Source organism: Sphingomonas sp. (genome assembly GCF_965200135.1).
In the GTDB taxonomy this organism is placed as follows: domain Bacteria; phylum Pseudomonadota; class Alphaproteobacteria; order Sphingomonadales; family Sphingomonadaceae; genus Sphingomonas.
In genome coordinates this window covers 218,779-273,875 of record NZ_CBDATK010000004.1, presented here as the reverse complement: position 1 = coordinate 273,875, position 55,097 = coordinate 218,779, and the positions used below count along the sequence as shown (strand labels likewise).

Sequence of the window (55,097 nt, the reverse complement as noted above, 5' to 3'; positions counted from 1 at the left end):
TATGCTTGCCGACGACGACGTCGCCGATCCCGATCTCGCGAAGCTGGCCATCCATGTCGTCGACGAACCGCTCCGCCAGCCGCGCCGAGGGCTCGGCCGCCGCCGCTTCGTTCTCCAGCCGCAGCAGCACCGTCGCCAGCACGGCGGCGATCATGTCGAAGCGGCCGTCGACGGTGTCGGGCACCGCGCCCTCCACATACCAATGCGGCGCACGGGCGTGGGCGACCACCGCCCGATAGAGCGGCAGCGCCGCCTCGTCGTTCCTGCCGAACAGCTTGCCGAACCAGCCCAAACCCGCGTCACCCACTTTCGTGAACCTTGCCCATGGCGTCGCCGCGTTCTAATCGGACGACGAAGGTCCGTTGCGTTGCCACCCCCGCCCACGGCCCGCAAGCGTTGGAGTATCCCATGTCCCCGTCCCTCCGCCTCATCGGCTTCGCCACCGCGTTCGCGCTGGCGCCAACGCTCCTCGGCGGCTGCACGCCGATCCGCCAGCATCAGGGCTATCTGATCGACGCGGATTTGGTGAACTCGGTCCAGGTTGGCGTCGACAACCGCACCTCGGTTGGTCAGACGCTGGGTCGTCCCAGCTTCACCAGCCAGTTCGGCGGCGGCGACTGGTACTACGTCGCGCGCGACACCCACAGCCTCGCGTTCCAGGACCCCAACCCCTCCGCCCAGATCACGCTGCAGATCCAGTTCGATCAGGCGGGCACGGTGACCGGCATCCGGCGCGGCGGGCTGCAACAGATCGCCGCGGTCGACATGTACGGCAAGACGACGCCGACGCTGGGCAAGAAGCGCGGCTTCTTCGAGGACCTGTTCGGCAACATCGGCACGATCGGCTCCACCGGTGGCGCGGGCGGTGCGGGTGGCGGCGGCGGGAACGGCGGGGGCCGGCCCTGAGTCGCAGCACACAACGTGGTTGGCGACTCTATCTTACCGTAAACAGCACCTGATCCGCGACTCGACCGCCGAGGTCTACCAGCCGTAGCCGATGCTGCCCCCGCGCCGGCAGGATCTGCGGGGTCGCGTCCGCCGCGCCGATGTCGGCGCGGTCCAGCAGCACGCGGTGCGCCGCCGCCGCGCCCGTTACCGTCACGGCCAGCCGCTGGCGCCCGAGCGGGATATCGGGGTCGAGCGCATAGACGCTGCCCGCGATCGGATTGGTGAAGTGCGGCCGTCGCGCCTCGGCGGGTACCGTCGCGATCAGCGCCTGACCGGTGCCCTTCAGGAACCACTCGCGTCGCGGCTGCTCCACCGCGCCGGCGAAGGCGATCCGCCGCGCCTCTACGCCGGTCGGCGGTGCGGGTTCGGCGGCGGCGCCCGCGAGCGCGGTCATCACGTCGCGCCATACCGGCGCCGCGCCGCTGGTGCCCGACACCGCGCGCATCGGATCGCCCTCCGCGTTGCCGACCCAGACGCCGACGGTGAAGCGACCGGTGTAGCCGATGCACCAATTGTCGCGCATCGCCTTTGACGTCCCCGTCTTCACCGCCGCCCAGAACGGCAGGCGCAACGCCGAGTCGAGCCCGAAGGTCGCGGCGCGCGCGTTGGGGTCCGCGATCATGTCGCCGACCAGCCATGCCGCGGCCGGGGTGATGACGGCACGCGCACGGACGCGCGGTCCGTCGCCGGTCAACCGCAGCGGCGACCAGCGCCCGCCCATCGCCAACGCGCGATAGGCGGCGACCTGCTCCAGCAGCGTCACTTCCGCGGAGCCGAGCGCGAGGCTGAAGCCGTAATAGCCGCCGTCCTCGACCATGCCGTGATAGCCCAGGTCCCACAGCCGGTCGCGGAACGGGTCGACGCCGACCAGCAACAGCGTGCGGACCGCGGGCACGTTGAGCGACCCCGCCAGCGCGGTGCGCGCCGACACCGGCCCCTTGAACCCGCGATCGTAGTTCTGCGGCACGTACAGGCCCGACGCGGTGTCGAGCTGGACGGGTGAGTCGTCCAGGATCGACGCCGGCGTCAGATAGCCGCGCTCGATCGCCTGGGCGTAGAGGAAGGGCTTGAGCGTCGACCCCGCCTGCCGATAGCTCGCCGCATTGTCCACCGCCGGTGCGGTCGACGCACCGCCGATGCCGCCGACATAGGCGAGCACGTCGCCGCTGGCATTGTCGACCACCACCACCGCACCGTCGCGCGCGCGCGTGCCGCCCAGCCCCTGCAATTGGTGCCGCAGCGCCTCGATCGCATAGCGTTGGATCGCGGCGTCCAGCGTGGTGCGAACGCGCATGCCCGGCTTGACCAGCAACCGGTCGGCGAGATGCGGCGCCAGACCTGGGTCCAGCTGAAGCGAACGGGCTGGACCGAGCGCGCTCGCCGCCAGTGCCGGGAAGCGGGCGCAGTCCGGCTCATGGCTCAGCCGGCACGCCCGCCGCGCCAGTCGCTCGGGCGACGCCTGCGGATCGGGCAGCAGGCCCGCGAGCAGCAGCGCGTCGTCACGGCTGAGGCTGGCCGGCGTCGTCCCGAACAGCCCCAGCGCCGCCGCGCCGATCCCCTGCGTTTCGCCGCGAAACCCGGCGAGGTTGAGATAGGCTTCCAGGATCTGGTCCTTGGACCACGCCGCCTCCAGCGCCTGCGCGGCGCGCATCTGCCGCAGCTTGTCGCGCCACCCGCGCGCGCCCGGTCGCGCCAGGTCCGGGTTGAGATAGCCCGCGACCTGCATCGAGATCGTGCTCGCCCCGCGCGCTGTATGCCCGCTCAGCCGCGCCTTCAGCGTGGCGCCGAGCGCCAGCCAGTCGACGCCGCCATGCGAAGCGAAGCGCCGATCCTCCGCCGCGACCAGCGTCGCGCGGGTGACGGGCGATACCTGATCGAGCGGCGTCCACGCCAACCGCCGCCGCGCGAAGTCGACGCGCGACGAATCGAGCAGGACGCCGTGACGATCGTACAGCCACGCCTCCGACGGCGTGGCGGCGGTGCGGACCAGCGCGAACGGCGGCACGGCGGGCGGGGCGGTGAGCAGCGCGACGGTGACGAGGAGCAGGATCGCCGCGCTGCCGAACGTCAGCGCGATCTGCCGACCCTTCGTCAACCCCGCAAACCGCGTTGCCATTCCCGCGAACCAACTCGTCATTCCCACGACAGCGGGAACCCATCTCCGGCGCGCCGACATGCGCTAATCGCGGGTGATGGGTCCCCGCTTGCGCGGGGATGACGACAGGGTGGGCCGGCGGGCGACCATCACCGGTCCCCGATCTCCACCGCCGCGTTCGGCACCTGCGCGCGGATCGCGGGCGAGTACATCGCCTCCACGCGGCTCGGCGGCAGGCTGTAGCGGCCGGGGTTATTCATCCGCAGCGTATAGCTGACCACGAATCGCCCCGCCGGCACCCACGAGAAGAACCCCCGCCAGCTGTCGCGCGCCCGCTCGACATAGGCGGGCTGCGCGCCCGACATGACGATGAAGGGCTTGCCGTCGATCACGACGTTGGCGCTCTCGCCCGGCGTGTCCTCACCCTGCCGCAATAGCCGCGAGCTGCCGCCCAGGTCGCCGACCACCGTCGCCCCCGCCGGGACGGGGTCGCTCACCACCACCCAGTTGCGCTCGGCCGAGGCGTCGACCGTCAGCGTCACGCGCATCACATCGCCGCGCGTCAGCCGGCCGGGATTGCGCTGCTGCACCATCGTCACCTGCCGGGTCATCTTATAGCCCGCGAACAGCGCCTGCCGCAGCGGCACCGCCGCGCGGACGGTGACCGTCGCCCACGGCCCGGCACCACCCGCCTGCCGCAGCATCAGCGGCGCCTGCGCGGACGGCAGCGGGAACGAGACCCCCCCGCGCGCCGCCGCCGCCAGCGGCCAGGCGCGGTCCTGCGTCCGGCCCGCCAGGAACAGGCTGGTCGTCCCCGTCACCGCCGTCGCCGGATACAGCCGCGCGAACTTCTCCACCGCCAGCGTGCCCCAGGCGTTGGCGGTGGTCAGGTCCCAGCGCCCCTTCATCTGCCGCATCGCCAGCCCGAGCATCATCCGCCCGCTGTCGTCCTGCCACCCGGCGCGCCCCAGCGTCGCCAGCACCACCTTGGCGGCGGCCTCGTCCGACGACGACATCATCCACCAATAGCTGTTCTGCGCGTCCGACAGGTCCAGCCGCGTGCCCTCGAACACCAGTCGGCTGCGCAGCTGATCCTGCGCGTCCGCCTTTAGCGCATTGGCATTGGCGGCGGGGACATGATCGAGCGCCATCAGGTAATCGGCCAGGAACGCGGTCGGCATCTCGCGCGTGGTCAGGCCGATCTGCCCCAGCATCGCCGGGCTCGCCGCACCGGCGCGGGCGAGCGCGTTGAACGCCACCAGCTTGCGGACGCGGATGTCGCCATAGGTCTCGTGCCGGACGCGGCCATCGATCACCGCCTTCAGCCCCTCGATCATCCGCGTCCGCGACGCCTCGGGGATCGGCAGCCCGGCCTCCGACGTGATCGTCAGCACATAGGCGGTCAGCGCCTCCGACGGCTCCCCCGATCCACTCGGCCAATAGCGCAGCAGGCCGTCCGACGCCTGGAAGGTCGGGATCGCGGCGGCGAGGCTGTTCCAGCCCCGCGCGTCGCCCAACGCGATCGCACGGCTCAGCTGCTGCTCGAAGCAGTTCCACGGATAGGCGGCCATGAACTGGCGCACCCCCGTCAGCGGCGGCGCCAGCGTGTCGGACAGTTGGATGTCGACCGTGCCGCGCCCCGGCAATGCGCCCATCGGCGGCGCGATCGGCACCTGCGTGTCGCCCACGCGCGCCAACGTCGCGGCCCAGGTCTCGACCGGCACGGCGGGCACGATATCCTGCGTGACGGTCAGCCGGTCCTGCGCCTTGCCGTCGGCGGAGCGCGCCGACACCTGCCACTTCAGCTGCGGCAGGTTGGCGGGCGCGACCAAGTTCCACGCCACCGGCGTCGCGCCGCCCGCGGGGATCGTGACGGTCAGCGGGCGGCCGTTGGCGATCCGCGGTTGCAGGTCGACCGTCGCGGTGACGGTCATCGGCTTCGACGAGCCGTTGCGGAGCGTGAAGCCCGCCGCGAACCGGTCGCCTTCGCGCACCAGCGGCGGAATGCCGGCGAACATCTGCAGGTCCTGCGCGGTGCGGATGTCGGCGGTGCCGGTGCCGAAGCGATCGCTGCCGTCGGTCGCGATCGCGACGAGCTTGAACGACGACAGCGCGTCGGACAGCGGCACGGCGACCCGTGCGCGGCCCTGTTCGTCCAGATCGACATGGCCGCGCCACAACAGCACCGGCTGGAAGTTCTCACGATTGAGCGCCGCCGCGTCGGCTCCGCCGCCGCCGCCCGCCGCCACCGCCTTGCGGCCGTAATGGCGTTTGCCGACGACCTGCATCTGCGCGGTCGAGGTCAGGACCGACAGCGGCCGCTCGCCCATCATCGCGGTCAGCACGTCCCATGACGGGTTCGGGGCCAGTTGCAGCAGCGCCTGATCGACCGCCGCGAACGCCACGTCGGCAGTGCGCGCGGGCCGTCCGCCGGGCCCCTTGACCTGGATCGCGACATTGGCCGTCTCGCGCGGGCCATAGCGCTGCCGATCGGCCTGCACCGCGACCTGGAGCTGGTGGGTCTCCCACCCGACCTTGATCTTGGCGATGCCCAGCCGATAGGCGGGCTTGGCGAGATCGACCAGCGCGGTCGGCGGCGGCGCGGGTTCGCGCTTGCCGACCAGCCCGATCTTCTCGCCCAGACCGTGCAGCCAGTCGCCCCAGCTTTCCTCGATCCGCCCGCGCACCGCCATCACCGACACGAACACGTCGGGCGCATAGACGCCGTTCAGCGGCACCTCGACCACCGGATCGGTGCCCGACAGCGTCGTCACGAAACTCTTGAGCACGCCCTCGCGCTCGACGGTGACCAGCGCGGTCGCCTCGCGGAACGGCATCCGTACCTGGAAGCGGGCGGTGTCGTTCGCGCGATAGCTGGTCTGTTCGGGGACGAGGTCCATGCGATCGCCATTGTCGCCGCCGAACCACCAGTCGTCGTCGCCCGCCAGCCACACCGACCGCACGCTGCGCGTCGTGTTGCCGTCGCCGTCGGTCGCCGTCGCCACCGCATAGACCTCGCCCGACACGCCGGGATCGACCTGGCACTGCGCCAGCCCCTGGGCGTCGGTGGTCGCCGAGCAGCCCCCGTCCAGCTTCTCGGTCTTCATCTGATTGTCGTAAGCGTAGAAGCCGCCGATCAGCCGCCGTCGCGCGGTCAGGATCTGACGGCTGTAGAGCTGGACGTCGATCCGCTGGCCCTTGATGGGCTTCCCGTTCACGTCGAGTGCGACGAACCGCAGGCGCAAGTCGTCCTGCTTCATCAGCCAGCCGTCGGTCTTCATCCCCAGCTGCACCGCCGCCGGGAAGATCGGCACCAGCCGGCTGGCGGTCAGCGTCTCGCCGTTCGCGTCCTGGTAATCCATCTCGACCTGCATGTCGGCGAGCCGGTCGAGTCCCGGCACCTCCACCGTCTGCTTGCCGGTGCCGTCCGCGCCGAGCGTCATCGGCAGCGTCTGCGTCGGCGGCAGCGGCGTCGGTTCGTCGTCGCCGTCCGAGTCGAGCGGCTTGACCCCCTCGACCACCGGCTGACCGCCGAAGGTATAGGCTTCGTAGCCGTCGGGCGTGCTGTCGTGCGCGAACCAGCCGACGCGGACGTCCACCGCCAGATTGCCCGCGCCGCCGCCCGACAGATAGCCGACGAACAGGTCGAGCGGCAGCTGGCGCGGCCGCACCGCCGCCGCCTTGGGCCCCGTAACCGTCGCGCGCATCGTCGGCAGCTTGTATTCGTCGACGCGGACCGACTGGCTCGATCCCACCGAATGGCCGTCCGGCGCCGTTACCGACAGGTCGTAGTCGCCCATCAGCGCGCCGGCGGGGACGTTCCAGGTCGACTCGCCGACGCCGTTGGCGATCGTCACCGGCTGCTCGAACACCGTGTCGGAGCCGCGATGCGACAGTTTCAGCGTGCCCGCGAAGCCCGGCGGGATGCGGAACCCCGCCCCGACCGGCTGGCGGACCAGATGCTTCATGTGCACCGTCTCGCCCTGGCGCACCAGCGCGCGGTCGAAGATCGTGTGCATCGTCTCGCCCGGCGCTTCGTACCCATAGGGCAGGTCGAAATCATAGGGCTGGATGCCGTCGCTCCACCGCGTCAGCGTGAACGAGTAATCCTCGCCCGCACTGGCCGAGATCATCAGCGGATGCTCGGTCCCGTCGCAGCTGCCATAGGTCGCCGGCGCCGGCAGCCCCGCCGGCGCCATCACGCCGCCCGACCGATCGGTGGTGCCGTGTGCGAGCAGCTGGCCGGTGCAGCTGTCGGTGATCCTGACCGCCGCGTTGGCGACGGGCTTGCCGGTGTCCAGCGAGGTCACCCAGGCGAGGCTGGCCTCGCGGCCCCATTTGAAATGCACCGCCATGTTGGTGACCAGCGCCGCGGTCGCGACATAGCGCGGCGCATTGCGCCCGAGCAGCGCACGGCCCAGCGTCGGGCTGGCCAGCTCGACGACGTAGAAGCCGGGCTGTTTGAGCGGGATGCCCACCACCTCGAACTCGCGGCCCTTGCCCGGCAGCCCGACCTGCATCGTCGCGCCCTGCCCGCCGGGCATGATCGAGGTATCGCCGGTGTGGTTGACGCGCCCGACCTCCTCGCCGTTACGCTCGATCGGCGTCGAGCGCTCGTCGTCGGCATCGTCGACGGTCCGCAGCCATTGCGCGACCTTGGCGTCGGACGCATCGACGCGCAGCGTGCGGCCGGGGATGGCGAGGTTGGTGCCCTGCAACGACGGCTCGACGTTGCGGACGGTCACCGGCAGCACGCCGCCCTGCGTCGATTCGAGGATGCCGAAGCCGGCGGCGAACTTGACCAGCGGCGGCGCGCGGTCGAACCGCACCGCCAGCGGAAAGCGCTCCGCATTCTGCAACGTCCGCCCGCTCTCGTCCTTGACCCCGGCGGGCAGCGTCAGCGTCGCCTGCGTCGCGAAGGGCAGCGGCGTCGCGAACGACACGTCGCCGATCGTCGCCGATTTCTCCTCGTCCTTGGAAAAGGTGGGCGCGATGGCCTGGCCGTCGGGCAGCGTAATGCGGATCGCGCGCGCCTGGCTCAACGCGATCGGCGCGGAGAAGACGACGTGCGCCTTTTCGACCGGGCTGCATCCGGCGGCGGCGTTGACGCGGCTGCACTCGAAGCGCGCGGTGAACGGCTTGCGGACGGTATAGTCGAACCGCTGGTCCGCGCCCGCGGCCTTGTCGCCCGCGCCGGCGATGTTCGCGCCCCAGACCAGCGCCATGTCGCGCCCCGGCGGCAGCGGGCGGCGGCACTTCAGCGCGATGGCGCTCTGCAACGCGCGTTGGCGCGCGCCGGCGTCGTCGGGCAGGCGATCGGGCAGGCTGGCGCTGCTCAGGAAGTTGGTGAGCCGATACTCGCCCTTGCCCAGCGCACCGAGCAGTCGCGCGGGCATGTCGGCGGGCAGCAGGTCGACCGGGATGCGCTCGCCAATACCATCGACCGCGCAATAGGCATTGGCGGCAACCGACTCGCGCGTCGGCACCATGTTGGCGGCTACCAGGAAGACCTGATCCTCCTCGATCTGGTCGCCATCGGTATCGGGCAAAACCGCGCGCGCCACCGGCCCGCCCGCGTCGACGGTGTAGGCGTTGCCCCACGGCACCGCATAGCCCGCGACGCTGCGCGCGGTGGCGACGCCGGTGAACTCGCATTTGGTGCCGCCGGCCAGCGGCGTCGCGAAATCGAACACCCAGGTCTGCTGGTCCACCCAGCGCCCCTGGCCCGCGCACGGCGTGGTCAGCGGGGCGGCGAAGCGCGGGTCGCCCAGCGGCACCATCGCCTGGCTGAAACGGACGGTGAACCGCTCGATCGCGCCGTTGCCGACGCCCGGCTGCGCGAACACGACCCGAGGGCTGTTGTCGCCGAACGCCGCGAGCGGCGCCAATGCGAGCGCCAGCACCGCCAATCGCCACGCCCTACGCATCCGTCCGTCCCCCTCGATCCACATTACGCTACCGCGTCGCATGCCTTCGTTCCAGCGCGCTCACCACTCGCTTCGTCGCAATCTAGAGCCGCCGCGCGGCCCAGCCGGCCGCCCAGCCGAGCGCTACCGACAACGCCACCGCCGTCAATCCATAGAGCACAGCATCCTTGTCCGCCGCGCGCGCGACGAAGCGTTCGAACCCGGCCTTCTGGATGTCGATCGGCCGCACCGCCGCGGCCAGCACCCGCCCGTTCTGGATCAGGAAGGTCTCCGCCGTGAACCGCCCCACCGGCACCCGCGCCGGGATCGCGACCCGCGCGCGGTACAGGACGCCGGCGGTGATCTCCACCGCATGGTCGTCGGCGTAGTAGAGCCCGGCCCGACGCTTCAGCGCCACCAGTCCGTCCTGGAACCGCACCTGCTCGTCCGACGCCGCCGACGACGCGGGCGACAGTTGCAGCGAGTCGAGACCGAGTTCGTAGATCGCGCGGGTGCGCGCATCGACCAGCCGCTCGATCGGCTTCGACGAGGCGATCGCGTAGAACGAGGGCGCCGAGCGATAACGCAGCCGCCCGGCGTTGACCCAGATGCCCGCGACCCGCTCCTTCTCGCGCACCAGCACCGACTCGGTCGGCCCCTTCACCACCACGACGATGTCGACCGGCTCGCCCGCCGGGGTGCGCCCGTCGGGCCGGACGATCGCACCGAACAGCAGCAGGTCGGCGCCGGTGAAGCTGTAGACGATCCGCACCGTTCGCTGCGACACGTCGGGGACCAGTACGGGCCCCGGCCCCTTCTGAGCCTGCGCGGTGAGCAGCAACAGCGGCAGCATTGCCGCGAGCCGCTTCACGCCGCCTCCACCGTGAACAGTTCGGCCGGCCGCCACACCAGCCCGAGCAGGATGCGCGACGCGACCAGCAGCACCAACGCCGCCAGCGCCAGCCGCAGCCATTCGGGCTTGATCCGCCCCGCCAGCTTCACCCCCACCTGCGCGCCGACCACCGAGCCCATCAGCAACAGCCCGGCGAGGACGATGTCCACCGCCTTGGTCGTGGTCGCGTGGATCATCGTCGCGGCGGCGGTGACGAACAGGATCTGGAACAGGCTGGTCCCGACCACCGTCGCGGTCGCCATGCCGAGCAGATAGATCATCGCCGGCACCAGGATGAAGCCGCCGCCGATCCCCAGCATCACCGTCAGGATGCCGGTCGCGAAGCCGAGCATCAGCGGCGCCAGCGGTGAAATGTACAGCCCCGAGCGATAGAAGCGCGTGCGCCACGGCAGGCTGGCGACCAGCGGGTGGTGACGGCGTTTCGCGGCACGCGGCGCCTCGCCGCGGCGCGCCAGCAGGATGGCGCCAATCGACTCACGCGCCATCATTCCGCCGATCGATCCGAGCAGCAGGACATAGATCACCGCGATCACAGTATCGAGCTGCCCCAGCGCCTGCAGGATTCGAAAGAGCCACGCGCCCGCCAGCGATCCGACCAACCCGCCCGCGACCAGCACCAGCCCCATCTTCACGTCGACGCCGCCGCGCCGGAAATGCGTGAACACGCCCGACACGCTGGCGCCCGTCACCTGGCTCGCCGCCGACGCCGCCGCGACGGTCGGCGGGATGCCGTAGACGATCAGCAGCGGCGTCGTGAGGAAGCCGCCGCCGACCCCGAACATTCCCGACAGCAACCCGACGCCACCGCCGAGCAGTACGATGACGATCGCGTTGACCGACAGGTTGGCGATGGGGAGGTACAGGTCCACGGGCGCCGCGTTACCCCGTGCGCGGCGGCGCGGCTAGATCGCCGCGGGGCGCAACGGCGCGGCTAGAAGCTGCTTCCCAGTGTCACCGCCGGCCCTGACCCTGGCCGTGCCCGGCCGACGATCCGCTGGCGATAGTCGATGCCGAGACGGACCGACGCGCGACCGGCGGGCACTGCGACGCCCAGCGTCGGGCCGACATCGACCCGCGAAACGCCGCGCTGCGCCGCGCCCCAGGAACCGGCGCCGAGATCGACACGCGCCCGGCCGATGCTCGCCAACGGGCGCCTCACGCGTGCCGACCCGTCGGCGAACGCGCCGCGCGTGCGGACCGCCCCTGCCTGGGCATAGCCTTCTAGTAGTAGCCCGAAGGGTAACCTCGCCGCGCCGCCGCCGATGACCTGCACGGCGGGCAGCGCCGATCCGCCATCGAGCGGCGCGCGCACTTCGGCCAGCAGGTGTACCGGCAAGGGAAGCGGCTGCCAGTCGACGCCCGCCGCCGCCTCGCGGCCCCGCCCGCTCAGCGGCGCCGCGACCCGACCGGACAGCGCCACCCGCCGGTCGCGATCGACCGCATAGGTGAGCCGCACCCCCGCCTGCGACGCGCCGAGCTGTCCGAACGCGAGGCTGTCGCCACCGCTCGGCCGAGCTACCAGCCATGCGTCGCCGTGCAGGCGGGAGGATCGCGCAGTGTGTTCCGAAGCGGTTGCCCTCGCCTCCAGCGTTTGCCCGGTTGCGCCGTCGTCCGGCGAGTCCCCGACGAAGTCGGCCTTGACGATCTGCGGCGTTCCCGACCCGGATAAGACATCGTCTCTTGTCTCCGCCTCGACCATCTCCGCGCGCGGAGCGTCGCCCATCGCTAAGGTGGAGGGCGGGTATCCAAGGTTCAGGGTGGGGGCAGGTCGCGCGACCGCGAAGGGGACCGCCCCGACGGTGACCGACGATGCTTCCGCCACCACCCTCTGGATGGGTGAAGTGGCGCCGGCCATCGCCTCGGATGGGGGCGGCAGGCTTTCCGGCCAAAGCGTCACAAAGCGCAGGCCGGCCCAACCGCCCACCACCAGCGTCAGGAAGCGCAACGGCTTGCCCCGCCGCACCTCAGGTGTCGGCCAGATCGGGAAACTGGTGCGCCGTCTTGTCCCAGACCAGCGGCGCGCCGCGCAGCATGCGGCAATAGGTGAACAGCGCGCGCGGAGCGGCCATCAGGTCGACGGCGATGCCGACCACGAACCGCACGGGAGACAGGATCGCCTCGCGAACCCCGTAGGCCCGCCAGGTGAACAGCGCGCGCACCGCGAGGCGCCAGACCAGCAGGAAGGCGTTGGCTAGCAACAGCGGCCCGAGCACCACGGGCATCGGCGACAGGCGCTCGTCCGCGAACCACGCCCACACCGTCTGGACCAGCAGCGCCGCCATCGCGACATAGGCCGTCGCCAGCACCAGCATCGCCAGCGGCGCGCGTCGGTCGCGCAACCGCATCCAGTGATCGCTCAACGCCAGCGGCTTCGCCCACCCGGTGCGGTCCCACCCGGCAAGCGCGATGCCGACCATCCAGCGGGCTTTCTGACGGACCGCCGCGCGCAGCTCGCTGGGGAAGATCGCGCGCACCGCCACGAGCTGCCGGCCGTCGCGCTCCCGCACCCGCGCGAAGCAGCCGCGCGCGCCGTGCTCGGCGAGGTGCAGGCCCAACTCATAGTCTTCGGTCAGGCTTTGCGCGTCGAACGGATCGCCCCCACGCTGGTCGGCGACGCGCGCGAGCAACGGTGTGGCGACCGCAAAGCCCGTCCCGGCCAGCGGCAGCGACGCGCCGAGCGCCGAGCGCAGGACCAGGCCCTTGGTGTGGCTCTCCGCGAATTCGTCGGCATAATGGCCCGACAACAGCGGCGACCCGCGCGCGACGATCGGCAGGACCGGCAGCTGAACCACATCCTCACCGGCGAGCAGGGCCGAAAAGACCGTCAACTCGTCGGGATGAACCGCATCCTCGGCATCGTGCACGATGATGGCATCGGCGTTCCACCCACTGACTATCAACGCGCGCCAGAGGCTGTTCAGATTGTCCGCCTTCGTCGTGGGCCCTGATCGCTCGCCGATGACGATCCGCACCCGCTCGTTGTCGATCGCCCGAACGGCTTCAATGGTCGCCATATCGTTGGGATAGCAGCCGACGAAGAGGCGGAACGGCGCGCCGTGCAGCCGCGCGAGCGCGGCGCGCAGCATCTGGCCGATCACGTCGGCTTCATTCCACGCCGGTACAAGGATAGCGAAGCGCAGCGGCGTCGCGGGGGGCAGCGTCTCGACGGTCAGCCGGCGCGGACGCCGAACGACACGCAGGAACAGATAGCACAGGTCCACGATCAGGTCGTCAACCCCGCCGATCAACAGACCGACCGCCGCGAAGAGCATCAGCTCGCGCGTCACGACCTCGACAATCTCCAGCGCCCCCACGTCGTTCTGCCCCCTGGCGACGGTTGCCGTTACATTCAGGACCGTCGGTCGGTTTGCAAGTCCCGCCGCATCGCGGCCGTCTCGGCATTGTCGCGCGGCGGGACGCTTGCTATCCGCGTGCCATGACCCCGCCGCTCGAAGTCACCCGCGTCAGCCAGCGCCGCGTCGCCTGCGACGGCGCCGCCGACATTCCCGGCGGTGCCGCGCTCGGCCATCCGCGCGTGTGGTTGCAGATCGACGAACACGGCTATGTCGACTGCGGCTATTGCGACCGTCGCTTCGTCCTGACCGGCGGGCCGGCCGACGGCGCCGATCAGGCCGCGCTGCCCGACATCAGCGAAGGCGCTAGCCCGCGCTGATTCGCGTCCTATATTGCGCGACATGACCTATCAGGACCCCCGCTCGTTCCTCTACCGCGACGCCCTTTCGCCGGAGGCCGCGCAGCGGCTGACCGCCGATGCGCTGGCACGGGCCGACGATGGCGAACTCTACCTCCAGTACCGCCGTGCCGAGGCGTTCGGGTTCGACGACGGACGGCTGAAGACCGCGAGCTACGACACCCAGACCGGGTTCGGGCTGCGCGCGGTGTCGGGTGAGACCACCGCCTTCGCGCACGCGACCGAACTGTCGGAGGCGGCGATCAAGCGCGCGGCGACGACCATGGCGCTGATCGACCCCACGCAAGGCCCGCGCGCCGATCCGCCGCGCGCCACCAACCGCCACCTCTACACCGATACCGATCCGCTCGACCTCGTGCCCTTCGCCGACAAGGTGAACCTGTGCCAGCGGATCGACGCCACCGCCCGCGCCCGCGACCCGCGCGTGGCGCAGGTCTCGGTCGGGCTGTCGGGCACCTGGTCGGTGGTCGAGATCGTCCGCCCCGACGGTTTCGTCGCCACCGACGTGCGCCCGCTGGTCCGCCTCAACGTCCAGATCGTCGTCGAGCAGAACGGCCGGCGCGAGACCGGAACGTTCGGGCTGGGCGGTCGCTACCTCTACGACAAGCTGTTCGACGAGGCGGCGTGGACCCGCGCGATCGACGAGGCGTTGGCGCAGGCGCTGGTCAATCTCGAATCGGTCGAGGCGCCGGCGGGCGAGATGACGGTGCTGCTCGGGCCGGGCTGGCCCGGCATCCTGTTGCACGAGGCGATCGGCCACGGACTGGAGGGCGACTTCAACCGCAAGGGGACCAGCGCCTTTTCGGGCCGGATCGGCGACCGCGTCGCCGCGCCCGGCGTGACCATCGTCGACGACGGCACGCTCGCCGACCGGCGCGGATCTCTGTCGATCGACGACGAGGGCACGCCGACCAGCGAGACGGTGCTGATCGAGGACGGTATCCTCAAGGGCTATATGCAGGATCGGCTCAACGCCCGGTTGATGGGCGTGGCGGCGACCGGCAACGGCCGGCGCGAGAGCTTCGCGCACGCGCCGATGCCGCGCATGACCAATACCTTCATGAAGAACGGCCGCGACGATCCCGCCGAGCTGCTGTCGCGCGTCAGGAAGGGCATCTTCGCCAAGAGCTTCGGCGGCGGCTCGGTCGACATCGTGTCGGGCAAGTTCGTCTTCTCGTGCACGGAGGCGTACAAGATCGAGGACGGCCGCATCGGCGCCCCGATCAAGGGCGCGACGCTGATCGGCGACGGCCCGACCGCGCTGACCAAGGTGACGGGCATCGGCAACGACTGGGCGCTGGACGAGGGCATCGGCATGTGCGGCAAGGGCGGTCAGAGCGTCCCCGCCGGAGTCGGTCAGCCGACGTTGCTGGTGGACGGGCTGACGGTCGGCGGGACGGCGATCTGACGCCGATCCGGCGGTCAGAAGCCTGTAATCAGCATATCCAACGCCGCGGTGATCGCGTCGGCCTGATCGCTGACCGAGCCAATCTTGCGCTTCAGGTCGCTGCGACGCACCGCGCCGATGAGCTGTGTGGCGAGAAGAAGTCGGTCCGCCTCGACCTTCAATATGGGATTCAGGCGCTGGAGCGTTCGACCGGCGGGATCGGGCGCGATGAGCGGCACTACCACGCGCGTGTTCGCCGGCTCCAGCAGGTCGGATTGAACGTCGACGACCCAGTCGCCCTCCGTCAGCGCCCAGACGTCATATTGAGCCATCACCAGACCCGATATTTTTCCAGCGGCAACCCGTTTTGCTCCACCCAGTGATTCCACGCATCAAACGCATCGCGGTTCTGCTCCTGCCAACGCCGCGCGTGTTCTCGCTTTGTCGCGAGGTGCAATGCATCCTCGCTGAGGCGGGAGAGGTTGAGTCCTGCGTCGCGGGCAGCCGCTACGACACCTGAGTCGAGGGTGAGATTCACCGGCTTACGCTTGCCGGACGCGATGGGCTCGTGTTTCACGCGCATAATCTATGCGCGTCATGGGACGCCCGCAAGCGCGATCCCCGCCACTTCGGACCCGATCGCCGCCGCCGCCAGCCCGCGCACGTCCACCCGTGCCTTCAGCCGCGCCGCCAACAGCGCGGTGCCGCTGACCTTGCGCTGGACGAACAGCGTTTCGACCGGTGGCACATGCCAGGTGGCGCGGTCGGCGATCAGCGCCTTGGCCTCCTCGCGCACGACCGGCACGAACGCACGGTCGGCGAAGTCGAAGGCGCCGGGCCGGTTGAGCGCGGCGTCGACGGCGGCGATGATGCGGTCGATCGCCGGACGATAGCGGGTCGCGGCGTTCGCCCCCAGGAACCCGGTCGCGACCGCGGTGTCGCGGATCGCGTCGCGGTCGCGCGACAGCCCGGCGACGATCAGCGCGCGATAGGCGTCGGCGACCTTTTCGGGCACCGGCCGTGCCGCGCCGAAGTCCAGCAAAACCAGCTTCCCCGTTTCCGGCTGCCAGCGATAGTTCGCAAAATTGGGATCGGTCTGCATCGTGCCGAAGCTGAACAGCTCGGCCAGCACCAGCTCGATCAGCGCCGTCATCGCCCTGTCGCGGGCCTCTTGTGGTGCCTCGGCCAGCGCCTCGATCGGCCGCCCCTCGACGAAGGTCATCGCCAGCACCCGCGCGGTGGTGAGTTCCGGTTCCAGTTCGGGCACAACATAACGCGCATCGTCCGCCAGCAGCGCGCGGTAGCGGGTCATCGCCGTGCCCTCGCGCACGTAATCGGCCTCGCCCGCCAGCTGCCGCTTGGCCTCCGCGAGCAGCTGCCCGAGATCAAGGCTGGCGGGCAGCAGGGTCGACACGCGGAGCAGCGTTGCGACGTTGTCGACATCGGCGTCGATGCTGTCGGCGACGCCGGGATACTGGACCTTGATCGCGAGCTGTCGCCCGTCGGGCAGCGTCGCGCGGTGCACCTGGCCGATCGAGGCGGCGGCGATCGGCGATGCCTCGAAATGACGGAAGCGCCGGCGCCAGTCCCTGCCCCACTCCGCCGCCAGCACCTGCTGCAACTGCTGCGGCGGCATGCGATAGCCCTGGTCGCGCAGCCGCGCGAGGATCGTCGATAGCTCGGGCGGCAACAGGTCGCCCGCGTCCATCGAGATCATCTGCCCCAGCTTCATCGCCGCGCCGCGCAGATGCGCCAGCCGGTCGGCGACGCGCGCGGCATTGCTCGGCGTCAGCATCATGTCGCCCAGTCGGGGTCGCTCGCCCGCCGCCAGCCGCCGCGCGCCCTCCGCGATCATCCCGCCTGCAACGCCGCCCGCCAGCCGCCCGAACCCGCCCAGCCGCGCCAGCCGGCCGCTCGGCACCGCGCGGCTCTTTACTTCGCCATCATCCGCCATGTCGGGCCAAGCGATGGCGACGCCGGAGGTTCCGTCCCGCGACCAGCCGAAGCGCCGGACGTTAACGCACGATGCGCGAACCCCCGCTCGTCACCCCCGACGGCCGCTACATCGTCGTGCGCGGCCGATTGTGGCGGCGCGCGAACCCGGACCTGACGGACGCGGACCGGACCGGCTTGGTCGCGGCGTTGATGGCCGCGCGGCGCGGCGTGCGGAAGGCGCTGGCGGCGAGCGATGCCGCCGCCCTGGCGACGGCGCGTGCGAGCGTCGATGCCGCCAAGATCGGGCTCGGCGAGCGCGGGCCGGTATGGTGGACCGATGGTGCCCCCGACCAGAACCGCCGCCTCGCCCACAACAGCAGCTATGGCGAGTGGTACGGGGGGTTGGCGCCGCCGCCGGCCGGCGCTGTCCTCGATCGACGCTGACCACAGGCGCGACCCTCGCGTCGCCTGCTCGCCACGCGGAAATCCCGGCCCGCGCGTGGCGCGGACCGGGATTCCACTTGCCCCCGAAGGAGCCGGCGCCGACACCCGTCTTGGGGGCGGTGCCGACGCCGTGTCGGTATCTACTGAAGCAGCTTCAGCACGCCCTGCTGCGACTGGTTCGCCTGGGCGAGCATCGCGGTCGACGCCTGGGTCAGGATCTGCGCCTTCGCCAGTGCCGCCGTCTCCTGGCTGAAGTCCGCATCCTCGATCCGGCTGCGGGCGTCCGTCAGGTTGGTGACGTTGTTGGTCAGGTTGTTGACCACCGACTGCAGGCGGTTCTGCGCCGCGCCCAGATTGGCCCGCGAGGTGTTGACCGTCTGCAACGCGGTGTCGATCGTCGCCAGCGCATCGGAGGCATCGCCGGAATCGGAAATGTCGATCGCCACCGCATCGTCCAGATCGACGGTGTCCAGCGACAGCGTGACCGTGTCGGCCGCATCGGCACCCGCCTGGATCGTCACCGATCCGCTCGAACCGGCCGTGCCGTCGAACAGCGCCACGCCGTTGAACTTGGTGTTCGCCAGCACCGACGTGATCTGGCTGGTCAGCTGCGAGACCTCGGCCTGCAGGTTGGTGCGATCGGTGTCGGAATAGGTGCCCGACGCCGACTGCACCGCCAGCTCGCGGATGCGCTGCAGCATGTTGGTGACTTCGGACAGGCCACCTTCGGCCGTCTGCGCCATCGAGATGCCGTCGTTCGAGTTGCGGATCGCCTGGTTCATGCCACGCACCTGCGAGGTCATCGACGACGCGATGGCGAGGCCGGCGGCATCGTCCTTGGCCGAATTGATGCGCTTGCCGGTGGACAGGCGCTCCATCGCCATCGCCAGCGACATGTTGGCGCTGGTCGAGGCATTGCCCGCGCGCAGCGACGCGGTGTTGGTTCCGATCACGGTCATGAGAAAACTCCTTGCTAATCAGCGCCTACCCGCCGCCCCCAGAGCGGAGGACTGAGCCGCCACAGGAGGTAACGGCCGCTTTCGCCGGAGCTTTAGCGAGAAAATTCGACGACCCCTCGCGCGCGTACGGGCGGGCAGCGCCCGGAAAAAGTTCGTCGGCCGGGCGCAGGTAGTCGTCGTGTTTAACCGTCGATTTACCACCTTGGCCGCATGCCCCGATCGTCAAAGGGGTTTCCATGCGCACCATCTTCCCGTCAGCCGCCATCGCCGCCCGCCGCTTCGCGCTGGTGTCCGGCCTGCGCGCGCAGGGTTTCGGCATCGGCTCGTTCAAGACCGCGCAGCCGGTCGCGGGCGACCTGTTCCTGGTCGCGGACGGCGAGCAGGTGCCGGTCGCGGCGCGCACCGTGGTGATCGGCGAGGAGGGGCGCCACGTCGTCCCGTCACGCGACGGCAATCCCGCGCGGATCGCGTTCGGTCCCACCGACGCGCGGATCGGCTATGGCTTCGCCCGCGCGCTGGTCGCCGGTCCCGAGATGCCGACCGCCGCCGATCCGGAGAGCCTGGCGCTGCTGGCGCTGGCCGAGCGCGTCGCCGCCGCCGACATCACCGTGCTCATCAACGGCCCGACCGGCACCGGCAAGGAGGTGCTCGCCCGCGCGATCCACAACAACAGCCCGCGTGCGGACAAGCCGTTCGTCGCGATCAACTGTGCCGCCCTCCCCGAGACGATGCTGGAGGCGCTGCTGTTCGGGCATCAGAAGGGCGCGTTCACCGGCGCGGCCGGCGCCAGCGAGGGCTTCTTCCGCGCGGCGGACGGCGGCACGCTGCTGCTCGACGAGATCGCCGAGATGCCGCTGCCGCTCCAGGCCAAGCTGTTGCGCGTGTTGCAGGAGCGCGAGGTGGTGCCGCTCGGCGCGTCGCAGCCGCAGGCGATCGACGTGCGCGTGATCGCGTGCGCCAACCGCGACCTGCAGGCGGAGGTTGCCGCCGGCCGCTTCCGCGCCGACCTCTATTACCGGCTGGCGGTGTTCCCGCTCGCCACCAAGCCGCTTGCCGAACGGCCGGAGGATATCCCCGCGCTCGCCGCGACGATGATCCTGCGCCATGCAGGGGCGCGGGCCGTCGTGCCCTGGCCGACCGTCGATGCACTGGAACAGCTGCTGCGCCACGACTGGCCCGGCAATGTCCGCGAGCTGGAGAACGTGATCCAGCGCGCGCTGCTGTTCGCGGAAGGCGCGACGATCGAGGCCGGTCATATCGTCTTCGACCGGTCGATCTCCTTCACCTTCGTCGCCACGCCCGCCGCGCTGCCGATCATGCCCGCGCCGGTGGACGCGGCGGCGCAGCAGTCGCTGGGCAAGGTCGTGCAGATGAGCGAGTTCCAGGCGATCCGCGAGACGCTGAGCGCGTGTAACGGCAGCCGCATCGAGACCGCGCGTCGCCTCGGCATCTCCGAACGCACACTCCGCTATCGGCTGGCGCGGGCGCGCGAGCAGGGCGAGGACATCGTCCAGCCGCGTGAATGGGCGCAGAGCCGGGCAGTCGGCGCATGAGCGGCGTGTCCGGCATCGGCGGTGCCATGGGTGTCGACCGCGTCATGCAGCTGCGCGCCGAGATCCTCGCGCGCAACGACGCCCTGTCGCGTGCCAGTGCCAGTGGTGCCGCGGTCGGTTCCACCGCCGCGCCGGCGCAGGCGCAGCCGAACAGCTTCGCGGCGACGCTGGAAGGCGCGCTGCGGCAGGTCAACGACGGCCAGACCCAGGCCGCGCAGCTGTCCGACGCCTATGAGCGCGGGCAGGAAGTCGACATCGCCAAGGTCATGCTCGCGCGCCAGCAGGCGTCGGTCGGGTTCGAGGCGACCTTGCAGGTCAGGAACAAGATCCTGGCCGCCTACAAGGACATCATGAGCATGCCGGTCTGAGATGAGCACCGCCCTCGCCACCACGCCGACCGCGCTTCCCGAGCGCTTCGCCAACCCGCTGACCCAGATCAGGAGCGTCCTCGCGCAGCCGGCCGTGCGCCGGTCGCTGCCGATGATGCTGATGGTCGGCCTGATCGCCGCCGCCGCGCTCGCGTGGATGAGCCTGTCGACGCCCACGCAAAAGACGCTGTTCTCCGGCCTGCCCGACAGCGACAAGGCCGCCGTCACCGCCGCACTGACGCAGGGCGGCATCGCCAGCCGCATCGACGAGGGCACCGGCGCGCTGACCGTGGGCGACGAGGACTATTCGCGCGCCCGCATGCTGCTGGCGGGACAGGGGCTGCCCAAGGCGGCACCGGGCGGCTACGCGATCCTCGATCAGCTGCCGATGGGGGTCAGCCGCGCGGTCGAGGGCGAGCGGCTGCGCCAGGCGCGCGAGACCGAACTCGCCCGCTCGATCCAGGAGATCGACGCGGTCGCGGAGGCACGCGTCCATCTCGCCATGCCCGAAACCTCGGTTTTCGTGCGCGACAACGCCGCACCGTCCGCCAGCGTCGTGCTGAAGCTGCAGGCCGGACGTTCGCTGGCGGACGCGCAGGTCGCCTCGATCGTCAACCTCGTCGCCTCGTCGGTGCCGGGACTGAAGCCCGACGCGGTCACCATCGTCGATCAGCTCGGCGCGTTGCTGACGCAGGCGGGCGGCGCCGATCCCGGCCAGGCGGTGAGCGATCGCCGCGTCGAGTTCCAGCGCCGCGTCGAGGAAAAATACCGCACCCAGCTGACCCAGCTGCTCACCCCGCTGTTCGGCGCGGGCAACTTCACGACCGAGGTCCAGGCCGACGTCAATCTCGATCAGACCCAGGCGACGCGCGAAAGCTACGACCGGCAGGGGCAGGTCGTACGCGCCGAGACGCAGAACTGGACCGGCAACCAGCGCGACGGTGCGGCGACCGCGCCCGGCGGCATCCCCGGCGCGCTGTCCAACACGCCGCCGCCCGCCTCGACGCTGTCGACGCCGCAGGCCGCGAACGGCGTCAGCGGCACGCAGGCGCCCGATCGTGCCCCGGTCGCGGGCGGCGCGGGCGTCAACCCGGACAAACAGTCCGACAGCTATCAGCGCGCCTACGACAACGGCCGCGAGGTGTCGGTCACGCAGAACGCGCCGGGCGGCGTCAAGCGCCTCTCCGTCGCCGTGCTGCTGCGCGATCCCGACAAGGGCCGCCGCACGGGCGCGGAGATCCAGCAGGTCACCGATCTGGTCAAGAGCGCGGTCGGCTTCGACGCCGCGCGGCAGGATCAGGTCACCGTCATCAGCCGCAAGTTCGCCGGTGCCGACGCGACGGCGACCGACGCGCCGAAATGGTACGACAACGCCTGGCTGCCGGTGCTGGCGCGCAACGGCACCGCGCTGGTGATAGCGCTGCTGGTCCTGTTCCTGGGCGTGCGGCCGCTCGCCAAGGCGCTGATGAAGAAGCGCGACGAGACGCCTGCGGGTCAGCAGATGCTGGCGATCGGCGCCGACGGCATGGCGGTCGCAGCACCGGTCGGGCTCGACCAGCTCGCCGGCGCCCGCGCGATGGACGACCGGCTGGGCGCGGTGCGCGGCTTCACGCGCGACAATCCCGCGCGCGCCGCGCTGGCCGTCCGCGACATGATCAAGGACGCCAAGTGAGCGAAGCGATCGCGCGCAGTTATTCGGGCGTGGAGCGCGCCGCGGTGCTGATGATGCTGGTCGGCGAGGAAGAGGCCGCGGCCATCCTCCAGAAGCTCGATCCCGAGGAGGTCCGCCAGCTCGGCAAGGCGATGTTCGCGGTCGCCGACGTCAGCGAGCAGGCGGTGGAGGACGTGCTCGACGATTTCGTCGACCGCGCGCGCGAGCGTTCGTCGATCAGCTTCGACCCGCGGCCACGCATCGAATCGGTGATGACCAAGGCGCTCGGCGCGCACAAGGCCGACAGCGTGCTCGCGCGCATCACCCCGCCGGAGGCGCAGTGCGAGCTGGAAATGCTCCAGTGGCTCGACGCGTCGGAAATCGCCTGCCTGATCGAAAAGGAGCATCCGCAGATCGCCGCGGTGCTGATCGCCAACCTCGAACCGTCGGTGGCGGGTCAGGTGTTGGAAATGCTGCCCGACGCGCTTCAACCCGACATCCTCCACCGGGTCGCCCGGCTCGGTCCGATCGCACCCGAGGCGGTCGAGACGTTGAAGGCGGTGCTGGCGGGGCACAACGGTTCCGCCGCCAACGCCGGCGTGACGCTGGGCGGCACGCGCGAGGCGGGCAAGATCCTGTCGGCGGCGCGCAAGACCACCGGCGACCGCGTCATGCCCAAGCTGTTCAAGCTCGATCGTGAACTCGCCAAGCAGATCGAGGAGGCGATGTTCGTCTTCGAGAACCTGCTGGAGATGGACGACAAGAACCTGGGCACGATGATCCGCAACGTCGACGGCGAGATACTGGTCAAGGCGCTGAAGGGGGTCGACGAGGCATCGCGCAACCGCATCCTGGGCTGCATGTCGGCGCGCGCCGCCGACGGCATCCGCGACGAGATGGAGGCGCGCGGCCCGACCAAGCTGGCCGAGGTGATGGAGGCGCAAAAGGCGATGATCGCGATCGCCCGCGGCCTCGCCAAGGACGGCACGATCCAGATGGGCGGCGGCGGCGACGACGATTATGTCTGACGCCTTCCAGGCCGGGTTCGTGGCCCGGCACCATGCCGCGGCCGAGCTGTTGCAACGCGCGTTTTCGCCCGGCCCGCGCGACTTCGCCGCCGTGCCGGTGGGCAGCGGCGGCCCCCGTCATTTCAGCCCGGCGGATCGCGACGCGAACCCGACGGCGGGGTGGAACCCGCTCGACCCGAACGCGCCGACCAACGGCTTCGCCGATCCGATCGCGACCGCGCATGCCGCCGGCTTCGCGGAAGGGCAGGCGGCGTCGGTCGCCACGCTGGCGCAGCGGACGGAGGCCGATCGCGCGCTGCTGACCGGGCTGGCGGCGGCGTTGGCGAGCGGCACGTCGATCGACCGCGCACGGCTCGCCGCGCAGCTGCGCCAGACGGTGCTCCATCTCGTCACCAAGCTGGTCGGCGAGGCGGGCGTCTCCGCCGACCTGCTCGCCGCGCGCGTCGATGCCGCGAGCGAGCTGCTCGCCGACACCGCCGAATCTGCGCTGCTCCGCCTCCACCCCGCCGACGTCGCGCTGGTCGACGGTCGCCTGCCCGCCACCGTCTTCGCCGCCGGCGACGCCGCGGTGCCGCGCGGCAGCTTCGTGCTCGAAAGCGCGTCGACGGTGGTCGAGGACGGCCCCGACCTGTGGCTCGACCAGCTGACCGCCGCCGTCGAGCGTGCGGCCGTGCCGGCGACGACGACGGCGCCATGCTGAACCGCTTCGCCGCCGACTATCTCGACACGCTCGCCGCCGCCGACGTCGCGCCGCGTCCGCGTGTGTCCGGGCGGCTGTCTTCGTTCGACGGGCTGTTGATGGAGTCGATCGGTCTGAAGCTCCCGGTCGGCACCGTCTGCCGCGTCGGCGACACGGTGGAGGCCGAGGTGATCGGCTTCCGCAACGGCCGCACGCTGCTGATGAACCTCGGCGGTCCGGCGCCGCTGCTGCCCGGCGCCCGCGTCCAGCCGACCGGCAGCGCCGGGACGGCGGAGGTCGGCGCGGCGCTGCTCGGGCGCGTCGTCGACGGCGCCGGCAAGCCGATCGACGGGCTCGGCCCGATCCGGGGTGCCGGGCACTGGCCGCTCGCCGGCACGCACCAGTCGCCGCTCGACCGCGACCGCGTGCGTGCGCCGCTGGACGTCGGCGTCCGCGCCATCAACGGGCTGCTCACCGTTGGTCAGGGCCAGCGCGTCGGCATCATGGCCGGCTCTGGCGTCGGCAAATCGGTGCTGCTCGGCATGATGGTCCGCGCCGCCGCCGCCGACGTGGTGGTGATCGGCCTGATCGGCGAGCGCTCCCGCGAGGTCGCCGACTTCCTGGAAACCAAGGTCGCCGGTGCCGCGCGCGCACGGTCGGTGGTCGTCGCGGTTCCCGCCAACCACTCGCCCGTGCTCCGCATCCGCGGCGCGCTGCGCGCGCACGCCATCGCCGAGGCGTTCCGCGCCGAGGGCAAGCGCGTGCTGCTGATCGTCGATTCGCTGACCCGCGTCGCGCATGCCGGGCGCGAGATCGGGCTGGCGCTGGGCGAGTCGGCGTCGGCGCGCGGCTATCCGCCGTCCGCGATCGCGATGCTGCCCAACCTGATCGAGCGCGCCGGGGCCTGCGTCGCGAGCGGTGGCTCGATCACCGCGATCTACACCGTGCTGGCGGACGGCGACGACGGCAACGATCCCGTCGTCGACGCCGCGCGCTCGATCCTGGACGGTCATATCGTGCTCAGCCGCGCGCTGGCCGAACGCGGCGTCTACCCGGCGATCGACGTCGGCCCGTCCGTCAGCCGCGTGATGACCGACATCGTCCCGCCCGAGCACGCCCGCGCCGCCCGCGCGCTGCGCCGGCACCTCGCGACCTATGAGGAGAACCGCGACCTGATCCTGATGGGCGCGTATCGCCACGGCGCCGACGCCGCCGTCGACGCGGCGGTCGCCAGCCATCCCGCGATCACCGCCTTCATCCGCCAGGAGGCCGACGAGGTGGTGTCGCTCGCCGACTCCGCCGCCGAGCTGGTCGGCGTGTTCGGGCCGGAACCGATGGGCGCCTGATGGCTTCGGCGAAGCAGCTCGCCCGCATCGAGCGCGTCCGCGCCGTCCAGCTGTCGCTTGCACGAGCCGCGCAGATCGACGCGCACGCCGCGGCGGCGTCGGAGACCGCGCTCGCCGGGCGGGTCGCCGCGCTTGCCGACGCCATTGCGACCGCGCCGGACACGGGCGCGGCGTTCAGCCTGTCGGCGGCGGCGCATTATCGCGAGCGGCTGCACCTGTCGGCCGCCACCGCGCGGGATCGCGTCGCGTCGGCCGAGCGCCGCGCGACCGCCGCCACCGCTGCCGCGCAGGGGGCGGAGCGCGATCTGAAGGCGGTCGAGAAGCTCCAGGCGAAAGCCGATGCTGCCGCCGCGCTCGCCGCGATCCGCGCGCTCGAAGGCGCACCGGCACCGCAGCGCCCGCTTCGGCACGATCCTTGCTGAACGCCAGGACGATGCCCGTGATCTCCGCCACGCCACCGATCTTCAGCGCCCTCGACCTCGCGCCCGCGACCGGCGGCGGCGACGGCGGCGAGGCGTTCGCGCCGCTGCTGGCGGGACTGGTCGCGCCGACGGCACCGACGATGCCGTCGTCATCGTTCGTGATGGGGCCCAACGCGTCCGAAGCCGGCTTCGTGCCCGGCGCGCCGCCCGCCCCCGTGCCGGCGGCACCCGGCACCGACCTGCCGTCGACCGGCACGATCGTGCAGTCCGCCGACACATCTCCGCTCGTATTGACGAGCACCGCATCGCCGCTGCCGCTTGACGTGCCGGACCAGCACGCGGGTTCGCGCCGGATCGCGGGCATGCCGAGCGCGGATTTGACGCTCCATGACGCCGGCACGCCGTCGTCGACGAAGTCGCGGCTCTCGGCCGTTCCCGACGGTGCTCGGCCATCGCGGTTTCGCCCCGCCCCCGACGGCGACGGCGACGGCAACGGCGACGGCGAGCAGGAAGTGGCCGCCCCGCCCGAGCATGAGACGCCGACGGATGAAGTCTCGATCGCGCTGCCCTGTCGGCAGGATCCGCCATCCCCACCCGCGCCGCCGCTGCCCGACGTACCGGCCCCGATCGCCGTACCTCACCGCATCACGGAAGCTGCGAGTGCGGACCAGGTCGCGACACCGCCGCAGCGTTCGCTCGGTCCACCCGGCGCGGTTCTCGACGGCGCCGGTCCGTCCCGGTTCCGCGCTGCCCCGTCCGTTCGCGGTGAGCAGGAAGCCATCGTTCCGACCCGGAGCGACACGCCGGTCGGGCAGGACCTTATCGTCCCGCCGTTACCCTCAGGCGAGCCATCCGCCGATGCGCCGTCGCCGGTCGTCACTTCGACGCCGCCGCCAGGTGCGCTTGACAGAACGGCGGACCAACCGCGGACCTCGCCCACCGCCTCCGGATCGCCAGGCCCTTCTCCGTTGGGCGGCGACGGTTCGATGCCGACCGGTCGTCCCTCGCCGGTCGCCCCGTCCGGCAACCGGTGCGTTCAGGCCCGAGCGTCCCGTATCGGGCGCGCCGACGACCACATCGCCGAAGCGGATGGACGTGCCATCGCCATTGCCACGCGATGCCGAGATGGCACCCGCGCCGGTCGCAGCGCACCTGCCGGCCGGCATCGCACGCCCGTCGGCCGCGCCCCTGACCGGCGCCGACACGACCGCGATCAAGCCGATCGTCGTTCCGGCGCAGGTCGCTACCGCTGCCCCGTCGAACACGGCCATCCGGGACCGATCTCCGACGCCGGAGCAGTCATCCGCGACCCGCGAGGCGGGCGTTGCCGCCGCGTCCGTGCCGCCGGCGGCGATCGCCGCGATCGCGCCCGCGATCCTGCCCGCGCTGCAGGCGTTCGGGGCCGCGCTCCACCGCGCCGCGGTGGCCGAGCGCAAGCCGGCGATCCGTGTCGAAGACACCGCCATCATGTCGGCGCCCGTCACCGGCCTCGCCGCGACGACCCTAGCGCAGCCGGCGCCGGTCGACACCACGCGGCTCCACTGGCCCGAAACGATGATCGCGCGCATCGACGACCTGCGCGACGCGGCCGCCGCGCCCGGCTCCGCCGCCGACACGCGCATCCGCCTCCACCCCGACGCGCTCGGTGCGGTCGACGTGGCGCTGCGGCGAGAGGGCGACGCGGTCCATGTCCACTTCACCGCCGCCGAATCCGCCACCGCCCGCCTGCTCGCCGACGCGCAGCCGCGCCTGACCGAGCTTGCCGAGGCACGCGGGCTGCGGCTGACCCAGGCCGGGGTGGACGGTAACGGCCAGGGTGACCGCCGCCAGCCTGCGCCCCACGCGCAACCCCAGCTCGCGCGCACCCCGCGCCCCGCTTCCTCCACGCCGGCGGACGATCCAGCCGCCGGCGAAGACCGCCTCGCCTAAACAGGAACCCGATCGATGAGCGACAAGGACAAGGACGCCACCCCCGACGCGCCCAGGAAAAAGGGCAAGGGCAAGCTGATCGTCATGCTGGTCGGCGTGCTCGTGCTGGTCGGCGGCGGTGTCGCGGGCGGCATGTACGCGGCCAAGGCCGGTGCGAAGCCCGAGCACGTCGGCCCGCAGCTGGTGCCCAAGAGCGAGCAGAAGAAGCCCGGCGACGGCGGCGAGGGCGGCGGCCATGGCGGCGGCGAGGAGCACGCCGCGACCGGCGGCCAGGCGACGCCGGCGGGGCAGGGCGGCGACCAGTACGCCTCCAACTACTACGCGCTCGACAAGGACTTCACCTCCAACCTGCGCGAGTCGGTCCACTTCGTCCAGGTCGGGGTCGCGGTGTCGACGCCCTATGACGAGACGGTGATCGACCACCTCAAGACCAACGAGATCGCGGTCCGCTCCGCCATCCTGATGACGCTCGGCGACACCACGGAAGAGCAGGTCTTCTCGTCCGACGGCAAGAAGCAGCTGCAGACCCGGCTGGTCCAGGCGATCAACGCCACCCTCAAGGAAAAGGAGGGCTTCGGGGGCGTCAGTAACGTTTACTTTACCAATTTCGTTGTTCAGTGAGGCATGGTTAACGCCCAGGAAACGACCGGCAACGAGCGGCGCGCGCGGGAGCGTGACGAGCTCGTCACGCCGTCGTCGCTGGGCACGCCCAAGCTCAATCCGTTCGGCGACCTGCACACGCTGCAGCATCTGTCCGCCCGGCTCGCCCGCGCGCTCAAGGGGGTGTGGGAGCCGCTGCTGCGCGCAGAGGTCCGCAGTTGGGCGGAGCCGCTGGTGGTGCAGCGCTTCGCCGATTATCGCGCCGAGCGCCCCGACCGGCTGACCGCGTGGCTGCCGATGGGCATGACCGGGCCGACGGGGAACGGTTCGGTGACCGGCGGCACCGCGCTGATCGTGCTCGACGGCGGCTTCGTGCTGGAGGTGCTGGACCTGTTCTTCGGCGGCACGGGGGCCGCACCGGCGCAGCTGCCGGCCGAGTTCTCCCCCGCTGCCGAGGCGTTGGTCGCACGGCTGGGCCTGCTCCTCGCCACTCCGCTCAAGACCGCTTGGGAGCCGCTCGCCGCGCAGGACTTCGTGCCTCGCCGGGTCGAGGCCAACGCGACCATGCTCGCCGGGATCGACAGCGAGGACGCCTGCGTGGTGACGCGCTTCGGCCTGGCGAAGGGCACGGGCGCGCCCGTGTTCGTCGACATCGTCTACCCGGTCGGCAGCCTGAAGCCGCACACCGCGACGCTGACCGGCAAGGTGCTCGACAAGGCCGATCCCGACCCCGCCTGGCGCTCGGGCCTCGCGCGCTCGGTGATGGCGGTCAAGTTTCCCGTCCGCTCGGTGCTGGCCGAGCCGGTGGTGCCGCTCCAGCTGCTGCTCAATCTGAAACCCGGCGACGTGATCCCGATCACGGTCACCGCCGACGTGCCGGTGATGGTCGGCCGCGATTGCCTGGGTGCCGGCACCGTCGGCACCTCCAACGGCCGCGCCGCCATCCGCCTGACCCACCTCGCCCGCATCGAAGGACTGAATGCATGAACGACATGACCGGCGGGTTTCCGGTAGACGCGGCGCTGGCGAGCAATTTCCGGCTGCTTCAGGACGTCGACGTCAAGCTGACGGTGGAGATCGGCTCGACCGAGCTGACGCTGCGCGAGCTGCTGGCGTTGGGCGAGAGCTCGGTGATCGAGCTGGACCGCCAGGCCAACGAGCTGCTCGACGTGTTCGTCAACGGCACGCTGATCGGGCGCGGCGAGGTGGTGACGGTCGGCGACCGGTTCGGCGTGCGGATGACCGAGCTGGTCAACCCGGACAAGGTCGCTTCCGGGCGGGCCGCCTGAACCATGCTGTGGACTTATATCCTCAAGCTGGTCGTGCTGCTGCCGCTGGTGTGCGGGCTGATGATCGGCTGTCTTTATCTCTGGCGCCGGCTTGAGAGCCGGATGCCGGGCAAGGCGACGACGCGGCTGATCCAGGTCAAGGAAACGATGATGATCTCGCCGGGCCTCCGGCTCGCGGTGCTCGACTTCGAGGGCAAGCGCCTGCTGGTCTCGGTCGGGCGAGGTGGGGTGCAGCTGATCGATAAGGCCGGTGCCGTGTCGATGCCGCAGGTGGAGCGGTGAGCCTCTCCGTCCGTCGCCTCGGCGCCGGTCCGTCGCTGGTCCGGGAGCATCGTACTCCCGCGAAGGCAGGAGCCCGACCTGGGTCACCGCCTTCACGAGGACACAAGTGGATCATCGTCGCGCTGGCGCTGATCGTCGCGCTGCTCCTTGCCGCCCCCGCGTTCGCGCAAGGCGCCCCCGTGCCCCCCGCCGCACCCGGCGTCGGCGACGCGGTCGACCGCGCGCTGGGTCAGCTCGGCAGTAACGGCCAGGGCGGGCAGGGTCAGGGCCTGAGCCTGTCGCTGCAGGTCCTCGTCATCATGGGCCTGCTGACGATCCTGCCCGGCCTGATCCTGATGATGACCAGCTTCACGCGGATCGTCATCGTGCTCGCCGTGCTGCGTCAGGCGCTGGGGCTGCAGCAGACCCCGCCCAACCAGGTGCTGATCGGCCTGTCGCTGTTCCTCAGCATCTTCGTGATGGGGCCGACGATCTCCGAGGTGAACCGCACCGCGATCCAGCCCTATGCCGCCGGCCAGCTCGCGGGCACCCAGATGATCGAGACCGCGGGCAAGCCCTTCCACGCCTTCATGGCCAAGCAGACGCGGATCAAGGACGTGACGCTGTTCGCGCAGATGGCGAAGTCCGGTCCGTATCGCAGCGCCGACGACATCCCCTACACGGTGCTGCTCCCCGCCTTCGTCACCAGCGAGCTGAAGACCGCGTTCCAGATCGGCTTTCTCGTCTTCCTGCCCTTCATCGTCATCGACCTCGTCGTCGCGATGGTGCTGATGAGCCTGGGCATGGCGATGATGTCGCCGTCGATCATCTCGCTACCGTTCAAGCTGCTGCTGTTCGTCCTCGTCGACGGCTGGGCGCTGACCATGGGCAGCCTCGCCAACAGCTTCGTGACGTAACCTCATCACCTACTTTCGCCGGGATCGCCTTCGATGGACGCCGATTACTTCCTCACCATCGCCAATCAGACCATGTGGGTGCTGGCACTCGCGTCCGCGCCGATCCTGATCCCGGCGCTGATCGCCGGGCTGCTGCTCGGCATGGTGCAGGCGGCGACCTCGATCAACGAACAGACGCTGAGTTTCATCCCGAAGCTGGTCGTCGTCGCGTTCTCGATCGTGATCTTCGGCAGCCTGATCCTGGGCCTGCTGACGGATTTTACCGTCGGCATGTTCGAGCGCATCCCGGACCTGGTCAAATAGCGTGCTGGGCTTCGGCCTCTCGATCGAGCCGCAGCTCTGGGCGCTGATCTTCGTCATGGTCCGCATCGGTGCCGCGTTCGTCGTAGCACCCGTGTTCGGCGCGGTCGGGGTGCCGTTGCAGGTCCGCGTCGTGCTGTCGGGCGCGATCGGCATCCTGGTGCTCGGCGCGCATCCGGTCGCGACGCCGCCGACGGTGTTCTCGCTTGCGACCTTCATCAGCGTCATGGGTGAGGCGCTGGTCGGCTTTTCGCTCGGCTTCGTGCTCCAGATCGCGTTCGCCGGCCCGCTGGTCGCGTCCGAGCTGATCGGCGGGTCGATGGGGCTGAACTTCGCCGCCACCGTCGATCCGCTCAATGGCCGGTCGACCCCGGCGCTGGGCCAGTTCTTCACCGTCATGCTGACGCTCTTGTTCCTGTCGATGGACGGCCACCTCGTCCTCGTCGACCTGCTGGTGAAGAGTTATGACGTGATGCCGCCCGGCGCCGCCTGGCTCGCCCCGGCGCAGCTCAAGAGCATCGCGCTGTTCGGCGGCTATGCCTTTATCGCCGGGCTGCTGCTGGCGCTGCCGGTCGGGTTCCTGTTGCTCTGCCTCAATATGGTCGTCGGCATGATGAGCCGCGCGGCGCCGGCGCTCAACCTGTTCGCGGTCGGCATCCCCGCCAGCGTTACGGTCGGGGTGATCGCGCTGGCGATCGCGTTCCCGGCGATGGGCGACTACATGCAGGTGATCGTCCGCGAGGGGCTCGCCGCCACCTCGTCGCTGGTGCTCGGGCGATGAGCGACGCCGAACGGACCGAAGCACCGACACCCAAGCGCCTGCAAAAGGCGCGCGACGACGGTCAGATCCTGCGCTCGAAGGACTTCGCCACCGCGCTGGTCGTGCTGGCTGGTGCTGTGTGGCTGTGGGCGTTCGGCCCGTCGCTGATGATGGCGTGCAAGGCGGTGATGGCGTCCGCCTTCAGCTTCGACCATCACGACCTGGAGGATTTCTCGCCCTGGCGCCCGCTGGCGGAGGCGGGCACGAAGCTGATCCCCTCGCTGCTGACGCTGTTCGCGATCAGCGTCGTCGCCGCGATCGCCAGTCAGGCGGGGCTGAGCCGACCGGGATTCAACGGCAAGCTGCTGCTGCCCAAGGCGTCGCGGCTCAATCCGGCCGCCGGCCTCGGGCGCATCTTCGGTCCCGCCGGCTGGATCGAGCTGGGCAAATCGCTCGCCAAGCTGATCCTGCTCGGCGCGATCGGTTATCTAATGCTGCGCAAGATCGCGCACGGGACGATCAATCTCGCCAGCCAGGACCTCGGCGCCGCGATAGGGCAGCTCGGCGGGACGTTCGTCGCGCTGCTGTTCGCGATGGCGGCGGGGCTGGTCGCGATCGCCGCGATCGACGTGCCGGTGCAGATGATCCGCCTGTTCGCCACGCTGCGGATGGCGAAGCAGGAGATCAAGGACGAGCACAAGGAGAGCGAGGGCAATCCGGAGACCAAGGGCCAGCAGCGCGCGCGTGCCCGCGCGATGCTGTCGAAGAACGTCCGCAAGGCGATCGGCGAGGCGCATGTCGTGCTCACCAACCCGACGCACTTCGCGGTGGCGTTGCGCTATGAACGAGGGCGCGATCAGGTGCCCGTCGTGGTCGCGCGCGGGCGTGGCGCCACCGCGCTGGCGATCCGCGATCTGGCCGGCGAAGGCGCGGTGCCGATCCTGGAATACCCGCAGCTGGCACGCGCGATCTATTATACCAGTCGCGAGGGGCAGGAGGTCCGCGACGACCTGTATCTCGCCATCGCGACCGTGCTCGCCTTCGTGTTCAACCTCAACGCCGCCGCCGGCGGCTCGCCGCCGCCGATCGACGTGCCGGCCGGTGCGCGGTTCGACGAAAATGGTGCGGCGACCGGCTAAAATCCCGAGCCTTCCGGTCGTTCTGAGGGGTAGCCATGACCACCACCGCCAGCACCGCCGCCACGACCAGCAGCACCGCCTCGATCGTCAAGACGCTGGGGTCCGGCTCCGGCCTCGACACCGGCGCGATCGTCACCGCGCTGGTGGAGGCGCAGTTCGCGGCCAAGAACGCGCAGCTGACCAAGCGCGCCGATACGCTGACCGCGCAGATTTCCGGCATCGCCAAGCTGAAGAGCGGGATCACCGGCTTCGACGCCGCGCTCCGCACCCTGGTCAAAGGCGGGTCGCTGACGACGCAGCCGACCAGCTCCAACACCGGCGCGGTGACGGTGACCGGCACGGGCAACGCGGCGGGTCTCGCCGCGACGCTGACCGTCGTCCGCCTCGCCAGCGCGCAGGCGGCGACCACCAACACGCCCGTCGCGCGGACCGCCGCGTTTCGCGAGGGGACGCTCGACGTGACGGTGGGCGGCACCACGACGACGCTGACGATCGGCGGCGCCGATGCGACGCTGGACGGCGTCGCGGCGAAGATCAACGCGGCGAAGCTGGGCGTGACCGCGACGGTGGTCAACGACGGCGGCGGCGCGCGCCTGACGTTCAAGGGCGCGACCGGCGCCGCCAACGGCTTCACCATCGCCGGCAACGACACCGATCCCGCGGCGACAGGCATGAGCCTCGCCGACCTGTCGGTCGGGGCGGGGGCGACGGGCACGACGATCGGCACGACCGCGGTCGACGCCGAGCTGGCGCTGGACGGCGCGACCTTTCACCGTGCCACCAACACCGTCACCGACCTGCTGACCGGCGTCCGCCTGGACCTCAAGGCGACCGGCGTCGCCACATTGGGGTCCACGCCGCCGACCGCCAACATCAGCCAGGCGGTGAGCGACTTCGTCGCCACCTATAACGAGCTGCGCGGCGCGATCGCGACCGAACTCGATCCGGTCGAGGGCACGCTCTACGGCGACCCCGCGGCGACCGCGATGATGCGCTCGCTCGGCGCGCTGACCACGACCTCGCTCGCCGCGAACGCCACCGGTGCCCCGCGCACGCTTGGCGACATCGGGGTCAAGACCAATCGCGACGGTACGCTGGCGGTCGATACGGTGCGGCTCGCCAAGGCGCTGGCTGACTTTCCGCAGGCGGTGGAGGCGATGTTCGCCGACCGCACCGGTGCGAGCGACGGCGGGCTGACGGCGGCGCTGGGCGCCATCACCACCCGCGCCACGGATCGCGCCACCGGCTTCGATGCGGAGGCGGCCCGCGCAACGACGGCCAAGGCGACGCTGACGGACGCGCAGGCCAGGGCCACGGACGCGGCGGCGGTGATGAAGGACCGCCTGACGCAGCAGTTCGCGACGATGGACGCGCGCGTCGCGGCCTATAAATCGACGCAGGACTTCCTGAAGCAACAGGTCGACGCCTGGAACAAGAACTGATGTATGCTTCCGCGCTGCTGCGCGATCCCGCCGCCACCTATCGCCAGATCGACGTCGCCGGGCGTACCGCCACCGCCGACGGGCCGGCGCTGGTGCAGCTGCTCTACGACGAGCTGGTCGGGGCGTTGCGGGCGGCGGCGCACGCGGCCGAGCACGGCCATTATGCGGCCAAGAGCGGCCGCGTCACCCGCGCCACCGCGATCCTGTTCGCGCTGGAAGCGGGACTCGACTTCGATCGCGGCGGCGAGGTGTCGGCGACGCTGGCGCGCCTCTATGCCGGCGCTCGGGCGACGGTGCTCGACGCGGCGATGCACAACGACCCGGCACCGTTCCGCGATACCGCCGATACGCTGGCGGAGATCGCAGGCGCGTGGCGCACCGCGCGCGCCGCCTGAGCCTATCCCTTGAACCAGTGGCGACGCATGAAATAGCCGGTGATGCCGAGCGCGATCACGATGCATGACACCGTGATCCACTCCGCCGCATGCGGTGCGTCCGCGCCGGGCAGCCCTTTCACGTTCATGCCGTAGAATCCCGTGATGAACGTGAGCGGCAGGAACACCATGGCGACGATCGCGATGATGAGGCCGCGCGTGTCGAGCTGTTCGGCGCGCAGGTCGGACAACGTATCGTGCATCACCGCCGAGCGTTCGCGGATACTCTCAAGCTCTTCGGCCATCCGCGCAGCGCGGTCGGCGGCGGCGGCGAGGTGGAGGCGATCGTCGTCCTCCAGCCAGTCGCCCGGTAGCGAGCCCAGCTTCTCCAAAGCCGCGCGTTGCGGGTTGAGGAAGCGGCGATAGCCGATCGCCTGCACGCGCACGCGGCTGACGTTGCGGCGCAGATCGAAGATGCGGTCGGCGGACAGCTGTTCCTCGCAATCGTCCAGGCTGTCGCCGAGTTCGGCGACGAGCGGATCGAGGTCGGCGGTGATCGCCGTCGCGAAGGCGGCGATCAGGTCGCCCGGGTCCTTGATCTCCCCGTCCTGCACCGCCTGTTCCACCGCGTCGGTGGCGACCAGGTGCTTGCGCGTGACGGAGAACACCCGGCCCTTGATCGCCCACAGCCGGACCGACGCGAGCGGATCTGACGACGCCATCTCCTCGTCCGACCGCCCGCGCAGATTGACCAGCGCGCCGTGGTCGAACGCCTCGCAGCGCGGCCGCGTTTCGGTCGCGGTCAGCGCATCGACGACATAGGGCGACAGCTCGGCGTCGTCGCGCAGCCACGCTTCGGCGTGCTCGGCGGTGGTGTTGAGATGGACCCAGACCAGTTCCGCCTGGCAGGTCAGCGCCGCGTCGATCTCGACGCGTTCGCCGTGCCCGTCGGTGATACGATAGCCGAACCCGCTCACGCCATCCCGATCCACACATTGGCCCCGGCGGGAACCTGCCCCGGCGGCGCGGCGCTGGCAATCCTGGGCGCATCGGCGCGCGCACGCGCGAGGATCGCGGGCGGCACGGCGGCGGTGTGATAGACCCGGTCGGCCTGCGCCAGCGCGCGCGCGTGGCGCAGCGTGAGGTCGTCGGGATCGGGAGAGGACAGCCGGATGAACGCAAGGTCCGTCGTGACCGAGCCGACCGCGTCCTCGTTCAGCCACACGCCCATGTCGGGATCGGGCGATAGCAGGTCGAGCACGCCGCCCGCTGCTAGCGCCGCCCCGATCGCGCGTCGTCGCGCCGCCGGATCGGGCCAGCGCGCGCGCATCTGCCCACGCGCGGCGAACAACGCCTCGGCGAGCCGCCCAACGCCGCTCGGCAACAGCGCCTCCAGCCGTTGCCGCAGCGCCGCCGCCAGCCCCGCCGACACGCCGCCGGTCATCACGGCCACCAGCACGGGCGCGCGGTCGACCACGGCAGGGAGGGTAAAGTCGCACAGTTCGGGCCGATCGACGGCGTTGACCAATATGCCGCGCGCGCGCAGCCGCGCGACCGCGGCGACCGCCTCGACTTCGTCCTCGATGGCGACGACCGCGAGCCGCGCCGCCGGGGCGTCCGTCACGACCGTGGCCCCCGCCCGCTCCAGCAGCCGCCGCTTGGCGTCCGCCGCCTCGCCGGTCCCGAGCAGGACCACCGGGAGAGCGTCCAGCTTCACCAGGATCGGCAGACCGGGCCAGGTCACCGGCGTGGCGGCGCCGTGGGCCGACCTCGCGCGTCCCGCGCCCAGCGTCGCTGCGCGCGTGCGCGCCGCGCTACAGCCACTCCGGCACCCGCTCGGCGGCGATCAGCGCCTCCGGGCTGACCCGATCGGCGACCACCGCATAGCGGTCGCCGTCGACCAGCACCTCGGGCACCAGCGCGCGGCTGTTGTACGTCGATGCCATCGTCGCGCCGTACGCACCCGCCGTGCGGAACACCGCCAGATCGCCGTTCCTCACCGCGTCGATGTCGCGGCCCATCGCAAAGGTGTCGCCGCTCTCGCAGACCGGGCCGGCGATGTTGGCGACCATCCGCGCCGACGTCGGCTCCACTGCGATGAAGTCGTGCCAGGCGTCGTACAAAGCCGGCCGCGCGAGATCGTTCATCGCCGCGTCGACGATGACATAGGGGTGGACGCCCTCGACGTTCTCAGGTCCGGGCTTGACCCAGATCACCCGCGTCAGCAGCACGCCCGCATTGCCCGCGATGACGCGGCCCGGCTCGAATTGCAGCTCGACGTCCCATCCGGCGGTCGCGCGCGCGACCATCGCGCCGTAATCGGCGGGCGTCGGCAGCACGTCGTCGGCGCGATAGGGCACGCCCAGCCCGCCACCGAGGTCGACGCGCTCGACGCGGTGCCCGGCGCCGCGCAACGCGCGCACCAGCTCGCCGATCCGCCCGAACGCCGCCTCCAGCGGGGCGAGATCGGCCAGCTGGCTGCCGATGTGGAGCGCCACGCCGCGCAGGTCGAGGCCGGGCAGCGCCGCCAGCCGCGCGTACATCGCGGGTGCCTGATCGATCGGCACGCCGAACTTGTTCTGCTTGCGCCCGGTCGAGATCTTCGCATGCGTGCCCGCATCGACGTCGGGATTGACGCGCAGCACCGCCGGCGCGCGCATCCCGCGCGTCACGGCGAGGCGGGCGAGCACTTCGCCCTCCTCCTCCAGCTCCAGGTTGAACTGCCCTATTCCCGCATCCAGCGCCGCCGCCAGCTCACCCTCGGTCTTGCCGACGCCGGAAAAGACGATCGCCGATGCGGCCATGCCGGCCGCCAGCGCGCGCTTCATCTCGCCCGCCGACACCACGTCGGCGCCATAGCCCTCGTTCGCCATCAGCCGCAGCACGGCGAGGTTCGGGTTCGCCTTGATCGCATAGGCGAGGTGGACGCGCGGCAGGCCGCTCAGCGCCGCCTTGAACACGCGCGCGTGGCGGCGAAGGGTGGCGGCGGAATAGACATAGACCGGCGTCCCTACCGCCGCCGCGATCGCGGGCAGCGGAACGTCCTCGGCGTGCAGGACGCCGTCGCGAAAGCCGAAATGATCCACCCTAGTTGCCGTTGCCGTCGTCGGGCGGCAGGTCGAAGTCGTCGGCGCGACGCTCCTCCGAATTGCGGAGCAGCTCGTCCGACCGCTGCGGCCGCTGCTGCGGCGTCGGCGTCACCAGCTGGATCGGGGTCGGCTGCGTCGTCGCTCCATAGGGCGCGACCGGCAGCGCGACGCCGGGCGGCGGCTTCAACCCCACCGCCGAGCCGCAGGCACCCAGCAACAGGGGGGCCCCGAGCAACAATCGCTTCATCGCATCTCCTCCCGCGCCCGCGTCACCGCGGCGCGCACGTTGGCGGGCGCGGTGCCGCCGTGACTGGTCCGGCTCGCCACCGACGCGTCCACCGACAGCACGTCATAGACCCGCGCGTCGATCCGCGCGTCGATCGCGGCCAGCGTCTGGAGCGGCAAGCTGTCAAGCGCCACGCCTGCTTCCTCCGCCGCCCGCACCGCGCGGCCGGTGATGTGGTGCGCCTCGCGGAACGGCACCCCCGCCTCGCGCACCAGCCAGTCGGCGAGGTCGGTGGCGGTGGAGAAGCCGGCCTCCGCGACCTGGCGCATCCGGTCGGTGCGGAAGGTCGCGCTCTCGACCATCCCGGTCATCGCCGCCAGGCACAGGCCGAGCAGGTCGTGCGCCTCGAACACCGGCGGCTTGTCGTCCTGCATGTCCTTGGAATAGGCGAGCGGCAGGCCCTTCATCGTCACCGTCAGCGCGACCAGGCAGCCGGTGATCCGCCCGGCATGGCCGCGCACCAGCTCGGCCGCATCGGGGTTGCGCTTCTGCGGCATGATCGAGCTGCCGGTCGACCATTGGTCGGACAGATTGACGAAGCCGAACGGCTGCGACGCCCACAGCACGAACTCCTCCGCCAGCCGCGACAGGTGCAGCGCCGCCTGCGTGGCGGCCTGAAGATAGTCGAGCGCGAAGTCGCGATCGCTGACCGCGTCGAGGCTGTTGGCGGTCGGCCGGTCGAAGCCCAGTGCCGTCGCGGTCGCGTCGCGGTCGATCGGAAAGCCCGTCCCGGCCAGCGCCGCCGAGCCCAGCGGACATTCGTTGAGCCGCCGCCGCGCGTCGGCGAAACGGCTGCGGTCTCGGCGCAGCATCTCATGATACGCCATCAGGTGATGGCCCAGCGTCACCGGCTGTGCCGATTGCAGATGGGTGAAGCCCGGCATGACGCTGGCGGCATGTTCGTCCGCGCGATCCAGCAGCGCGGCCTGCAACGCCGTCAGCGCCGCATCCACCTCGTCGATCGCATCGCGCACCCACAGGCGGAAATCCGTCGCGACCTGGTCGTTGCGCGATCGCGCGGTGTGCAGCCGTCCGGCGTCGGGCCCGATCGCGTCGGCGAGCCGGCTCTCGGTCAGCATGTGGATGTCTTCGAGGGAGAGGTCGTCGGGCACGCCGTCGCGCGCGTAATCCGCCGCGATCGTCGCCAGTCCGCCTGCGATCCGGTCGGCCGCCTCGGCATCGACGATCCCCTGCGCGGCCAGCATCGCCAGGTGCGCCCGGCTGCCCGCGAGATCCTGCCGCCACATCCGCTTGTCGAACGGCAGGCTGGCATTTATCTCGCGCATCACCGCCGCGGGCCCTTCCGCGAAGCGGCCGCCCCACATGCGATTGGAGCCCTTGATGTCCGGTTCGATGGCGCGACGCTCGGCGATGGCGTGTCTCCTCATGCTGATCGCCGCCGGTTGCACTAGGCAAAGCACCCCGCCGGAGCAAGCGAACGGCGCGCAGGCGAACGGCGTGGTAGCCAACCAGGCGACCGCAGACGAGGTGACCGTCCCCGCCGGGCCGGCGGCGCAGGCAGGAGCGGTCGATCGCAGCCATCGCGGCATGGCGGCACCGACGAGCCGGCTGGTCGATCTGGACGGCAAGCCGATGACGCTCGCCGACCTTCGCGGCAAGCCGGTGCTGGTCAATCTGTGGGCGACCTGGTGCGCGCCCTGCGTCGCCGAGCTGCCCTCGCTCGATCGCGCCGCCGCCGGGCTGACGGCGGTCGCGGTCGATCAGGGCGAGGCGGCGGGCAAGGTCCGGCCCTTCCTGGCCGCGCGCAAGCTCGCGCATCTCCGCCCGCTGATCGATGCCGATATGGCGATCAGCATGGGACTGCCCGCCAACCTGCCGACGACCTTGCTCTACGACGGCGAGGGCAAGGAGATCTGGCGGGTCAGCGGCGGACGGGACTGGTCGTCGGCCGAGTCGCGCGCATTGCTCGCGGAGGCGTCGGCGGGTCGAAGCGGAAGCTGATCTCCACCCGGCGGTTCTCGGGCCGTTTCAGCCCGTCCTCCGCACCGGGCTTGGCGAGCGAAATGACGATGCGGGCGTCGGGTGGGACATTCGATTGCAGCGAGCGACGGACGGCGAGGACCCGGTCGCGGGCGAGCACCATGCCTTCGTCCTCGCCGGCATGACCGGTCAACAGGATGCGCGCGCCGAGGCAGCCGGTATAGGCGGACGCGGCGTTCGCCAGCACCGTCTCCGCGTCGGATCGGAGGTCGGCGCTGTCGCGATCGAAGGACACCGTGAACGGCCCGGCGGTGCAGACGCGCGGCGGCGGCGGCGCGACGGTCGGGACCGGGGAGGGCGTCTCGACCGGGGCCGGGAGGGGCACTGCGGTGGCGGCGGCGGTCGGACCCACGATGGGATCTAACGCCGCGACTTCGTTGCCGCCCGGCACGGTCTCCGCGAGCACCGCCTCGGTCGCGGAGGGCGACGGCATCGGCGCGTTCATCTCGACCTTGTCGCTGCCGATCAGCCAGCCGCCCAGCACCGCCGCGCCCGCCGCGACGACGCCGCCGGCGATCAGCAGGCCGCGTCGCCCGCGGCGCGGCGGTTCCTCGGGCTCTGCCGGCATCAGGACCGTCGGCGAAGGCTGCACCACCTCCTCCACCCGCGCCGGCGCGCCGTCGAGCAACGCCAGCGCCTCTGCCGCCGAGGCCACCCGCGCCGGCCAGTCATAGGTGAGCAGCGCGGCGAAGAACGGGCGCAGCGACGCCGGCACCGCGTCGAACGGGATCGCGCGCCGCCGTGCCTCGTCGGCGGTGCCCAGGCTGTGTCCCATGTCGAGCGGCTTGCCCGCGGCAAACGCGATGCCGACCAGCGCCAGCGAGTACAAGTCGGTCCACGGGCCGATGCGGCTGTTGGAATAGCCGAACTGCTCGGGCGCGATGTAGCCGAACTTGCCCGCGAAACCGTCGCCGATGATCGTCGTGTGCGTCGGGTCCAGCTCCTTGGCGATGCCGAAGTCGATCAGCTTCGCCTCCGTCACCACGCCGCCGGGCAGGATGACGTTGTCGGGCGACAGATCGCGATGCACCGCGCCTGCCTCGTGCACCGCCGCGATGCCGGTCAGCAGGCGGCGCAGCAGCGCGCGCAGCTCGGCTTCGGTGGCGGCGCGCTGCTTCAGCCGGTCGAGCAGCGACACGCCCTCGACGAACTCGGTCGCGAAATACAGCAGGTCCAGCGTCGGATCGCGCGCCAGCAGCCGCAGCTGCGCGACGGCGGGCGAGTGGATGCGGCGCAGCACGCGCGCTTCCTTGTGGAACAGCGCCTCGACCAGCGGCTGCCCCGCCAGCCCGCGACCGATTACCTTGATCGCATCCTGCTCTTCATTGGCAAGGTTGATGGCGCGATAGACCTCGCCCATGCCGCCGGTGCCGAGCCGCTCCTCGATCCGGTACAGCCCGTTGAGGGTCGTGCCCGGCGTCAGCCCGCCCGCGTGGCCGGACCCGACGCGCGTCATGCCTTCGTCGTGATGGTCGGTCATCGCGTCCCCCGCGCGCCTTGTCGCGCCCGGTCGCGGGCTTGGCAAGCGATGCAAGCGTGTCTACTCCCCGCGCGCGCCTGAGCGTTCGTCGCAAAACGGCCCGCTTGCATGGGGTTGCGCGCTGGGGCAGAGCCACGCCCATAATAAAAGAACGGGTCGCATCGCTTCGGGACGGGAAGAAGATGCGCGCATCGGCGGCGGTGAAGCATATCCAGCATGTGGCATCGCTCGGGCTCGACAGCCAGATCGCGATCCCGGAGATGCTGCGCGTCGTCGACGCCGTGGTGCCCGGCGCCTTTAACAGCTTTTTCTGGGTCGACGACGCCGGCGGACTGACGAACGCCTACACGCCGGTCGTCATCATGAGCGCGCTGGAGGTCTTCTCGATCGGCTATGATCGCCTACCCGCCGGTGAGCCGACCTTCGACCGGATCCTGTCCGAACGTCGCGAGATCGGCGGCGCGCAGCGGCTCCATGGCGCGCACGACTTTTCGCGCTCGGTACTCGTCAACGAGGTATGGCGGCCGTACGGGATCGGCTGCGGCCTCGATCTTGTGCTGCGCGATCGCGGGCGGCCGCTGGGGCTGCTCTTCGTCAATCGAGAGGCGAAGCACAGTCGTTTCACCGCGGCGGAGGCACGCGCGCTCGCCGCGCTGGCGCCGCATTTCACGCATGCGCTGACCGCCCATCCCAAACCGCCGTCATCGACACCGGGTCAGGGCGAGGAGCGTAGCGGCGTGGTCGTGGCGCACGCGGACGGCAGCATCGCCTCGTTCAGCGCCGATGCGCCGGTGCTGATGTTCGAGCTTAACGATCGCCAGCCCTGGCCGGGGGTACGGCCGCTCGACGCGCCGGTAAGCGTGCCCCCGCCGTTGCTGGAGCTGCTGCGCCGCCTCGCGCGCATCCGTACCGGCGCGCCGTCCGCGCCCGCCACCATCGACCGCCGCACCCGGCGCGGCCTGTTCCGCGCCCGCGCCTATCCGCAGGCGGGCGGCGACCTGTGCGTCTTCACGCTGACGCAACAGCTGCCCGCCGAGATCAGGATGGTCCGCCACCTCGCCGGGCTGGACCTGTCACCGCGCGAACGGCAGGTCGCCTATCATCTCGGCATGGGCAGCGACGCGGACGGCGGCGCTCAGGCGCTGGGCGTGTCGATCGCGACCTGGCGCAGCTACGTCAAACGCATCTACGAGCGCCTTGAGATCGGTAGCCGGGTGGAACTGCACACGCTGCTCGATCGGCAAGGCGAGCGGCTGCACTGACCGGTCCGGCATCGGATCGAATGACCTATTCGCCGTCCTACATGGCCGGCCACGTCACGCTCGGGTCATGCCATCGGCCCGCCCCGCCTCGTTCAGCCATCGCCCTCATCCACGCACGGGGCGTTTTCGCGGGCAACGGGGCGTGAGGATCGTCGAAGTTCCGCGCGCGCCTCGCCCTACAGCTTCACCAGCTCGACGCGCCGGTTCTTGGCGCGGCCGTCCTCGGCGCCGTTGTCGGCAAGCGGGCGGGTCTGGCCGAAGCCCTTCGCCTGCAGCCGCGACGGTTCGATCCCCGCCGCGATCAGCGTGCCCATTACCGCGTTGGCGCGGCCCTGCGACAGCGTCTGGTTGTGCGGCGGCGTCCCGGCATTGTCGGTGTGCCCCTCGATCCGGATTTTAAGCGCCGGGTCGGCGGTGAGCAGCTTCACCACCTCGGCCAGCATCGGCTGCGACGCCGGTAGTACGGCGGTCTGGTCGGTCGCGAAATTGACGTACAGCGCGACATGCCCGGCGGTGTCGAGCGCCTGTTTCAGCGCGGCGGCAGGGACCAGCTTGGCGCTGACGTCCAGCGGCTTGGTTTCGACGATCGTCAGCCAGTAATTGTCCGGCTTGTCGTCGTACATCTTGTAGACCTCGACCCAGATCTGGCTGGTGGGCGTGCGGACCATATACACCCCCATCTCCTCGTGCCGCAGCATGTTGTAACGCGCGCGGTGGCGTGGGTCGGCGAAGGTGACGTGGGCGGCCTCCATGGCCTCGCCGGTGCCTTCCCAGACGGTAACGCCGCCGAGGTCGTGGATCAGCTTCTCGTAGTTCTTCTGCGCCTCGAAAAAGGACCGCCCCTTGCCGATCGCCTGCACCGTCCGCAGCCGCCCTTCGACGGTGACCGGCTTGGTGCCGTCGAAGAACTGATAATGGTCGTAATTCGAGTCGTGCTGACTTTCCCAGGCAAAGGAACTGGCCTCGTCCCTGGTGACGGGATGATAGCCGTCCATCAGCCCGAAATAGGGAAAGGCACCCGACGGCGCATTGCCCTGCGGCGCGGCCGCGGGATTGAAGCCGCCTGCTGCGACGGTGGCGGGCGAGGCACTGGCGGCCGGCGTGGGCGCGGCGACGGCGGCAGGCGCGTTGACGAGCGCCTGCGCGTTCGCGTCGGCATCGTCCTTCTTGGCGCAGCCCGCGACGAGAAGCGACAGAGCGACCAGCGCCATGGCAGGCCAGCGAAGCATCGTCATGAACAGGTCCCCTTCGGCCAGCGACCGCACCCCCGCGACATGGGCCGGCCGGTGCCCGCATCGTTCCGTCATCCTGACCCGTCGTCAGCGACCACGCAAGCGCCTGGCCGATCAACCGGACACCCGGTGACCGCCGCAGGGAGCGGCAGGCGCGCACGCGGCCCCCCACCGCGTCGCCCGCCGCCGCCCGGCGACGATCGTCGTTCCTTTGGCGCAACGGAGGTGACGATTTCCGCTCCCATCCGGTAGCGGTTTCGCCCGAATGCGCGGTGCTACATCGGGCGGATCAGACGAGGAGCGGACGATGAAGGCGATGGGGTGGACCGGTGCGCTGGCGTTGATGTTGACGGCGTGCGGCGGCGGCGCGGGTGGCGGGAACGCGACCGACACGTCGGGGCTCGTGGCGGCAAACGGCTGGAAGGCGACGGACGCCTGCGCGATCATGTCGCGGGCAACGGTGGCGAAGACGCTCGGCACCGCTGTCGCGACGGCGGAGCTACAGGCGGTGAAGGACGGCAGCGTCGGCAACGGCGACGTCTATTCGCAGTGCACCTTCACCCTCGCCGACGGACGGATGCTGGTGTTCGGCACCGCCGCGGCGGCCGGCAGCCCGGACGTGGCGGGCGTCGTCGCCAGCCTGCGTGGCCAGATGGGGATCGTCACCAACGAACGGCCGGTCGAGTTGCCCGGCGTCGGCAAGGCGGCGCTGTGGCTGCCCCAGATGCACGCCCTCTACGTTGCGCTCGGCGACGGCCGCTGGGCGTCGGCGACTCTGGCGGGGTTCGGCAAGGCGGCGGCGATCACGTCCGACGCCGCGCAGGCCGACTCGATCAAGCTGATGCGCACCATCGGCGCGTGACGTCGCCGATCGCCGTCGGCGGCGATCGCGCTGTACGTCTGGCGCGCGCGCTGCTTGCGCCCGCCTTGATGGGACGGTTCCTGACGCTCGGCGGACGGAGCGGGTTCGTGCGGCCGGTGGCGCTTGCCGAGGACAACCGGCTGACGATCGCGCTACCGCCGTCCCGCTATGGCGACATGTTCGAGCCACCTGTCGGCGACGCTGCGGGGGTGCGAGGCGATGACCGTCCTCGACCAGTCGGTCCGCGGCCGGGGCCGAACGCCCTTGCCGGGCCCGGATGTAACTGATAATCAGTTGCAATGGAGCTGCCCCGCCGCATCGTCGCATCGTTGAGCCTGGAGACGTTGCCCCGCCACGCGTATGCGACGGTGCATATGATCGAGTGGTCGCGACTCGGCGTGGCGGAAGCGCGGCGGCTGCGTGAGCTCGGCTTCGACGAGGGTGTCGAGGTGGAGGTACTGCACCGCGCGCGCTTCGGCCGTGGCCCCGTCGCCTGCCGAATCGGTCGCATGACGGTGGCGCTGCGCCGCGCCGTCGCCGCCGCCGTGCTCGTCGCGCCCGCTGCCGCCTGACCGGCTGGCTCCGGCCCGCGCGATGACCGACGCGCTCTATCGTGACACGCCCACCGCGCCCGCCCACGCACCGGCGGCGGCGCCGCTGATCGCGCTGGTCGGCAACCCGAACGCGGGCAAGACCGCGCTGTTCAACGCGCTGACCGGTGCCCGGCAAAAGGTCGCCAACTATCCCGGCGTCACCGTCGAGCGCCATGCCGGCCGCTGGGCGCTCGCCGACGGGCGGCCCGTCGAGCTGGTCGACCTGCCCGGCGCCTACAGCCTCGATCCCTCCTCCCCCGACGAGGCGGTGACCCGCGACGTCGTCACCGGCAGCAGCGGATTCGAACGAACGCCCGACGCGCTGATCGTCGTCGTCGACGCGGGCAATCTGGAGCATCATCTCCGCTTCGCGCTCCAGCTGATCGCGCTGGGACGGCCGGTCGTCGTGGCGCTCAACATGGTCGATCTCGCCGAGCGCGACGGGCTGACGCTCGACGCGGCGGCGCTGGCCGAGGCGCTGGGCGTGCCGGTGGTCGCCACCGTCGCGGTCCGCAAGCGCGGCGTCGACGAGCTGCGCGCGGCGGTGGGCGATGTGCTCGACGCCCCGGCGCGGACGCTCGGCGCGGCGGACGAGGGACGGGCCCTTGGCCTGCACGCTCGCCGCGTCGCGCGCGCCGCGATCGTCGCGGAAAGCCCGGTACGGCGCTGGACGCATGCCTTCGACGTGGTGGCGCTGCATCCGGTCTGGGGCACGGCGCTGTTGCTCGCGGTGCTGTTCACGATGTTCCAGGCGGTGTTCAGCTGGGCGCAGGTGCCCGCCGACCTCATCAGCGATAGCGTCGCCGCAGCGCAGGGCTGGCTTGGTGAGGCGCTCTCACCCGGTTTTGGGCGCGATCTGCTGGTGCAGGGCGTGCTCGCCGGCGTCGGCGCGGTGGTCGTCTTCCTGCCGCAGATCCTGATCCTGTTCGCCTTCATTCTGGTGCTGGAGGCATCGGGCTACATGGTTCGTGCCGCATTCCTGATGGACCGGCTGATGGCGTCGGTCGGGCTGTCGGGCCGCGCGTTCATCCCGTTGCTGTCCAGCTTCGCCTGCGCGGTGCCCGGCATCATGGCGACGCGCACGATCGAGGACGAGAAGGACCGGCTGACGACCATCCTGATCGCGCCGTTGATGACCTGCTCGGCGCGCTGGCCGGTCTATACGCTCATCATCGGCGCGCTGATCCCGGCGCGGCGCGTGGCACCCGGCGTCGGACTGCAGGGGCTGGTGATGTTCGCGCTGCTGCTGATCGGCGTCGCGGGCGCCTATGTCGCGGCACTCGCGCTCCGGCGCACGGTGACGAAGGGCGCCTCGTCCGGCTTCATGCTGGAGATGCCCAAATACCAGATGCCGCGACTGCGCGACATCGCCATCGGGCTGTGGACACGGGCGCTGATCTTCCTGAAGCGCGCCGGCACCACCATCGCGCTGACGGTCGCGCTGCTGTGGGTGCTCGCCTCCTATCCCGTCGCGCCCGCCGGTCAGCGGCAGAGCGAATATTCGGTGGCGGGGCGGATCGCGAGCGTGATCGAGGTCGCGGTCAAGCCGATCGGGTTCAACCACGACATCGCGCTGGCGCTGCTGCCCGCGATGGCGGCGCGGGAGGCGGCGGTGGCGGCGATCGGCACCGTCTATGCCGTCGACAATCCCGATTCGGCGGCGGGCGGCGAGACCATGACCCGGAACCTGCGCGCACGCTGGAGCCTGCCCACCGCGCTCGCGTTCCTGATGTGGTTCGTGTTCGCGCCGCAGTGCATCTCGACGATCGCGGTGACCCGGCGGGAGACCAACGGCTGGAAGTGGCCGCTGTTCATGGTTGGCTATCTGTTCGCCGCCGCCTACATCATGGCCGGAATCACATACTGGCTCGCGGTCGCCGCGGGCCTCTAGGGGCAGCGATGGCAGGTAGCGTCAACAAGGTCATTCTCGTCGGCAATCTGGGCAAGGACCCGGAAAGCCGGTCGTTCCAGAACGGCGGCAAGGTGGTGGAACTGCGGATCGCCACCTCCGAGTCGTGGAAGGACCGAAATTCGGGCGAGCGCAAGGAAAAGACCGAGTGGCACACCGTGAAGGTGTTCAACGAAGGCCTCGCCAACGTCGCGGAGAAGTATCTCCGCAAGGGCTCGAAGGTCTATATCGAGGGCGCGCTGACGACCCGGAAATGGCAGGATCAGCAGGGCCAGGATCGCTATTCGACCGAGGTGACGCTGCAGGGCTTCAACAGCGTCCTGACGATGCTGGACGGCGCGGGCGGCCAGGGTGGCGGCGGCGGCGGAGGTCGTGACTTCGGAGGTGGCGGCGACGACGATTTCGGCGGCGGCTCGGGTGGGCGCGGCGGCGGCGGTGGTCGCGGCAACTTCGGCGGCGGGGGTGCCGGTGGTGCGGCCGGCGGGCAGCGCGGCGGCTTCGCCGACGATCTCGACGACGACGTCCCCTTCTGAGTGGAGGACATCGGTGCCAGTGGCGTAGGCCGAGGATGGCAGGTCGACGAGACGGCACGGGCGGCGGTCATCGCCGCCTACGATCTCGACCGCCTTCGCCACGCGCCGGCGCTGCGGCGGATCACCGATTTCGCCGCCGCGCTGTGCGACTCGCCGGTCGCACTGGTCACGGTGCTTGAAGAGACGCAGCAGGTCTTCCTGTCGCGTTCGGGTATCGATTTGGACAGCACGCCGCGGGAAATATCCTTCTGCGATCACGCGATCCGAAGCGACGAGATCATGGTCGTAACGGACGCGACCGCCGACCCGCGCTTCGTCGACAATCCGCTGGTGACCGGCGATCTCAACGTCCGTTTCTATGCCGGCGTGCCGCTGTTCACCGACGAGGGCGTGGCGCTCGGTTCGCTGTGCGTGCTCGACACGGTGCCGCATCCCGACGGGCTGACGCCGCTACAGCGGCAGGGGCTGGAGGCGCTGGCGGACAATGTCATGGCGCGCCTGCGCGACACCCGCGACGCCGCCGCCTGGCGTCATCGCGAGCGCGACGCGCGGGCGAAGCTGGGCGATTCCGAGTCGCGGTTCCGAACGCTCGCCGACACCATGCCGCAGATGGTTTGGTCGACGCTGCCCGACGGGTATCACGACTATTACAATGCGCGGTGGTACGAGTTCACCGGCACGCCGGTGGGATCAACCGATGGCGAGGGCTGGAACGACATGTTCCATGCCGACGACCGGGAACGCGCCTGGGAGGTCTGGCGGCAGTCGCTGATCAGCGGCGAGCCTTATCAGATCGAATACCGGTTGCGACATGCCGACGGCAGCTATCGCTGGGTGCTGGGCCGGGCACTGCCGATCCGTGACGAAGCCGGCAAGATCACGCGCTGGTTCGGCACCTGCACCGATATCGACGAGCAGAAGATAGCGGCGGAGGAACGCGAGGTGATCGCGCAGGAACTGTCGCATCGGATCAAGAACATCTTCTCGGTGATCGCCGGGCTGATCGGTTTCGCGGCCCGTGCGCGGCCGGAGATGAAGGAAGCGGCGGGCGACCTGCGCGATCGCATCACCGCGCTGGGACGGGCGCACGATTTCGTCCGCCCGCACAGCCGCAACTCGATGCCCGACGCCCGGCAGGACTCGCTGCACGGGCTGCTCGGCGAGCTGTTCGCCGCCTATGCCCGCGACGGCGTCGGCGGGGTCGAAGTGATGGGTGACGACCTGCCCGTCGACGATCGTTCCGCCACGCCGCTGGCGTTGCTGTTTCACGAGCTGGCGACCAACGCCGCCAAATACGGCGCGCTGTCGGTCGATGGCGGGCGGGTGACGCTCGATGTCGAAGCCGGTGGCGAAACCGTCACGCTGCGCTGGACGGAGGCGGGTGGACCGCCGGTGGTAGCGCCGACGAGCGAAGGCTTTGGCTCGCAGCTGCTGGAACTCAGCGCCGTGAGACAGCTCGGCGGCACCGTCGAGCGTGACTGGCAATCGGACGGGCTGCGGCTGACCGTGACGGTGCCGCGAACCGCCTTTTCCCGGCGTTAGAGCGCCGCCAGCGCGCCGGTCGTGCGGGGCGGCGCATCTTCGTTGCAGGCGAGTGCCGCGGCCGCGAGAATCTGCGCCTCGTTGAACGGCTTGCGGACGAAGCCAAGCGCCGAACAGGGCGGCTCGATCTGCGCGGGGTTGGCGGTGACGAAGACGACGCGGACGCCATGCTCCGCCTCGATCGCGCGAGCGATCGCCGGGCCGGTGCAACCGTCGCGCAGGTTGACGTCGACGAACGCGAACGTCGCACGATCAGCGGCGGCCTCCGCCTCCAGGCGGTCCGCCGCGATCGCGACCACCGTATAGCCCCCGTCGGTCAAGATGCGTTCGAGATCGAGTGCGACGAAGATCTCGTCCTCGACGATCAGCGCCGTCTTGCTCATATAGTAACCTGTATCATCCCGTAGCAACCCGCCCGGCGCCCGGCGGTTCCGGCGGACGACGTTTCAGGAGAAAAATCGCGTGCTCGGCCAGCAAGTTGGCCGCACCCGATCCGCGCCGCCTGTCGCCCGACAGGAACCACGCACGCTCCACCACAAGCCCCTGATCGGCGACGAACGCCCTGAAATCGTCCACCGTCACATGGTGGATGTTGGGCGTGTCGTACCAGCGCTCGGGCAGCTGGCGCGTCACCGGCATCCGTCCGCCCCACAGCAGCGACAACCGCACCCGCCAGTGCGCGAAATTGGGGAACGAGACGAACGCGCGCGCCCCGATCCGCATCAGTTCGCCCAACACCCGGTCGGGCGCGCGCGCGGTCTGCAAGGTCTGGCTGAGGATCGCATAGTCGAAGCTGGCGTCCGGATAGGCGGCGAGGTCGATGTCGGCATCGCCCTGCACCACCGACAGGCCGCGCCCGACCGCGGCGGCGACGTTGACCGGGTCGATCTCCAGCCCACGCGCGTCGACCTGCTTGTGCGCCTGAAGCGACTCCATCAAGTCACCCGTGCCGCAGCCGACGTCCAACACGCGCGCGCGTGCTTCAATATGGTTTGCGATCACCTCCAAGTCGGGCCGCAGGGTCGGGGCGTTGGGCGCCGTCATGGCGTCGCCCTGAGCCGTGCAGCGGCGTCTGGGTCGAGCCGCTCCATGTAATTCTGCGGCCGGATCGGTGGGTGGAACCCCAGCGCCTCGTACACCCCATGCGCGTCCAGCGTCACCAGCGCGACGCGGCGGATGCCGGCATAGTCGGGATGGTCGAGGAACCAGCGTACCATGCGCCGCCCCAGCCCCTGGCCGCGACCGCCCTCGTCCACCCAGACGTCGGCGATCCAGGCGAAGGTGGTGCGGTCGGTGATCGCGCGGGCATAGCCGACCTGCGCGCCGTCGCGATAGGCACCGAGCACGTGCGACCCGCGTGCAGCACGCTCGACCAGATCGCGCGCGATGCCGGGCGACCAATAGCTCGATGCCAGCCAGCCATGGACGCGTCCGAAGTCGATGCGATCGATGGCGTCGCTCAATTCGATCATGCCGCCCCCAGGAAGCCGCCGACCACCCGGTCGAGCGCGGGCGAGTCGAGCAGAAAGGCGTCGTGGCCATAGGGGCTCGACAGCTCGACGAAGCTGACCGCCAGCCCGGCCGCGTTGAGCGCGTGGACGACGGTCCGCGACTCGGCGGTGGGGTAGAGCCAGTCGGTATCGAACGAGACGATGCAGAACCGCGTCGCGCTGCCCCGGAACGCATCCGCCAGCCGGCCGCCATGCTCCTCCGCCAGGTCGAAATAATCCATCGCGCGGGTGATGTAGAGATAGGAGTTGGCGTCGAACCGGTCGACGAAGCTCAACCCCTGATGCCGCAGATAGCTCTCGACCTGGAAATCGGCGTCGAAGCCGAAGCTGAGCTTTGGGTCTTCTTGGGCATCCCGCGCCTGCAACCGCCGGCCGAACTTCTCGGTCAGCCCGGCTTCCGACAGATACGTGATGTGCGCGGCCATCCGCGCCACCGCCAGCCCGGCGGCTGGCGGTGCATCGCCATAGTCGCCGCCCTGCCAGCGCGGGTCGGCCATGATCGCCTGCCGTCCGACCTCGTGAAAGGCGATGTTCTGCGCGGTGTGCCGCGCGGTCGACGCGATCACCAGCGCGGCGCGGACGCGGTCGGGAAAGGTCGCAGCCCAGCTCAGCGCCTGCATCCCCCCCATCGATCCGCCGACCACGGCGGCCAGCGCCCCGATGCCGAGATGGTCGAGCAGCATCGCCTGTGCGCGCACCATGTCGCGGACCGTGATGACCGGAAACGCCATGCCATAGGGCCGCCCGGTCGCGGGATCGATGGAGGCGGGGCCGCTCGTCCCCATGCAGCTGCCCAGCACGTTGGGACAGACGACGCAGAAGCGATCGGTGTCGATCGGCTTGCCCGGCCCGACCATCCGCGCCCACCAGCCCGGCTTGCCGGTGCGCGGATGGACGCTGGCGAGGTGCTGGTCGCCGGTCAGCGCGTGGCAGACCAGGATCGCGTTATCACGCTCGGGTGAGAGCGTGCCGTAGGTCTCGTACGCGATCTCGACCGGCGTCAGGCTGCCGCCGCCGTCCAGCACCAGCGACCCGGGCAGCGTGACGTGGCGGTTCAGGCCATGGCGAGCGTCGACGGACATCCCCGGCGGGGTAGGGACACCCGGCGGCGCCGACAAGTTCAGCGCAGGCACGGCGCCTTGCCACGGAACGCGGCGCGCAACATGGCGGGGAAACCCGACAGCCGCTTGCCCTGCCGGCGCATCGCGGCGCACAGGCCGGCCGGTCCGCGATAGGCGGCCACGAACCGGTCGGCGGCATCCGTCGCCAGCGCCTGCGCCTCCGTCCCGCTCACGTCCGGTGCATAGTCCGCCGGCGCGACGAACAGCGCGCGCGCCGGACCGACCAGGGCGCAGCCGTCGGGGCGAAGGCGCACCACCGCACCCAGATCGCCCTCCGAGTCGTCCAGCCCGGCACGGCGCGGCACATAGCGGCCCGACACGACCATCACGTCGCCGGACCGCGCCAGCACCCAGAGCTGATGCGCGTAATTGTCGTTCTGCAAGTCCGGACAGCGCCGCAGGAAATCCGCGTCGACCGGCGCGAAGGCGGTCGTCGCGGGCGACCAGCGGAGCCCGACCAGCGGGTCGCGGATAGCAACGGGCACGGATGGCCGGGTCGCGGCGCCGGTCGCCGCCACGGCGACGATCGACAGCACGAGCTTACGGATGGCGGTAGACTTCATACACCCCCTTCGTCCGGAAGGCCGGACCCGGCATTACCTCGCGTTGCACGAAATCGGAGATCCAGTTGCGGCCGTCCCACCCCTCGACATGGCCCGCCGACGAGGAGGGGTTGCCGGGCATCACCGCGATGTCGCCGGTGAGCGGGACGTAACTCGCGTCGACCTCGACCTTCTGGAAGCCCAGACGCTGCAGGAACGGGCCATAGTCCTTCGCGTCGCGCGGCCGGCCCACCGTCGACAGCCCGCCCGCCTCCATCGCCTGCCGGACGAAGGTGGCGCACTTGCCCTTGCCGAACGGCGGCCCCGCATTGTCGCGCAGGTGCTTGGCGAACGCGGCCTTGTCGAACGGCATGATCGGACCCCCGTCTTTTGCCGGTTCTTTAGAGGGACTGCGGCGCTCGGCAAGGTCTCTCCGGCGCTGCCCCTCGCATGGCGTGACGGAACGGTCGGGGGCCGCTACAGCCGCGCCCCATGACCGCTCCCCAACCCAAGTCGTGGATCATGGGCATCGCGCCCTACGTCCCCGGTCGCGCCACCACCGACGACGGTCGCAAGGTGGTAAAGCTGTCGTCGAACGAAAACCCGCTCGGCACGCCGGCGGCCGCGCGCGCGGCGTTCCTGGAGGCGGCGACTAGCCTGGAACGCTACCCCGACGCCTCGGGCGCGATCGTGCGCGAGGCGCTGGCAGCGAAACACGGGCTAGATGCGGCAAGGATCATCTACGGCAACGGCTCCGACGAGGTGCTGCACCTCGCCGCGGGGGCGTTCAGCGGGCCGGGCGACGAGGTGATCTTCGTCCATTACGGCTTCGCGGTCTACGAGATCGCGGCGCGGCGGACGGGCGCGGTACCGGTGATCGCGCCCGACGCCGACTATGCCACCGACGTCGACGCGATCCTCGCCTGCGTCACCGACCGGACGCGCGTGGTGTTCGTCGCCAATCCGAACAACCCGACCGGCACCTATGTCACGCGCGACGAGGTCGCGCGGCTTCACGCCGGCCTGCGCGCCGACATCCTGCTCGTCCTCGACCATGCCTATGCCGAATATATCGAAGGCGAGCTGGACGACGGCGGCATGGAGCTGGCGCGGACGGCGTCGAACGTGCTGGTGACGCGCACCTTTTCCAAGATGTACGGTCTCGCCGCCGAGCGGATCGGCTGGGGCTATGGCGCGGCGCCGCTGATCGACGCGATGCACCGCATCCGTCTGCCGTTCAGCATGACCATCGCCGGCCAGCATGCCGCCGTCGCCGCACTGGGCGATATCGCGTTCGTCGAGCATGCGCGCGCCCACAATGCCGAATGGCGGCGCTGGTTCGCCGACGAGATCGGCAAGCTCGGCAATGCCGGCCTGCGGGCGGTGCCGAGCCAGGCGAACTTCGTCCTGGTGCTGTTCGAGGGCGCGCTGACCGGCGAGGCGGCATACAAGGGGCTGATGGACGCGGGCTATATCGTCCGCTGGCTGCCCAACCAGGGGCTGGCGCACGGCCTCAGGATCACGATCGGGACCGAGGACGAGTGTCGCGGCGTGATCGCGGCGTTGCGCGACCTCACCGACCGCACCGGCGCGCAGGACGCGCACGCCGCCGCCCGGGACGGCGGGATCGAACGCGGCTGATGCTGCCCTTCACGCGCGTCACCATCGTCGGGCTGGGGCTGATCGGCTCGTCTGTCGCGCGCGCGATCCGGGCGACGATGCCGACGGTGTGTATCACCGGGCACGATGCCGACGCGGACGTGCGTGAGGCGGCGCGGCGGCTCGACCTCGCCGACGATGTCACCGACACGCCCGGCGCGGCGGTGATCGACGCCGACCTGGTGATCTTCTGCGTGCCCGTCGGCGCGATCGGCGCGGCGGCGGCGGCGGTCCGCGACGACCTGCCCGCCGATGCGATCGTCAGCGACGTCGGCAGCTGCAAGGCGGAGGTCGCGCGGGCGCTGGCGGACGCGCTGCCCGGCGTCGCGATCGTCCCCGCCCACCCGGTCGCGGGCACCGAGCAGAGCGGGCCGGCGGCGGGGTTCGCGACGCTGTTCCACCGCCGCTGGTGCATCCTGACCCCGGTCGAGGGCACGCCCGAGGTCGCGGTCGAGCGCGTCGCGGCGTTCTGGCGGCGGCTGGGTGCCGATGTCGAGACGATGACGCCCGACCATCACGACCGCGTGCTGGCGGTGACCAGCCACCTGCCGCACCTCATCGCCTACACGATCGTCGGCACCGCCAGCGATCTGGAGCAGGTGACCGAGAGCGAGGTCATCAAATATTCCGCCGGCGGCTTTCGCGACTTCACCCGCATCGCCGCCAGCGACCCGACGATGTGGCGCGACGTGTTCCTGACCAACCGGACCGCGGTGTTGGAGATGCTGCAACGCTTCTCGGAGGACCTGACCGCGTTGCAACGGGCGATCCGGGTCGGCGACGGCGAGCAGCTGTTCGAGCATTTCACCCGCACGCGCGCGGTGCGGCGATCGATCGTCGAACAGGGGCAGGACGATTCGGCGCCGGATTTCGGCCGAAGCGCGCACCACCGCATCGACGCTGCGGAGGAGCCGCGCTAGGCCGGCCGGGCTCGGCACCGGCCGAGCTTCGACGTCACGGGATTTATTCCCGTGACGGCCCCGGCGGATTCAGTGCGTTGATCGCCGCATGGACGCGGCGCTCCGCCTCGTCACGGGGCAGGCCCGGCGGGACCTCCTCGCCGATGCGATAGGTGATGACGCCCGGTCGCTTGGCGCCATGCTTGGGCCATAGCCGCC

57 protein-coding genes (2 of these 57 only partly in view) are annotated in these 55,097 nt (G+C 70.8%); 32 read left to right on the top strand and 25 right to left on the bottom strand.

What is annotated here, in order from left to right:
- Positions 1-307, bottom strand: the 5' portion of a protein-coding gene (locus tag ACOFKS_RS03480; protein ID WP_419807851.1) for a ubiquinol-cytochrome C chaperone family protein. 215 nt of this gene lie to the left of the window's left edge; the window shows 307 of its 522 coding nt (coding positions 1-307); the start codon lies at positions 305-307; the stop codon falls past the left edge of the window.
- A 101-nt stretch (positions 308-408) separates the two neighbouring features.
- Here ACOFKS_RS03480 and ACOFKS_RS03475 point away from each other — a divergent pair, with 101 nt between their 5' ends.
- Positions 409-906 carry an outer membrane protein assembly factor BamE gene (locus tag ACOFKS_RS03475; protein ID WP_419807850.1) on the top strand — a complete coding sequence of 166 codons (498 nt, stop codon included), beginning with the start codon at positions 409-411 and terminating at the stop codon, positions 904-906.
- A 28-nt stretch (positions 907-934) separates the two neighbouring features.
- Here the strand turns inward: ACOFKS_RS03475 and pbpC are convergent, their stop codons facing one another.
- The 6 genes from pbpC to ACOFKS_RS03445 form a co-directional block, all read right to left on the bottom strand.
- Complete coding sequence (pbpC, locus tag ACOFKS_RS03470) at positions 935-3,064, bottom strand: penicillin-binding protein 1C (RefSeq protein ID WP_419807849.1); 2,130 nt, start codon at positions 3,062-3,064, stop codon at positions 935-937.
- A 128-nt stretch (positions 3,065-3,192) separates the two neighbouring features.
- On the bottom strand, positions 3,193-9,012 hold the full coding sequence (locus tag ACOFKS_RS03465) for an alpha-2-macroglobulin family protein (protein WP_419807848.1): 5,820 nt from the start codon (positions 9,010-9,012) through the stop codon (positions 3,193-3,195).
- Positions 9,013-9,052: 40 nt separating this feature from the next.
- A complete protein-coding gene (locus ACOFKS_RS03460; RefSeq protein ID WP_419807847.1) occupies positions 9,053-9,820 on the bottom strand; it encodes a TIGR02186 family protein in 768 nt (255 codons plus the stop codon).
- A complete protein-coding gene (locus tag ACOFKS_RS03455; protein WP_419807846.1) occupies positions 9,817-10,731 on the bottom strand; it encodes a sulfite exporter TauE/SafE family protein in 915 nt (304 codons plus the stop codon). The genes ACOFKS_RS03460 and ACOFKS_RS03455 overlap by 4 nt, the downstream gene beginning before the upstream one ends.
- A gap of 62 nt (positions 10,732-10,793) precedes the next feature.
- Positions 10,794-11,585 carry a hypothetical protein gene (locus tag ACOFKS_RS03450; protein ID WP_419807845.1) on the bottom strand — a complete coding sequence of 264 codons (792 nt, stop codon included), beginning with the start codon at positions 11,583-11,585 and terminating at the stop codon, positions 10,794-10,796.
- Between the two features lie 241 nt (positions 11,586-11,826).
- Positions 11,827-13,176, bottom strand: a complete 1,350-nt coding sequence (locus ACOFKS_RS03445) for a glycosyl transferase family protein (RefSeq protein WP_419807844.1) — start codon at positions 13,174-13,176, stop codon at positions 11,827-11,829.
- A gap of 122 nt (positions 13,177-13,298) precedes the next feature.
- Here ACOFKS_RS03445 and ACOFKS_RS03440 point away from each other — a divergent pair, with 122 nt between their 5' ends.
- Positions 13,299-13,535, top strand: coding sequence for a zinc-finger domain-containing protein (locus ACOFKS_RS03440; RefSeq protein WP_419807843.1), 237 nt, complete (start codon positions 13,299-13,301; stop codon positions 13,533-13,535).
- A 22-nt stretch (positions 13,536-13,557) separates the two neighbouring features.
- Positions 13,558-14,982: a metalloprotease TldD gene (gene tldD / locus ACOFKS_RS03435; protein ID WP_419807842.1), complete on the top strand. Its 1,425-nt coding sequence runs from the start codon at positions 13,558-13,560 to the stop codon at positions 14,980-14,982.
- Positions 14,983-14,996: 14 nt separating this feature from the next.
- Here the strand turns inward: tldD and ACOFKS_RS03430 are convergent, their stop codons facing one another.
- From ACOFKS_RS03430 to ACOFKS_RS03420, 3 genes are read right to left on the bottom strand one after another with little or no spacing between them, the layout of a single operon-like run.
- Positions 14,997-15,293 carry a CcdB family protein gene (locus ACOFKS_RS03430; protein WP_419807841.1) on the bottom strand — a complete coding sequence of 99 codons (297 nt, stop codon included), beginning with the start codon at positions 15,291-15,293 and terminating at the stop codon, positions 14,997-14,999.
- Positions 15,293-15,544 carry a type II toxin-antitoxin system CcdA family antitoxin gene (locus ACOFKS_RS03425; protein ID WP_419807840.1) on the bottom strand — a complete coding sequence of 84 codons (252 nt, stop codon included), beginning with the start codon at positions 15,542-15,544 and terminating at the stop codon, positions 15,293-15,295. The genes ACOFKS_RS03430 and ACOFKS_RS03425 overlap by 1 nt, the downstream gene beginning before the upstream one ends.
- 12 nt (positions 15,545-15,556) lie before the next feature.
- A complete protein-coding gene (locus ACOFKS_RS03420; RefSeq protein WP_419807839.1) occupies positions 15,557-16,915 on the bottom strand; it encodes an ABC1 kinase family protein in 1,359 nt (452 codons plus the stop codon).
- 71 nt (positions 16,916-16,986) lie between these two features.
- Between ACOFKS_RS03420 and ACOFKS_RS03415 the strand changes: the two genes are divergently transcribed.
- Positions 16,987-17,340: a hypothetical protein gene (locus ACOFKS_RS03415; RefSeq protein ID WP_419807838.1), complete on the top strand. Its 354-nt coding sequence runs from the start codon at positions 16,987-16,989 to the stop codon at positions 17,338-17,340.
- 140 nt (positions 17,341-17,480) lie between these two features.
- Here the strand turns inward: ACOFKS_RS03415 and ACOFKS_RS03410 are convergent, their stop codons facing one another.
- Positions 17,481-18,299, bottom strand: coding sequence for a flagellin (locus ACOFKS_RS03410; RefSeq protein ID WP_419807837.1), 819 nt, complete (start codon positions 18,297-18,299; stop codon positions 17,481-17,483).
- A 236-nt stretch (positions 18,300-18,535) separates the two neighbouring features.
- Here ACOFKS_RS03410 and ACOFKS_RS03405 point away from each other — a divergent pair, with 236 nt between their 5' ends.
- From ACOFKS_RS03405 to ACOFKS_RS03320, 18 genes are all read left to right on the top strand, one after another.
- Positions 18,536-19,852 (top strand): sigma-54 interaction domain-containing protein, encoded by a 1,317-nt coding sequence (locus ACOFKS_RS03405; RefSeq protein WP_419807836.1) that lies wholly within the window; start codon positions 18,536-18,538, stop codon positions 19,850-19,852.
- Positions 19,849-20,220, top strand: a complete 372-nt coding sequence (gene fliE / locus ACOFKS_RS03400) for a flagellar hook-basal body complex protein FliE (protein WP_419807835.1) — start codon at positions 19,849-19,851, stop codon at positions 20,218-20,220. Before ACOFKS_RS03405 ends, fliE begins: the two co-directional genes overlap by 4 nt.
- A 1-nt stretch (position 20,221) precedes the next feature.
- Positions 20,222-21,892 (top strand): flagellar basal-body MS-ring/collar protein FliF, encoded by a 1,671-nt coding sequence (gene fliF / locus ACOFKS_RS03395; protein ID WP_419807834.1) that lies wholly within the window; start codon positions 20,222-20,224, stop codon positions 21,890-21,892.
- Complete coding sequence (fliG, locus tag ACOFKS_RS03390) at positions 21,889-22,899, top strand: flagellar motor switch protein FliG (protein ID WP_419807833.1); 1,011 nt, start codon at positions 21,889-21,891, stop codon at positions 22,897-22,899. Before fliF ends, fliG begins: the two co-directional genes overlap by 4 nt.
- Positions 22,892-23,599: a FliH/SctL family protein gene (locus tag ACOFKS_RS03385; protein WP_419807832.1), complete on the top strand. Its 708-nt coding sequence runs from the start codon at positions 22,892-22,894 to the stop codon at positions 23,597-23,599. Before fliG ends, ACOFKS_RS03385 begins: the two co-directional genes overlap by 8 nt.
- Positions 23,593-24,924: a FliI/YscN family ATPase gene (locus tag ACOFKS_RS03380; RefSeq protein ID WP_419807831.1), complete on the top strand. Its 1,332-nt coding sequence runs from the start codon at positions 23,593-23,595 to the stop codon at positions 24,922-24,924. Before ACOFKS_RS03385 ends, ACOFKS_RS03380 begins: the two co-directional genes overlap by 7 nt.
- Entirely contained in the window at positions 24,924-25,346 is a 423-nt protein-coding gene (locus ACOFKS_RS03375) for a hypothetical protein (protein WP_419807830.1), read from the top strand. The genes ACOFKS_RS03380 and ACOFKS_RS03375 overlap by 1 nt, the downstream gene beginning before the upstream one ends.
- 1,089 nt (positions 25,347-26,435) lie before the next feature.
- A complete protein-coding gene (locus ACOFKS_RS03370; protein WP_419807829.1) occupies positions 26,436-27,275 on the top strand; it encodes a flagellar hook-length control protein FliK in 840 nt (279 codons plus the stop codon).
- 15 nt (positions 27,276-27,290) lie between these two features.
- Positions 27,291-27,896, top strand: a complete 606-nt coding sequence (locus tag ACOFKS_RS03365) for a flagellar basal body-associated FliL family protein (RefSeq protein ID WP_419807828.1) — start codon at positions 27,291-27,293, stop codon at positions 27,894-27,896.
- A gap of 3 nt (positions 27,897-27,899) precedes the next feature.
- Positions 27,900-28,862, top strand: a complete 963-nt coding sequence (locus ACOFKS_RS03360; protein WP_419807827.1) for a flagellar motor switch protein FliM — start codon at positions 27,900-27,902, stop codon at positions 28,860-28,862.
- Positions 28,859-29,164 (top strand): flagellar motor switch protein FliN, encoded by a 306-nt coding sequence (gene fliN, locus ACOFKS_RS03355; protein WP_419807826.1) that lies wholly within the window; start codon positions 28,859-28,861, stop codon positions 29,162-29,164. Before ACOFKS_RS03360 ends, fliN begins: the two co-directional genes overlap by 4 nt.
- 3 nt (positions 29,165-29,167) lie before the next feature.
- The gene (locus ACOFKS_RS03350; protein ID WP_419807825.1) at positions 29,168-29,446 is read left to right on the top strand and encodes a flagellar biosynthetic protein FliO; all 279 of its coding nucleotides are present in this window, start codon (positions 29,168-29,170) and stop codon (positions 29,444-29,446) included.
- A complete protein-coding gene (gene fliP / locus ACOFKS_RS03345) occupies positions 29,443-30,342 on the top strand; it encodes a flagellar type III secretion system pore protein FliP (protein ID WP_419807824.1) in 900 nt (299 codons plus the stop codon). Before ACOFKS_RS03350 ends, fliP begins: the two co-directional genes overlap by 4 nt.
- A gap of 33 nt (positions 30,343-30,375) precedes the next feature.
- Positions 30,376-30,645, top strand: coding sequence for a flagellar biosynthesis protein FliQ (gene fliQ, locus ACOFKS_RS03340; protein ID WP_419807823.1), 270 nt, complete (start codon positions 30,376-30,378; stop codon positions 30,643-30,645).
- A 1-nt stretch (position 30,646) separates the two neighbouring features.
- The gene (gene fliR / locus ACOFKS_RS03335) at positions 30,647-31,423 is read left to right on the top strand and encodes a flagellar biosynthetic protein FliR (RefSeq protein WP_419807822.1); all 777 of its coding nucleotides are present in this window, start codon (positions 30,647-30,649) and stop codon (positions 31,421-31,423) included.
- On the top strand, positions 31,420-32,541 hold the full coding sequence (locus ACOFKS_RS03330) for an EscU/YscU/HrcU family type III secretion system export apparatus switch protein (RefSeq protein WP_419807821.1): 1,122 nt from the start codon (positions 31,420-31,422) through the stop codon (positions 32,539-32,541). The genes fliR and ACOFKS_RS03330 overlap by 4 nt, the downstream gene beginning before the upstream one ends.
- 35 nt (positions 32,542-32,576) lie before the next feature.
- Complete coding sequence (gene fliD, locus ACOFKS_RS03325) at positions 32,577-33,983, top strand: flagellar filament capping protein FliD (RefSeq protein WP_419807820.1); 1,407 nt, start codon at positions 32,577-32,579, stop codon at positions 33,981-33,983.
- Positions 33,980-34,378 carry a flagellar protein FliS gene (locus ACOFKS_RS03320; RefSeq protein ID WP_419807948.1) on the top strand — a complete coding sequence of 133 codons (399 nt, stop codon included), beginning with the start codon at positions 33,980-33,982 and terminating at the stop codon, positions 34,376-34,378. Before fliD ends, ACOFKS_RS03320 begins: the two co-directional genes overlap by 4 nt.
- A gap of 2 nt (positions 34,379-34,380) precedes the next feature.
- Here the strand turns inward: ACOFKS_RS03320 and ACOFKS_RS03315 are convergent, their stop codons facing one another.
- From ACOFKS_RS03315 to argH, 5 genes are all read right to left on the bottom strand, one after another.
- Entirely contained in the window at positions 34,381-35,334 is a 954-nt protein-coding gene (locus tag ACOFKS_RS03315) for a CorA family divalent cation transporter (RefSeq protein WP_419807819.1), read from the bottom strand.
- The gene (locus ACOFKS_RS03310) at positions 35,331-36,101 is read right to left on the bottom strand and encodes an NAD(P)-dependent oxidoreductase (protein WP_419807818.1); all 771 of its coding nucleotides are present in this window, start codon (positions 36,099-36,101) and stop codon (positions 35,331-35,333) included. Before ACOFKS_RS03310 ends, ACOFKS_RS03315 begins: the two co-directional genes overlap by 4 nt.
- Positions 36,102-36,171: 70 nt before the next feature.
- Entirely contained in the window at positions 36,172-37,443 is a 1,272-nt protein-coding gene (gene lysA, locus ACOFKS_RS03305; protein ID WP_419807817.1) for a diaminopimelate decarboxylase, read from the bottom strand.
- A gap of 1 nt (position 37,444) precedes the next feature.
- Entirely contained in the window at positions 37,445-37,693 is a 249-nt protein-coding gene (locus ACOFKS_RS03300) for a hypothetical protein (RefSeq protein ID WP_419807816.1), read from the bottom strand.
- Positions 37,690-39,057 (bottom strand): argininosuccinate lyase, encoded by a 1,368-nt coding sequence (gene argH, locus ACOFKS_RS03295; protein WP_419807947.1) that lies wholly within the window; start codon positions 39,055-39,057, stop codon positions 37,690-37,692. Before argH ends, ACOFKS_RS03300 begins: the two co-directional genes overlap by 4 nt.
- A gap of 46 nt (positions 39,058-39,103) precedes the next feature.
- On the opposite strand from argH, the gene ACOFKS_RS03290 reads away from it, so the two are divergent.
- Positions 39,104-39,694 (top strand): TlpA family protein disulfide reductase, encoded by a 591-nt coding sequence (locus ACOFKS_RS03290; protein WP_419807815.1) that lies wholly within the window; start codon positions 39,104-39,106, stop codon positions 39,692-39,694.
- On the opposite strand, the gene ACOFKS_RS03285 is transcribed toward ACOFKS_RS03290, so the two are convergent.
- Positions 39,615-41,213 carry a protein kinase domain-containing protein gene (locus ACOFKS_RS03285; RefSeq protein ID WP_419807814.1) on the bottom strand — a complete coding sequence of 533 codons (1,599 nt, stop codon included), beginning with the start codon at positions 41,211-41,213 and terminating at the stop codon, positions 39,615-39,617. The genes ACOFKS_RS03290 and ACOFKS_RS03285 overlap by 80 nt on opposite strands.
- Positions 41,214-41,395: 182 nt before the next feature.
- Here ACOFKS_RS03285 and ACOFKS_RS03280 point away from each other — a divergent pair, with 182 nt between their 5' ends.
- Positions 41,396-42,475, top strand: coding sequence for a response regulator transcription factor (locus ACOFKS_RS03280; protein WP_419807813.1), 1,080 nt, complete (start codon positions 41,396-41,398; stop codon positions 42,473-42,475).
- 176 nt (positions 42,476-42,651) lie between these two features.
- Here the strand turns inward: ACOFKS_RS03280 and ACOFKS_RS03275 are convergent, their stop codons facing one another.
- Positions 42,652-43,710 (bottom strand): OmpA family protein, encoded by a 1,059-nt coding sequence (locus ACOFKS_RS03275; protein WP_419807812.1) that lies wholly within the window; start codon positions 43,708-43,710, stop codon positions 42,652-42,654.
- 304 nt (positions 43,711-44,014) lie between these two features.
- Here ACOFKS_RS03275 and ACOFKS_RS03270 point away from each other — a divergent pair, with 304 nt between their 5' ends.
- From ACOFKS_RS03270 to ACOFKS_RS03245, 6 genes are read left to right on the top strand one after another with little or no spacing between them, the layout of a single operon-like run.
- Positions 44,015-44,569: a hypothetical protein gene (locus ACOFKS_RS03270; RefSeq protein ID WP_419807811.1), complete on the top strand. Its 555-nt coding sequence runs from the start codon at positions 44,015-44,017 to the stop codon at positions 44,567-44,569.
- A complete protein-coding gene (locus ACOFKS_RS03265) occupies positions 44,566-44,856 on the top strand; it encodes a hypothetical protein (protein ID WP_419807810.1) in 291 nt (96 codons plus the stop codon). The genes ACOFKS_RS03270 and ACOFKS_RS03265 overlap by 4 nt, the downstream gene beginning before the upstream one ends.
- A gap of 12 nt (positions 44,857-44,868) precedes the next feature.
- Positions 44,869-45,141, top strand: a complete 273-nt coding sequence (locus tag ACOFKS_RS03260; protein ID WP_419807809.1) for a FeoA family protein — start codon at positions 44,869-44,871, stop codon at positions 45,139-45,141.
- A gap of 22 nt (positions 45,142-45,163) precedes the next feature.
- Positions 45,164-47,053: a ferrous iron transporter B gene (feoB, locus tag ACOFKS_RS03255; RefSeq protein WP_419807808.1), complete on the top strand. Its 1,890-nt coding sequence runs from the start codon at positions 45,164-45,166 to the stop codon at positions 47,051-47,053.
- Positions 47,054-47,061: 8 nt separating this feature from the next.
- Entirely contained in the window at positions 47,062-47,604 is a 543-nt protein-coding gene (gene ssb / locus ACOFKS_RS03250) for a single-stranded DNA-binding protein (RefSeq protein ID WP_419807807.1), read from the top strand.
- Positions 47,605-49,146, top strand: a complete 1,542-nt coding sequence (locus tag ACOFKS_RS03245) for a sensor histidine kinase (protein WP_419807806.1) — start codon at positions 47,605-47,607, stop codon at positions 49,144-49,146.
- Here the strand turns inward: ACOFKS_RS03245 and ACOFKS_RS03240 are convergent.
- Genes ACOFKS_RS03240 through ACOFKS_RS03215 form a run of 6 tightly spaced genes read right to left on the bottom strand, consistent with a single transcriptional unit; the run spans position 49,143 to position 52,693 of the window.
- Positions 49,143-49,529, bottom strand: a complete 387-nt coding sequence (locus tag ACOFKS_RS03240) for a response regulator (protein WP_419807805.1) — start codon at positions 49,527-49,529, stop codon at positions 49,143-49,145. The genes ACOFKS_RS03245 and ACOFKS_RS03240 overlap by 4 nt on opposite strands.
- A gap of 13 nt (positions 49,530-49,542) precedes the next feature.
- Positions 49,543-50,190 carry a methionine biosynthesis protein MetW gene (metW, locus tag ACOFKS_RS03235; protein WP_419807804.1) on the bottom strand — a complete coding sequence of 216 codons (648 nt, stop codon included), beginning with the start codon at positions 50,188-50,190 and terminating at the stop codon, positions 49,543-49,545.
- A complete protein-coding gene (locus tag ACOFKS_RS03230) occupies positions 50,187-50,618 on the bottom strand; it encodes a GNAT family N-acetyltransferase (RefSeq protein ID WP_419807803.1) in 432 nt (143 codons plus the stop codon). The genes metW and ACOFKS_RS03230 overlap by 4 nt, the downstream gene beginning before the upstream one ends.
- Positions 50,615-51,739 (bottom strand): homoserine O-acetyltransferase MetX, encoded by a 1,125-nt coding sequence (gene metX / locus ACOFKS_RS03225; protein ID WP_419807802.1) that lies wholly within the window; start codon positions 51,737-51,739, stop codon positions 50,615-50,617. The genes ACOFKS_RS03230 and metX overlap by 4 nt, the downstream gene beginning before the upstream one ends.
- 38 nt (positions 51,740-51,777) lie before the next feature.
- Complete coding sequence (locus ACOFKS_RS03220; RefSeq protein ID WP_419807801.1) at positions 51,778-52,341, bottom strand: hypothetical protein; 564 nt, start codon at positions 52,339-52,341, stop codon at positions 51,778-51,780.
- Positions 52,319-52,693 carry a hypothetical protein gene (locus tag ACOFKS_RS03215; RefSeq protein ID WP_419807800.1) on the bottom strand — a complete coding sequence of 125 codons (375 nt, stop codon included), beginning with the start codon at positions 52,691-52,693 and terminating at the stop codon, positions 52,319-52,321. Before ACOFKS_RS03215 ends, ACOFKS_RS03220 begins: the two co-directional genes overlap by 23 nt.
- A gap of 119 nt (positions 52,694-52,812) precedes the next feature.
- Between ACOFKS_RS03215 and hisC the strand changes: the two genes are divergently transcribed.
- Both hisC and ACOFKS_RS03205 read left to right on the top strand, forming a co-directional pair.
- Complete coding sequence (hisC, locus tag ACOFKS_RS03210; RefSeq protein WP_419807799.1) at positions 52,813-53,961, top strand: histidinol-phosphate transaminase; 1,149 nt, start codon at positions 52,813-52,815, stop codon at positions 53,959-53,961.
- Positions 53,961-54,899: a prephenate/arogenate dehydrogenase family protein gene (locus ACOFKS_RS03205; RefSeq protein WP_419807798.1), complete on the top strand. Its 939-nt coding sequence runs from the start codon at positions 53,961-53,963 to the stop codon at positions 54,897-54,899. Before hisC ends, ACOFKS_RS03205 begins: the two co-directional genes overlap by 1 nt.
- A gap of 43 nt (positions 54,900-54,942) precedes the next feature.
- Here ACOFKS_RS03205 and ACOFKS_RS03200 read toward each other — a convergent pair whose 3' ends face one another.
- On the bottom strand, positions 54,943-55,097 hold the final stretch of the coding sequence (locus ACOFKS_RS03200) for a lysophospholipid acyltransferase family protein (RefSeq protein ID WP_419807797.1). 559 nt of this gene lie beyond the right edge of the window; 155 of the gene's 714 nt are visible here — the last part of the coding sequence; its start codon lies beyond the right edge, outside the window; the stop codon is at positions 54,943-54,945.

Excerpts from the sequence above, each read along its gene's own strand:
- ACOFKS_RS03475 (WP_419807850.1), top strand. The coding sequence starts at position 409 with ATGTCCCCGTCCCTCCGCCTCATCGGCTTCGCCACCGCGTTCGCGCTG.
- pbpC (WP_419807849.1), bottom strand. The coding sequence starts at position 3,064 with ATGGCAACGCGGTTTGCGGGGTTGACGAAGGGTCGGCAGATCGCGCTG.
- ACOFKS_RS03465 (WP_419807848.1), bottom strand. The coding sequence starts at position 9,012 with ATGCGACGCGGTAGCGTAATGTGGATCGAGGGGGACGGACGGATGCGT.
- ACOFKS_RS03450 (WP_419807845.1), bottom strand. The coding sequence starts at position 11,585 with ATGGGCGACGCTCCGCGCGCGGAGATGGTCGAGGCGGAGACAAGAGAC.
- ACOFKS_RS03440 (WP_419807843.1), top strand. The coding sequence starts at position 13,299 with ATGACCCCGCCGCTCGAAGTCACCCGCGTCAGCCAGCGCCGCGTCGCC.
- tldD (WP_419807842.1), top strand. The coding sequence starts at position 13,558 with ATGACCTATCAGGACCCCCGCTCGTTCCTCTACCGCGACGCCCTTTCG.
- ACOFKS_RS03430 (WP_419807841.1), bottom strand. The coding sequence starts at position 15,293 with ATGGCTCAATATGACGTCTGGGCGCTGACGGAGGGCGACTGGGTCGTC.
- ACOFKS_RS03425 (WP_419807840.1), bottom strand. The coding sequence starts at position 15,544 with ATGCGCGTGAAACACGAGCCCATCGCGTCCGGCAAGCGTAAGCCGGTG.
- ACOFKS_RS03420 (WP_419807839.1), bottom strand. The coding sequence starts at position 16,915 with ATGGCGGATGATGGCGAAGTAAAGAGCCGCGCGGTGCCGAGCGGCCGG.
- ACOFKS_RS03415 (WP_419807838.1), top strand. The coding sequence starts at position 16,987 with ATGCGCGAACCCCCGCTCGTCACCCCCGACGGCCGCTACATCGTCGTG.
- ACOFKS_RS03410 (WP_419807837.1), bottom strand. The coding sequence starts at position 18,299 with ATGACCGTGATCGGAACCAACACCGCGTCGCTGCGCGCGGGCAATGCC.
- ACOFKS_RS03405 (WP_419807836.1), top strand. The coding sequence starts at position 18,536 with ATGCGCACCATCTTCCCGTCAGCCGCCATCGCCGCCCGCCGCTTCGCG.
- fliE (WP_419807835.1), top strand. The coding sequence starts at position 19,849 with ATGAGCGGCGTGTCCGGCATCGGCGGTGCCATGGGTGTCGACCGCGTC.
- fliF (WP_419807834.1), top strand. The coding sequence starts at position 20,222 with ATGAGCACCGCCCTCGCCACCACGCCGACCGCGCTTCCCGAGCGCTTC.
- ACOFKS_RS03385 (WP_419807832.1), top strand. The coding sequence starts at position 22,892 with ATGTCTGACGCCTTCCAGGCCGGGTTCGTGGCCCGGCACCATGCCGCG.
- ACOFKS_RS03380 (WP_419807831.1), top strand. The coding sequence starts at position 23,593 with ATGCTGAACCGCTTCGCCGCCGACTATCTCGACACGCTCGCCGCCGCC.
- ACOFKS_RS03375 (WP_419807830.1), top strand. The coding sequence starts at position 24,924 with ATGGCTTCGGCGAAGCAGCTCGCCCGCATCGAGCGCGTCCGCGCCGTC.
- ACOFKS_RS03370 (WP_419807829.1), top strand. The coding sequence starts at position 26,436 with ATGGACGTGCCATCGCCATTGCCACGCGATGCCGAGATGGCACCCGCG.
- ACOFKS_RS03365 (WP_419807828.1), top strand. The coding sequence starts at position 27,291 with ATGAGCGACAAGGACAAGGACGCCACCCCCGACGCGCCCAGGAAAAAG.
- ACOFKS_RS03360 (WP_419807827.1), top strand. The coding sequence starts at position 27,900 with ATGGTTAACGCCCAGGAAACGACCGGCAACGAGCGGCGCGCGCGGGAG.
- fliN (WP_419807826.1), top strand. The coding sequence starts at position 28,859 with ATGAACGACATGACCGGCGGGTTTCCGGTAGACGCGGCGCTGGCGAGC.
- ACOFKS_RS03350 (WP_419807825.1), top strand. The coding sequence starts at position 29,168 with ATGCTGTGGACTTATATCCTCAAGCTGGTCGTGCTGCTGCCGCTGGTG.
- fliQ (WP_419807823.1), top strand. The coding sequence starts at position 30,376 with ATGGACGCCGATTACTTCCTCACCATCGCCAATCAGACCATGTGGGTG.
- ACOFKS_RS03330 (WP_419807821.1), top strand. The coding sequence starts at position 31,420 with ATGAGCGACGCCGAACGGACCGAAGCACCGACACCCAAGCGCCTGCAA.
- fliD (WP_419807820.1), top strand. The coding sequence starts at position 32,577 with ATGACCACCACCGCCAGCACCGCCGCCACGACCAGCAGCACCGCCTCG.
- ACOFKS_RS03300 (WP_419807816.1), bottom strand. The coding sequence starts at position 37,693 with ATGAAGCGATTGTTGCTCGGGGCCCCCCTGTTGCTGGGTGCCTGCGGC.
- argH (WP_419807947.1), bottom strand. The coding sequence starts at position 39,057 with ATGTGGGGCGGCCGCTTCGCGGAAGGGCCCGCGGCGGTGATGCGCGAG.
- ACOFKS_RS03290 (WP_419807815.1), top strand. The coding sequence starts at position 39,104 with ATGGCGTGTCTCCTCATGCTGATCGCCGCCGGTTGCACTAGGCAAAGC.
- ACOFKS_RS03285 (WP_419807814.1), bottom strand. The coding sequence starts at position 41,213 with ATGACCGACCATCACGACGAAGGCATGACGCGCGTCGGGTCCGGCCAC.
- ACOFKS_RS03280 (WP_419807813.1), top strand. The coding sequence starts at position 41,396 with ATGCGCGCATCGGCGGCGGTGAAGCATATCCAGCATGTGGCATCGCTC.
- ACOFKS_RS03275 (WP_419807812.1), bottom strand. The coding sequence starts at position 43,710 with ATGACGATGCTTCGCTGGCCTGCCATGGCGCTGGTCGCTCTGTCGCTT.
- ACOFKS_RS03270 (WP_419807811.1), top strand. The coding sequence starts at position 44,015 with ATGAAGGCGATGGGGTGGACCGGTGCGCTGGCGTTGATGTTGACGGCG.
- ACOFKS_RS03260 (WP_419807809.1), top strand. The coding sequence starts at position 44,869 with ATGGAGCTGCCCCGCCGCATCGTCGCATCGTTGAGCCTGGAGACGTTG.
- feoB (WP_419807808.1), top strand. The coding sequence starts at position 45,164 with ATGACCGACGCGCTCTATCGTGACACGCCCACCGCGCCCGCCCACGCA.
- ssb (WP_419807807.1), top strand. The coding sequence starts at position 47,062 with ATGGCAGGTAGCGTCAACAAGGTCATTCTCGTCGGCAATCTGGGCAAG.
- ACOFKS_RS03240 (WP_419807805.1), bottom strand. The coding sequence starts at position 49,529 with ATGAGCAAGACGGCGCTGATCGTCGAGGACGAGATCTTCGTCGCACTC.
- metW (WP_419807804.1), bottom strand. The coding sequence starts at position 50,190 with ATGACGGCGCCCAACGCCCCGACCCTGCGGCCCGACTTGGAGGTGATC.
- ACOFKS_RS03230 (WP_419807803.1), bottom strand. The coding sequence starts at position 50,618 with ATGATCGAATTGAGCGACGCCATCGATCGCATCGACTTCGGACGCGTC.
- metX (WP_419807802.1), bottom strand. The coding sequence starts at position 51,739 with ATGTCCGTCGACGCTCGCCATGGCCTGAACCGCCACGTCACGCTGCCC.
- ACOFKS_RS03220 (WP_419807801.1), bottom strand. The coding sequence starts at position 52,341 with ATGAAGTCTACCGCCATCCGTAAGCTCGTGCTGTCGATCGTCGCCGTG.
- ACOFKS_RS03215 (WP_419807800.1), bottom strand. The coding sequence starts at position 52,693 with ATGCCGTTCGACAAGGCCGCGTTCGCCAAGCACCTGCGCGACAATGCG.
- hisC (WP_419807799.1), top strand. The coding sequence starts at position 52,813 with ATGACCGCTCCCCAACCCAAGTCGTGGATCATGGGCATCGCGCCCTAC.
- ACOFKS_RS03205 (WP_419807798.1), top strand. The coding sequence starts at position 53,961 with ATGCTGCCCTTCACGCGCGTCACCATCGTCGGGCTGGGGCTGATCGGC.